Below are 55,467 nucleotides of genomic sequence, written 5' to 3' on the forward strand. Positions count from 1 at the left end.
CGGCGGCACCTATGGGCTGTCCATTTTGGGCTGCCTGCTGGTGGCACAAGGGCATGATATCGGGGGGCTTATGTTTATCCTAAGCCCTCTTTTGACGGCTGTGGGCCTACGGGTCATTGGCCGTGAGGGGTGGAAAACAGCAGGCCTGCGACTAAATTTGCGCGGCAACGGATTTGATTACGCGCTCGCGCTTTTGGTGTTTCCAGCGCTGGTTCTGGTGTCGCTGCTAATGGGCGCGCAATTGGGGGCGCTGTCGTTTACAGACGGGTTTTTACCGCGCTATTTCCCTGCAATTCTAGCGATGCTACCGGTCACGATGTTCTACGCGGTGTGCGAAGAATTCGGTTGGCGCGGTTATCTCGAGCCGCAGCTTGAAACGCTGGGCGTGCCCGATCTGAGGCGGCACCTTTTGGTCGGCGTGATCTGGACGCTTTGGCATATCCCCTATCTTGCGACATTTGGCCAAATGGCTGATATTCCGGTTTTATTGTTCATCCCGATCTACCTGACAGAGACGCTTGCGATGGCGGTTTGGTACGGCGTGTCGCGCAAGCGCAGCAATTCCGTCTGGCCCGCCGTGATCGCGCATGGGGGCGCTAATGCGATCATGTGGCCGCTGGTTGTCGACGGTATGATAATCAGCCACAGTGAACTATGGATATCGCCGCGTCCGGATGCGATATTGTCGATGCTCATTTTGGTCGCCGTGGCCGGTTTTGTCTGGCGCGGGAGGAAGCGTTAGGCGTAAATGCATGAAAACCCATATAAAATAGGGACCACAGCCCAGGTGCACCCGATATGAGCGCGCTAATTTGTGCAACATCACCTGTGGGTCCGCTGGGCGCTGATGCCGAAAATGGCGCCATAACCGGTTTGGTCTGGGGGCGGGCGGGGACGTTGACCCAAGGCGCGCTTTTTGACCTGACGCGCGCCGAATTGGCAGCATATTTTGCTGGCGATCTGACCGCATTTTCTATGCCGCTCGCGCCCCGCGGAACGCCCTTTCAGAAAATTTTCTACGCCGCACTTTGCGCAATTCCTTACGGTGAAACGCGCAGCTATGGCGATTTGGCAAAACAGTTGAACGTCTCAGCGCAGGCCATCGGCCAAGCCTGCGGCGCAAACCCCATTCCCATCCTGATCCCGTGCCATCGGGTGCTAGGGGCGCAGGGCCTTGGCGGCTATTCCGGCGCAGGCGGCGTGGATGCAAAGGTGGCGTTGCTGCGATTGGAAGGGGCAGCCGGGCTGTTGATTTAGCTTACCTGCGCCGCGCAAGAAGTCCGCTGAGCATATTGACCCGATTTTCACAAAAACGGATCGCCTGTAGATGACCCGCATCCTGTTCAACATGCATCGCGCCTGCTTGCGTCCGCAGGTCAGCCGCGTTTTGCCAAAAGTTGATGGCGCGCTGCAAAATATCGGCAGTCCAGTTTCCGCCATTTTCCAGCAGCGTGGCCCGCGCATTATCCTCGGCATTGTGATATTGGGCAGTTAATTGTGCTTCGCGCTGGCGGTTTTCTGCGGTGTTTTCGATCAAGACAAGCTGGGCAACAGCAGCATTGTGTCCACTGCCGGAAACCGGCTGGGAGCCGGATCTGGCCGCAACGGCAACCATCTGCACTGCCTTTGCGCCCATCACGTCGGCCTCATGCTCTAGTCCGGCGTCATCATTTAAAGCAACACCCTTCAACTGCGTTGTTGCTGTTACGCGGCCTTGCGCCTGTTGCACCACATGCCATGCCTCGTGGGGGAGGTGTTTTTCCTGACCGGGGCCAAGGTGGATATCACTGCCTTGCGCATAGGCGTGCGCCTGAACTGTGGCAGGTTTGTCGGAGTTGCGGTGGACGCGGACGTGGTCCATCGACATGCCGGACAGGTTTTCGATCCCTGACTTCAGGTTGTCAGGCAATCCGGTGCGATTGGCATTTGGGGCCTCTGCGCGTTGAATGAATTTGCCCTGCATTTCTTCGTCTTGCATGCGCTGTGCAGGGCCTTGGGCATCGGCCATGCGTTGGAGCGCGGCAAGCGGCCCTGCGCCTGTGCGAGCATCTGCTGCGGATTGCAACGGGCCGTTTGGTTGGCGTGTATTACGGCGCGCACGATGGGCGGGCACAAATGACTTTTGCGTTTTCATAAGTATCTCTCAATCCGAGATGTCGTATAAGAATAAGACAACTATAACACGAAAGATAATATTTCCCTAAGGGTAAATCAGCCCGCTGATTTTGCCGGAAAAACCTGCTGCGCAACACCCGCCAAAAGCAAGTAAACAGAGCTGACGATCAGCCCCCAATGCGCGGCACTTTCGGGGTGGAAATCAACCCATGCGGCCCAGCCTGCAAATCCGGTCCAAGCAAGTGCCATCGGCAAAGTCAACACGCGCCAACGCACTGTCCGCACCGGATGCACGAATTTTAACGGTAGGAACATTGCAACCGCAAGGCTTGCCACAAGCAGTAACGAAACCCAGAAACTTGGGGCCAGCGCAAAAATCACAAGCACCAGCATGTTCCAGCATCCCGGAAAGCCGGAAAATGAATTGTCTTTTGTTTTCATGCGCGTATCAGAAAAATACATCGCAGAGGCAAAAGTGATGATGATGATAGCAAACCAACCAGTCCAGCCCGGAAGCAGCCCTGATTTGAACAGCGCATAGGCAGGCACAAAGACATAGGTCAGGTAATCAATTATCAGATCCAGCAGGACCCCGTCGAACACCGGCGCATTGGTTTTCACGTCATAGCGGCGCGCCAATGGCCCGTCGATTCCATCGACAAAAAACGCAACCACAAGCCAGAGGAACATCATGTTCCACTTTTCGTCCACCGCGGCCAGCATCGCCAGCATCGCGAAAACGGCGCCTGTGGCGGTAAGAAAATGGACGCTAAGGGCTTTGGTGCGGATATTCATGAAACCGATATGGTCGATAATGGCGGGATGGGCAATCGGTTAGTCATGCTTTGGGATGGGCCTTGTCGTAGACTTCCATCAGACGCGCGGAATCGACGGCTGTATAGGCTTGGGTTGTCGATAGCGACGCATGCCCGAGAAGTTCTTGAATGGTGCGCAAATCGCCCCCCGCGGACAGCAGATGCGTCGCAAATGAATGGCGCAGCGCGTGCGGCGTGGCGGTTGCAGGCAGGCCCAATAGCATCCGCGTTTGCGCCATGACTTTCTGGATCGCGCGCGGCGAGAGCGGCCCGCTGCGCACCGCGCGAAACAGTGGTCCTGCTGGCTCAAGCGGATAGGGGCATTGCGCGACATAGGCGTCGACCGCAGCGCGCGCGACATCCAGCACGGGCACGATCCGTTCCTTGCCGCCCTTGCCCATGATCCGCAACACGGCAGGCAGGGGCGCGTCTGCGCCGGTCAGGCCGAGCGCCTCTGATATCCGTAAGCCGCAACCATAAAGCAGCGTGATCACCGCCGTATCGCGCGCTGCAACCCAAGGTTCGCGGGCTTGGTTGCCAATCGTGTCAAGCATCGCGGCAGCGGCATCTTCGGCCAGCGGGCGCGGTAGTTTTTTCTGGAATTTCGGCGCGCGGGTGGACAGGACGGCTGTGGGTTCAAATTCTTCGCGCTCGGACAGCCAGCGGTAGAATGATTTCACCGCCGACAATGACCGCGCCAGCGACCGCGCGCCAACACCGCGCCCGCGTTCATGGGCCATCCATGACCGCATATCGCGGGTAGTGATCGCAGCTATCGGCGCAAGCCCCAGCCCGCCGCCATGATGCTGCGTCATAAAGGCCAAAAAACCCAGCACATCCGTCTGATAGGCCTTGAGCGTATTGTCGGCCGCGCCGGACAAGGCCCGCTTGTGGTCGAGCCATTTTGCCAGCGTATCTGTCAGCGCCGCCGAGATCATCAGCCCAACCAGCGCTGCATGACCCGTTCAAAGACGCCTGTAAAAAACGTCAGCAAATCAGTGCCTTGCTGCGCGGTGAACTGTTGCGGGTCTTCGGAACCCATGATCAGCATTCCAGGCCGGTTGCCCTTGCCAAGGTCAAGCTTGAGGCAGGCCTCTGACTGGATATAGCCCGCGCGTTCGCCATAAAGGCTGGCGCCCGCAACATCGAATTTGCGCAGGGTGATCTGGCGCACGGGCATGTTGCGGCCAAGGGTGATGTAATCGTCGATAAACCCTTCGGGGACGACGGCCACAGCGGGGCCCATATCGCCATCGGTTTCGGGGTTTGCGCTTTCGAGAACCAGCCGGATCGCATCGACGCGCAGGGTATTGGCAACATCGCCCGCCAGATCTTCGAGAAAGGTCGTAAAGGTCTGCGCATCCATCATCCGCAGGATCGCGCGGTGCACCTGATTGGTACCCGCCAGATTGTCATAGGCGGCGGCGATCACGTTGCGGTGTGTGTCTTCTAGGCGGTCGAACCGCGCCTCGAGCCGTTCCATCGCGATGCCGCGCAGGTCCACGATATTGCCGCCCATATTGTCGTCATTGCCGCCGACAAGCGCGCGCATAACGTCATGATCTTCCAGCAAAAGGTTCGGATTTGCGATGATTTTTTCGCGGGTTTGTTCATCCATCTCGGGTGTACTCATCAGACTGCTCTATTGGTTTTTCAAGACTGTAGCAGGTTGGCGCGCGCGGTTCTGCAATTATTTTTGCGGAGCGTGAAAGGGGTGGCTTTTGGGATTCACCCGTTTTTCACGTATTACTGCCGTGCAACTAACCCCTACGCGCGCGCAATACTTCGGGTAAGCTCATGAACAACAACATACATGCAGCAATTACAAATAACCAAAACCCGACAAAACCAAAGATCAGCGCGCCGCATACACCGCCCAAGGTAAAGCAAATGAGCGTCAAACTGTGTAGTTTAAGCTTGGGGAGTGCGTCTTGCTTCATTTTTTGCCCCCCGAACAAGGCGGCCATTTCGATGCCGATGTCGGTTGCCATGCCTGACACATGTGTCGTGCGTACCCGTGCGCGCGATATCATTGTGGTGACGGCGTTCTGAAGCCCCATCACAAAGCTGAGCGCGATGACAAAAAGGGTCTCATGCGTATTTCCTGCAGAACGTGCAAGCGCAATGCCCAAGGCCAACACGATAAATGCCTCGGCGGTGATTGCCAGCGCATAAATGGTACGAACGCCGTGTCTTTCACCCGCTTGGATTGTGATCGCCGCGAGAGTAGCCCCGCAAATAAAGGCGATAACCAATCCTCCAAAGGAAAGCGCGATCATAAACGCACCGTTGGCGACGTGGTCCGCGAGTGCTGAAATATTGCCGGTCATGTTCGCCGTAAACGATCCGGCAATCAGGAAGCCAACCGCATTTAGCGCCCCGGCAATTGAAGACAGCAAACCAGCCAAAACAAGATCAATATGCGATGTGCGGTCATCGCCAACGCGGATCAGCATTATAGTGCCTTTTCATTTATGTTCTTTGAAACGATAGGGTGCGCTGAGCAGGTCAACAATACTATCACCGACCATTGCGCGTGATGGTCGTCTCGTGGGTATAGCCATTCATTCGAAGTGTGCTCATCTAACTGCTCTTTTGTTTTGTCAGGATTGTAGCAGTTTGCCGCGCACCGTTCCGCAATTATTTTTGTGGGGCGTCAAAGGGTGACTTTTGGGTTTCACTTAAGGGGCTGGTCTGACCACCGCGCGGTGAGTTTCTGGAGTGCGGCCCGAATCATCGGTTAAAGCTTTATTTTACAGGGAAATGCGCGGTCGGCGATGCGTCGGCATAAGGTCGGCAAAACGTCGGGCATCTGGCTGGGAATGGCTGAGTTAACGGGGCGCTCTAGGGCCAAAGGTGGATGGCACGAATGCTGGAGGTACGGGGGGTACATGTTGACGGGGCAATGTGTTTGGCTCCGATGACGGCTTGGAGCCCAGTTTATTGTATCTCCGCCATGCGGCATCTCGCAGTGTTAGATCACCGACGTTACCAACAAGATGCCGCTGAGGATTGCCCCGCAAACCGGCACCAGCAGCGGTATCGAAAAATGATCATCCGCAGGTTCGGCACGGCGCTTGATGGCAACTAGAGCCAAATTGACACATACGAACACGCAAAGAACGATTTGAGACGTCCATTCTGAAAGGCGTGCAATTGGTAGGAATAGACTGAGCCCGAGGATACAGACTGCGACAAATGCGGTGGCGACAGATGGCGTATGCGTTTTGGCCGATAGTCGCGCGAAACAGGCGGGCAAGCGACCTCGATCGGCCATGCCATATATGACGCGCGACACCATGATCATCTGGATCAACACCCCATTCACCGTCGCCACGACCGCGATAGCGGCGAAGCTGATCTGCACTGCATCGGGCGCATCAATAAAGACGAGGGTCAATGGCGCGGACGACCCCGCCAGCGCCTGCATCGGGACGGCCATGGTCACAGCGATACAGGTAGCCAAGTAGAGAATGGTCGCAATTGCAAGCGTGTAGATGATCGCTTTCGGAATGGTTTGCCGTGGATTTTCGACTTCTTCCGCAACATTCACCATGTCTTCGAAACCGATAAACGCAAAAAAAGCGAGTACCGTCGCACTGATAATACCCGTCCAGTGGCCGCCCCATATAGGTGGTATGATCTCTGTCGGAGTGGCGCCCAATCTCTCGGTCATGGCGACGCTCCAGCCAATCACAAAAATCAGGCCTAGAATTTCGATGACAGTGATGATGCCTGCAACCATAACTGATTGGGTTATCCCCCACCATGCCAGCAATCCCATCGTCGTCACGATTCCCAAGATAAGGGCGGACGAATGTACGCCCGTCAGGCTGCCCAAGTAGCCGGAGGCGCCTACCGTGATGGCGGATGCCGAAATCAACCCCGAGGTCGCAACGAGAATACCCACTGCAGTTGCCAGATCCGCGCGGCCAAAGCCCGCGTCTACATACGCAGACTCACCGGCGCTGACCGGATAGCGTGTCGCGAGCTCAGCATAGGAGAAAGCTGTAAACCCGACAACAATTGCCGCGAGCAGAAACGCGACCCAAGCAAATGGGCCTGCTTGCGCCGCAGTGACACCAATAAGGACGTAAATTCCGGCGCCAACAGTAACCCCCAACCCGTAGAGCGTGAGAAGCGGGAGGGTCAACGATCGATGAAGTGACGTTTTTGGAGGTAATTTGTGCGGTACAAACGGGGTAGGATTCTCGACCATGGACCTGCCTTTGCGGGAGGTAGCGTTGCTTGATAAATTAGAATGAAAGAGGCGAAGATCAAAGACGGGATCTGCGCGCGCTGACCATTCGATAAATTTTTTGACAATGCACTAAGGAACAGCATGGCAGACATTGGTGCGCGGGCGGTGAAAGTCTGCAGAGCCCACATATCGGACATCCGCGTTCGACCGAAACTGTCTATTGTCGCCCGCTTTCAGCGGGGCAATTGCCGCCAAGCCACCCGCAGGCAACTTGGCGGCGATAGTTACTTAAAGGATCTTGATACCTGCTTTTTCGATGTCGGCCATGAACCCTGCCAGACCTTTGTCGGTCAGTACGTGGTTGGCCATGGCTTTGATCACCGCGGGTGGTGCGGTGGCGACGTCGGCGCCGATTTTGGCGCAATCTGACATGTGGTTGGCAGAGCGGATCGATGCGGCAAGGATTTGGGTTTCAAAGCCGTAGTTGTCATAGATCGTGCGGATGTCTTCGATCAGGTCAAGCCCGTCGATGTTGATGTCATCCAGACGGCCGATGAAGGGGCTGATGAATGTGGCACCCGCTTTGGCGGCCAAAAGTGCTTGGTTCGCTGAGAAGCACAGGGTCACATTGACCATGGTGCCTTCGTCGGTGAGCGTTTTACAGGCTTGCAGGCCTGCCCATGTCAGCGGCACTTTCACTGCAATGTTGTCGGCGATTTTTGCGAGCTTGCGGCCTTCGGCGATCATGCCCTCGGCGTCGAGAGCGACAACTTCTGCAGAAACCGGACCGTCAACGAGGTCACAGATTTCTTTGGTCACTTCGAGGATATCACGGCCCGATTTGGCGATTAGCGACGGGTTTGTCGTGACCCCGTCGACCATGCCTAGGTCATTCAATTCTTTGATCTGGTCGATCTCGGCTGTATCTACGAAAAACTTCATGGGTTCACTCCGCGTCTGGGTTGGTGTTTGTTACGACAGCGTTTACCTGATGTCAGGCAAGCCGTGAACCCGCAAAAGGTGAGTATGACCGATAGCTATTTCCACGAGGGCGATTTGGTGGGCGTATTGACTGCGCAACCGCTTGACCGTCTGCTGGACTATAAAGCCCCCGAAGGCGGTTGCCATCTGGGCGCATTTGTTGAGGTGCCGCTTGGCCCGCGTAAGGTGCTGGGCGTTGTTTGGGGTGCTGGGCAGGGCGACTATGACCGCAGCAAGATCCGGTCGGTGATCCGGGTTTTGGATGTGGCGCCCATGCGTGATGAAATGCGCGTGTTCCTGACCCGCGCCGCCGAATACACGCTGACCCCCTTGCATGCGATGCTGCGCCTTGCGACCCGTGCGCCGGGTCTTGGTGATGCGCCTTCGATGCGCAAGGTTTACCGGCTGGCAGATGGTGTGCCGGACCGTATGACCGATGCGCGCGAAAAGGTGCTGGGCGTGCTGCGCGATTATGGCGGGCTGTCGTTTACGTTGAAAGAGCTGGCTGAAATGGCAGGGGTTGGCACCTCTGTGGTCAAAGGATTGGTCAAACATGGCGCGATCCGTGAAGAAGAAGCCCCGCGCGACACGCCCTATCCGAAATTAGACCCCGATTACGGCGGTAAGGAACTTAGCGCGGATCAGGCCGCTGGCGCAGAAACGCTGCGCGCGGCGCTGCGGACCGATAAATACGGCACGACATTGCTCAAGGGTGTCACCGGTTCAGGCAAGACAGAAGTCTATCTTGAGGCCGTCGCAGAATGTCTACGGATGGGACGGCAAGCGCTTGTGTTGCTGCCGGAAATCGCGCTCTCGGGGGAGTTTATCAACAGGGTCGAGGCGCGGTTTGGCATGAAGCCCGCCGAATGGCATTCGGGCGTGACCATGACCGAACGCCGCCGCTGCTGGCGTATGGTTGGCCAAGGCGATGCGCAGCTGGTTGTTGGCGCGCGGTCTGCGCTGTTCTTGCCGTTCCAGAACCTAGGGCTGGTTGTGGTCGATGAAGAACATGACACATCTTATAAACAAGAAGAGGGCGTGCTGTATAACGCCCGCGATATGACGGTGCTGCGTGCTGCGATCAACGGGGCGCAGGTGGTGCTGGCTTCGGCTACGCCCAGCCTAGAAAGCTGGGCGAATGCGGATGCGGGCAAATACCGTCGGCTGGAGTTGAAATCACGGTTTGGCGCGGCGGTGATGCCGAAAATGTCCGCGATTGATATGCGGGCAGAGGATGTCCCGGGTGGAAAATGGGTGTCGCCGACGCTGCGCGCGGCCATTGCTGCACGTCTGGAAAAAGGCGAACAATCGCTGGTTTTTCTGAACCGCCGTGGCTATGCGCCGATCACGATTTGCCGCGCCTGCGGGCACCAGATTGCCTGTGACCATTGCGATGCGCGCATGGTCGAACATAGGTTTCTTAAACGGTTGATGTGCCACCAATGCGGCGAGACAAAACCAATGCCCACCCAATGCCCGCATTGCGAGGCCGAAGACCGGCTGAGCGCCGTCGGCCCCGGTGTTGAACGCATGGGCGAGGAGGTTACCGCGCTGTTTCCGGACGCAAAAGTCGCTGTGCTGTCGTCCGATTTATATGGATCAGCGCGCGCTATGAAGGCGCATATCGAAGAAATCGCCGAAGGCGGCACCGATATTATCATCGGGACGCAGCTGGTCGCCAAAGGGCATAATTTTCCGAAACTGACGCTTGTGGGCGTGATTGATGCGGATTTGGGCCTGCAAGGTTCGGATTTGCGCGCCGCTGAACGCACGTTCCAATTGATGCGGCAGGTTGCGGGCAGGGCGGGGCGCGCCGACACGCCGGGCGAAGCGATGTTGCAGACTTATCAGCCCGAACATGGGGTGATCCGGTCTATTCTATCGGGCGACGAAGAGGCGTTCTGGGCCGCCGAGGCCGCCGAGCGCAAAGCGGCGGGCGTGCCGCCTTACGGGCGCATGGCAGGGATCATCCTGAGCAGTCCAAATGTGCAGGAGGTCTTTGATTTCGGGTCGGAAATGGCGCGGCGTGATGACCCGCTGCGCCGGATCGGCGCGCAGGTATTCGGGCCTGCGCCTGCCCCGATTGCGCGGGTGCGGGGGCGGCACCGTGTGCGGCTATTGGTCAAGGCCGAAAAATCCGCACCGCTGCAAAGGGCGCTTGCGCAATGGGCGGGGCAATTCCGGCTGCCCAAGGATTTGCGCCTGTCGATCGATATCGACCCGCAAAGTTTTTACTAGCGCGGTTCACCTAATCTTAAAAACTATCGGTCCATATACTGGCGAACGCCACGCGGTTGGTGCCGATATTAATTAGATTAGGTGACCCCATGCACGATGATTTGTCCCAGCATCCCAAAGATCAAAGCGGTGTCCGGCTTGCGCTCTGGTCTTTGGCTGTGCTGACGCCATTGCCGACGATCACCGCGCTGGTGATCGGCAATCCTGCGGTCGGGCTGGGCCTGTTTTCGGTCGCGGTTGCCGCTGCAGCGATTGCGACCTTGTACTTTATGCCCGGATCGGCAAAGGCGATGCTTGCGTTTGTGCTGCTGCTTTTGAACATGGCTTTCACGGTCGCATTCAAAGGGCATCCTTGGCAGATCGACAGCCATATGATGTATTTCGCTGTGCTCGCGGTGATCGCGGTGATGTATGATATCAAGGTGTTGCTGGGTTCGGCCGCGTTTATCGCGGTGCATCATCTGGTCATGGCCCTGACAATGCCTGCATTGGTCTATCCCGATATGACCGAAGGGTTCATCGCGCGCACAATGATACATGCGGGCGTTGTGATTATGGAGACTGTCATTTTGACCATGTCGATAATGCAACGCCAGGCAATGGATAACACGTTGATATTGCAACGTGATGCGATGCACGAATCACAACGTGCCAGCGAATTGGCCGAACAGAAGGCAACCCAGGAACGCCGCGCCGCGACATCTGTGGTGCAGCTTTTGAATACGCGGCTCAAGACATTGTCGGAACAAGACCTGTCGCAAACCATTGATGATGAACTGCCCGAACAATTCGAAGATTTGCGGTTTCATTTCAATGAACTGGTTTACAGCCTGCGCGAGGTGCTGCTGACCGCCACGGAAACATCGGACGAATATAATGTCAGCGCACGCGAATTGTCGGGGGCCGCAGATGATCTGGCGCAACGTACAGAGGTGCAATCGGGCACCCTGTCACGGACCGCCGAAAGCCTGCAACAACTGACCAAGACCCTGCGCGAAACCGCCGATGGGGCAAAGCAGGCGAACCTGACCGCATCGCAGGCACGCGACAGCGCTGCCAAAAATGGTGAAATCGTAAAAAGCGCGGTCGATGCGATGCTGCGCATTGAACAATCTTCATCGGAAATTTCCAATATTATCAGCTTGATCGAAGATATTTCCTTCCAGACGAACCTGCTTGCGCTCAACGCAGGTGTCGAGGCCGCGCGCGCCGGTGAAACGGGGCGCGGATTTGCCGTTGTCGCATCCGAAGTGCGCGCATTGGCGCAGCGGACATCCGAAGCCGCACAAGGCGTGAAACAGCTTATCTTCAAAAGCTCGCAAGAGGTTGAAAACGGCTCGGCGCTGGTTAATGCAGCGGGTGAGGCGCTTGCCGGTATCGTGGAACAGGTCTCACGCGCGAGCACGATGATCGGCGATATCACGACATCCGTCGACAGCCAGGCTGGCGTCGTGCACGAACTGAACGACGCGGTGCAAACGCTTGACCGCGCAACGCAGCATAACGCGGCGATGTGCGAAGAAATGACCGCGATGGGGCATCAGTTGGCGCAGGGCGCAACGGGGCTTTCAGGCGCGCTATCGGGGTTCCGTTTCGGGGCGCCGACGCTTGACCGGATGGCCAGCTAGGCAACACTTGGGTGGCACCGATTTTCGGCCTAGGCTTGCGTGATTTCGCCCATTTCCTCGCGCCAGTGGCGGCGGCACAATGACACATAACGGTCATTGCCGCCAATGACGATCTGGTCGCCATCTTTCAACACGTTGCCCGCCGCATCCTTGCGCACGACCATGGTCGCTTTTTTCCCGCAGTGGCAGATTGTGCGTACTTCGCGCATTTCGTCCGCCAATGCCAAAAGGGCGGCGGAGCCCGGAAACAGCTTGCCCAGAAAATCCACGCGCAACCCGTATGTCATGATCGGCACGCCAAGATCATCAACCGCACGCGCCAGTTGCCAAACCTGTTCGGTCTCGAGAAACTGAGCCTCGTCGATGAAAATACACGCACAAGGGCTGGCCTCCAGACGGGTCTTGATTTTCTGGAACAAATCTTCGGAGGGCGCAAATGTGTCGGCGTCGGCACCGATGCCGATCCGGCTTCCGATTCGTCCGGCGCCCGCACGATTGTCGAGCTGCGCAATCATCCGGTAGGTCTGCATGCCGCGTTCAATGTAATTGTGCGACGCTTGCAAAAGCACCGTCGATTTGCCCGCGTTCATGGTCGAGTAATTAAAATAGAGCTTAGCCATAACGCACTCTTACCGCTGGCGCCGTCACGGATGCAAGTGCCGCCGCAGTACCAAAAGAGGGTGGGATCGCGATCCGAAACATATGGTGCCCGTCGGCAGCAATACTGGTAAATCATCCCAACACACGGAATAACCGGATGATGACAGCATTGCGGACGTCAGGGAATGGGAAATGCAGCGCAATTTTCCCCCTATTTGACGGGCCGCCACAAGGAGCAGCAGCATGAGCGGATATCTGAAACGGCATACCGAAAGTCTGGTCAAGGATGTCGGGGTTGCCCGCGCGGCCGAACTGGCGGGCAAATCAAAGGCGACGCTGGGGCGCTACTATTCGGATGCGCCGGAACATGCCGACCGGTTTATGCCCGCGGATACGATTGCATTGCTCGAAGCCGCCGCGCGCTATCCGCATGTCACATCGGCATTGGCAGAGTTGCGCGGAATGGGGCTTTCGTATCATGCCGACCGCCCGAATGCGGATGGCAGCGTTAACCATGATGTCATCAAGCTGAGCCAACGCTTTGCACTGCTGATGGCCGAATATACCGCGTCAATCGCCGACGGGACGATCAGTATCAATGAGGCAAAACGGATGCTGCGCGAAACCAGCGCGTTACAGCAGGTATTGATAGAAATGAAGCTGAACCTTGAGAAAGAGGCCGCTGGAGGTGGCGCGTAATGCGCGATCAGATCAGCGGCACAATCGGAACACCGCCGCATGCAGCCAAAGCGAGCAACGCGATCAATAAGACAGGTTTATTCATAGTGGACCCCGCTTATTAACCACGTTCAACGATCACAGAGCCAACGGAATAGCCCGCCCCGAACGAGCAGATCAGCCCTTTGTCGCCGGGGGCAAGATCGTCTGAATATTTGGTAAAGGCGATGATCGACCCGGCCGAGGATGTGTTGGCGTAGTCTTGCAACACGTTTGGCTGTTCATCGGCGGTTGGCGCGCGGCCCAGCACACGTTTGCCGATGTAATCATTCATGGATTTATTGGCTTGGTGCAGCCAAAGGCGGCGCAAATCGCCGGCATCAATGGCTGCGTCATTCAGGTGGTCCGCGATGTGATTGCTGACCAGTGGCAAGACTTCCTTGAACACTTTACGCCCGTTTTGCATGAATTGCATGTCGCGGCGGTCGTCCATCGCGTCATGGGTGCGGCGCAAGAAGCCGTTGTTATTACGGATATTATTGCTGAACTGCGTGGCGCAGCGGGTAGATAGCACCTTGAAATGCGGTCGTGTCAGGTCTTCGTCGCGTTCCAGATATGTCGCGGTGGCGACATCGCCAAAGATGAAATGGCAATCGCGGTCGCGCCATTCGAGATGCGCGCTGCAAATCTCGGGGTTCACCACAATCGCGGACCGGATTGATCCGGCGCGGATCATATCGGCGGCGGTCTGGATGCCGAATGTCGCGCTGGAACAGGCGACGTTCATGTCAAAAGCAAAGCCGCCCGCCCCCAAAAGCTGTTGGATTTCGACGCCGACAGCGGGATAGGCGCGTTCCATGTTGGACGCCGCGCAGATCACCAGATCGACATCAGCGGCGGTGCGCCCCGCAGCGGCAAGCGCCTTTTGCGCGGCGTCCAGACCGATTTCGGCCATATAGCCGGGCGCGTCATCGGGGCGTTGCGGCAGGCGCGGGAACAGCCGTGCGGGGTCAAGCGGCCCTGTCTTGTCAAGCACATAGCGGTTTTCGATCCCCGAAGCCGCCACGATAAATTCGGAGCTTGAATGCGGCTTGGCGTCCATTGTGCCCGCCGCAATAGCATCTGCATGCTGCGCGTTCCACAGGTCGGCATGGGCGTTGAAGGCCGCGACAAGTTCGTCGTTTGTGATAATCTGGGAGGGCGTGAAAAGCCCGGTTCCCGTGATGGCGACACGATACATAGCAACCCCCGCTTTGTGGTGGGTTATCCTAGGGTAGGGCGCGCGCAAATGTCCACAGCGGTGCGATTGTGACCTAAGGGCATTTTGCAGTGCTTTGGGCGCGCCCGGCATTGCCGGACGCGGCCATTATCTTAGGCGCCTTGAAGGCTGCGCACCCCGATTTCGCCCTCAGCGCGGGCGCGCATGGCCAGCGCCGCAGCATGGGACGCGGCGGCAGTGGTGAAATAGGGGATTTTGTCGTAAAGCGCGACCGCGCGGATTTCGCGGCTGTCTTCAACGGCTTGCGCGCCTTCGGTGGTGTTCATGACCAGCGCGATATGCCCGTCCTTGAGCCGGTCAACGATCGTTAGCCCGCCTTCATAGACTTTGTTCACGTTTTCGCAGGCCACGTTGTTTTCAGTCAGCCATTTGGCAGTGCCGCGTGTTGCCGCGATTGTCAGCCCTAGACCGGTCAGGATTTGGGCGGCTTCGATCATTTGCGCAGTCTTGTCCATATCCTTGATCGACAAGAACACGGTGCCTTCGGTTGGCAGGTTGGTGCCTGCGCCCATCTGCGCCTTGAGGAATGCACGCGGAAACGACCGCGCCCAGCCCATGACTTCGCCGGTGGAGCGCATTTCGGGCCCGAGGATCGTATCGACGCCAGGGAAGCGGGCAAAGGGCAGCACTGCTTCTTTGACGCTGAACCACGGTGTGTTCGGGTCGGCGAGGGTAAATGCGTCGCCCAGCGGCAGCACGTCCATCGGGTCTTCGGCCTTGGGGTAGGGGGCGCGCAGCGGGAAGTTTGTCAGCGGCTCGCCTGCCATCAGCCGTGCGGCGATGGATGCGATGGCTGAATCGGTTGCCTTGGCCACAAATGGCACGGTGCGGGACGCACGCGGGTTTACCTCGATCAGGTAGACTTCTTCGTCTTTGACCGCGAACTGGATGTTCATCAGTCCGACCACGTTCAGCGCCAGCGCCAGTTTTTCGGTCTGGCTGCGGATTTCGGCGATCATTGCGTCAGACAGCGAATAGGGCGGTAATGAGCAGGCGCTATCGCCCGAATGCACGCCGGCTTCTTCGATGTGTTGCATGATGCCCGCAACATGGGTGTTCTTGCCGTCAGACAGGCAATCCACGTCAACTTCGACCGCGCCAGACAGGTAGCTGTCGAGCAGCACGGGGCTGTCGCCGGAAACCACAACCGCATCTGAAATATAGCGGCGCAGCTGGTCCATATCGCGCACGATTTCCATCGCGCGGCCACCCAGAACGAATGACGGGCGAATGACCAGCGGGAAGCCGATACCTTCGGCGATGTCGAGCGCCTCGGCGTCGGTGGAGGCGATACCGTTATGCGGCTGTTTCAGCCCCAGTTTCTGCACAAGCTGCTGGAAACGTTCGCGGTCTTCGGCAAGATCAATGCTGTCAGGCGTGGTGCCAAGGATCGGAATGCCCGCATCATTGAGCGCATTGGCAAGTTTCAGCGGCGTCTGCCCGCCGAACTGCACGATGACGCCGTGCAAAGTGCCGTTTTCTTGTTCGACCCGCAGGATTTCCATCACATGTTCAAACGTCAGCGGTTCAAAATACAACCGGTCCGAAGTGTCATAATCGGTCGACACGGTTTCGGGGTTGCAGTTGATCATGATTGTTTCATAGCCCTGATCGGTCAGCGCATAGCAGGCATGGCAGCAACAATAATCGAATTCGATTCCCTGCCCGATCCGGTTGGGGCCACCGCCAAGAATGACGACTTTCTTGCGGTCCGATGGCCGTGCTTCGCATTCCACTTCGCCCATGACGGGGCTTTCATAGGTCGAATACATATAGGGCGTTTGCGTCTCGAATTCGGCGGCGCATGTATCGATCCGTTTGAACACGGCGTTGACGCCAAGGTTCTGGCGTGCGCGGCGCACATTGTCTTCGTCGCGGCCCGTTAGCTTGGCCAGACGGGCATCGGTAAAGCCCATCATTTTGACGCGGCGCAATCCGTCTTCGGTGACGGGCAGGCCGTTTGCGATGATCTCGGCCTCGGCTTCGATGATTTCGCGGATACGCGCAAGGAACCACGGATCGAATTTGGTCACGGCGTGGATGTCTTCATCGGACAGGCCATGGCGCATGGCTTGGGCGATGACGCGGATGCGGTCAGGTGTTTGTTTGGCAAGCGCCTTGGTGATTGCGGCGGCATCGGGTGCGCCGGGGATGGTGATGTCATCAAAACCGGTCAGGCCCGTTTCCATGGATGCCAGTGCTTTTTGCATGCTCTCGTGGAAGGTCCGGCCAATGGCCATTGCCTCGCCCACGGATTTCATCGCGGTAGTCAGATTGGGTTCGGAGCCTGCGAATTTTTCAAAGGCAAAGCGCGGGATTTTGGTGACGACATAGTCGATTGTCGGCTCGAACGATGCAGGTGTCACGCCGGTGATGTCGTTGTCCAATTCGTCCAACGTATAGCCAACCGCCAGTTTTGCCGCGATTTTGGCAATCGGGAAACCTGTGGCCTTGGAGGCCAGCGCGGATGAGCGCGACACGCGCGGGTTCATCTCAATGACGACCATGCGCCCGTCTTCAGGGTTCACTGCCCATTGCACGTTTGATCCGCCGGTTTCGACGCCGATTTCGCGCAAGACGTTGATCGAATGGGTCCGCATGACCTGGTATTCTTTGTCCGTCAGGGTCAGGGCAGGGGCAACGGTGATACTGTCGCCTGTGTGCACGCCCATCGGGTCGACGTTTTCGATCGCGCAGACGATGATGGCATTGTCTGCCTTGTCGCGCACGACTTCCATCTCGAATTCTTTCCAGCCAAGCAGCGATTCATCGACTAGGATTTGCGCCATCGGGGACGCTTCCATGCCTGTGCGGCAATAATGTTCGTATTCGGCGCGGTTATAGGCCACGCCGCCGCCGGTTCCGCCAAGCGTGAAGGCAGGGCGGATGATTGCGGGCAGGCCGACATACTCAATCGCGTCAATGGCCAGTTGCAGGCCCGCCTTGATGTCGTATTTGCCGTCTTCTTTTTTGGGCGCGGTAATGATTGTGGCCTTGGGGTTTTCGATACCCAGACGGTCCATCGCCTCGCGGAAGAGTTTACGATCTTCGGCCATTTCAATGGCTTCGCGTTTCGCGCCGATCATTTCGACGCCGAATTTTTCCAACACACCCATGTCGGCCAGCGCCAGCGAGGTGTTCAACCCCGTCTGTCCGCCCATCGTTGGCAGCAACGCATCGGGGCGTTCTTTTTCGATGATCTTGGCAACAACTTCGGGGGTGATCGGTTCGATATAGGTGGCGTCGGCCAGCCCCGGATCGGTCATGATCGTCGCAGGGTTGGAGTTGACGAGGATCACGCGATACCCTTCTTCGCGCAGGGCCTTGCAGGCTTGGGCGCCTGAATAGTCGAATTCGCAGGCCTGTCCGATAATAATAGGCCCTGCACCGATGATCATGATCGACTTGATGTCAGTACGCTTTGGCATGGCAGGCCCCTTCGGAAGGTAAATTTTCGTGGGTTATAGACAACAGCGCCCAAGGCGCAAGGGCCTTTGTAGAAAGGTGCGGGGTGTCACAAACGGGCGGAATTTTCCGTGTGGCCGCAAAACCGGCAGGATTCTTTCACGCGCATGGCGTGATGGGGCCAATTGATGGCCAAATTGGTGTCCATCCTTGACATCGGGGCTGCAACCTTGTGTATCGGCGCAACAACCTTTGAACCCATGGGGACATGACATTATGCACGCTTACCGCAGCCACACCTGTGCCGATCTGACCGCCGCCAATGTTGGCGAAACCGTCCGTCTGTCCGGATGGGTCAATCGGGTACGCGATCACGGCGGCATTTTGTTCATCGACCTGCGCGACCATTACGGGATTACGCAGGTGCTTTGTGATCCTGATTCCGCCGCTTTTGCCGACGTTGAAAAGGTCCGGTCCGAATGGTGTATCCGCATCGACGGCGAAGTGAAGGCGCGTGACCCTGAACTGGTGAACGCGAAATTGCCCACGGGCGAGGTCGAAGTGTTCATTCGCGGTATCGAAGTTCTAGGCGCGTCGAAAGAACTGCCGCTGATGGTTTTCGGCGATCAGGAATACCCCGAAGAAACCCGCCTGAAGTACCGCTATCTGGATCTGCGCCGCGAAGCGATGCAAGACAACATGAAGCTGCGTTCCGACGTTGTGGCGTCCATGCGCCGCCGCATGTGGGACAGCGGTTTCCGCGAATACCAGACACCGATTATCACCGCGTCCAGCCCCGAAGGTGCGCGCGATTTCCTTGTGCCATCACGTTTGCACCCCGGAAAATTCTACGCACTGCCGCAGGCGCCCCAGCAGTTCAAACAGCTGATTATGGTGTCGGGCTATGACAAATATTTCCAGATCGCGCCCTGTTTCCGCGATGAAGACCCGCGCGCTGACCGTTCGCCGACTGATTTTTACCAGCTTGATCTGGAAATGTCGTTTGTTGAACAGCAGGACGTGTTCGACACGATCCAGCCCGTGATCACCGGCATTTTCGAAGAATTCGGCAAAGGCCGCAAAGTTGACCAGACGTGGGAGCAGATTTCTTATCGTGACGCCGCGCTTTGGTATGGCTCTGACAAGCCCGACCTGCGTAACCCGATCAAGATGCAGGTTGTGTCTGACCATTTTGCCGGTTCCGGTTTTGCGATTTTTGCAAAATTGCTGGAACAAGAAGGCACCGAAGTGCGCGCGATTCCAGCGCCGACCGGTGGGTCACGCAAATTCTGCGACCGGATGAACGTGTTTGCCCAAAAAGAAGGTCTGCCTGGCATGGGCTATATCTTCTGGCGCGAAAAAACTGCGGATGCGGTGGCGCAGGAACTGGGTATCACCGTGAAAGAAGCCCAAGCCAAGCTGAAATCCGGCGAAGTCGAAGGCGGCATGGAAGCGGCTGGCCCGCTTGCCAAAAACATCGGTCCTGAACGCACCGAAGCGATCCGTTTGCAACTGGGGCTCGGCCTAGGCGATGCGGCGTTTTTCTTGGGCGGGAAGCCGAAGGCGTTTGAAGGTGTCGCCGGAAAGGCCCGTAACGTGATTGGCGAAGAGCTGGGCCTGACCGATAAGAACCGCTTTGCTTTTGCTTGGATCGTGGATTTCCCGATTTATGAGCAGGACGAAGAAACCGGCAAGATCGACTTTGAACACAACCCGTTCTCCATGCCGCAAGGCGGGATGGAGGCGCTGCAAGGTGACCCGTTAAAGGTGCTTGGTTTCCAATATGATCTGGCCTGCAACGGCTATGAACTGGTTTCCGGCGCGATCCGGAACCACCGCCCTGAAATCATGTTCAAAGCGTTCGAGATTGCCGGCTACGGCGAGGACGAGGTGAACAAGCGTTTCGGCGGTATGGTCAACGCGTTCCAATACGGCGCGCCGCCCCACGGTGGCTGTGCTGCGGGTATCGACCGGATTGTGATGTTGCTCGCGGATGCGTCCAACATCCGTGAAGTGATCATGTTCCCGATGAACCAGCGCGCCGAAGATCTGATGATGGCAGCACCGTCAGAGCCGCTGAATGAACAGCTGCGCGAATTGCACCTGCGGACCATTCCGGTGGAAAGCTAGGAAAATAGCGGGGGCGGCTAAAGCGGCCCCCCCGCGGCAATGCGTTTTTCGACCAAATCGGAAAGGGCGGTCATGCAAGGTGTTGTGTCGCTGCCCGTCAAATGCAGCGATGCAAGCGTTTTTGCGGCCTTGCCCAATGCATCATCATGTGCGCTGCGCGCGATCCCGTCCAGAAGCTGCGTCACATAGCCGATTCTGGTGTGGCCCTGCGGCCGGTTCAGGATCTGCGAGATATGATGCAGATCGTCACGGTAGGCGACCAGATCAGGATTCACCATTTCGTCGCTGACAATGCGCGGTCCGGGCGGTTGCCGATTCGCGGGCAGATGGCGCAGGATCGATTCCTGAAACGCGGCCAGATTGGCGATGGGTTTGGCGATAAACCCGTCCGCGCCCGCCGTCATGACGGCGGTTTCGGCATTCGCGTCGCCGCTGATGCCCAAAATCACCTGAATGCGCGGCGAAGCTGCCGCCAGCATTGCAATCAGTTCAAGCCCGGAACCATCCGGCAGCCCCACATCAACCAAAATCACGCAAGGCCGGTAAATGCCCAGATGCCTGCGCGCATGGGCGATGCTATCGGCGCGGCGCAATCGCGCACCCGAACGGTGGCAAAGCAGGCGCAAGGCTTCGCAAGCGAAAAGGCTGTCTTCGACAACAAGCGCGGTAACCCCCAAAAGCGGGCGATCTGCTGTCGGTGATTGGGCGAGCATAAAATCATCCATGGCGATTCTCTCCTTGGCAGTGGCGCGACCATTGAACGCAGCACAAGGTGAATAGGTGGTTAATGCACGAAAACGCATTGCGCTTGCTTTCGGGTTTCGCGATATTTCGCAAAACGAGGAGAATATGAAATGATCGGTCGCCTGAACCATGTCGCAATCGCTGTTCCGGATCTTGAAGCTGCCAGCGCGCAATACCGGACAATGCTTGGCGCCGACGTCGGCGCGCCACAAGATGAACCCGACCACGGGGTGACAGTGGTTTTTGTGACCCTGCCCAATACAAAGATCGAATTTCTATACCCGTTGGGCGATGCATCCCCGATTCAGGGGTTTTTGGACAAAAATCCTGCCGGAGGTATTCACCACATGTGTTACGAGGTGGAAAATATCATTGCGGCCCGCGATCATCTTGTCACCGAAGGCGCGCGCGTCTTGGGCAGTGGAGAGCCGAAAATCGGCGCCCACGGCAAACCCGTCCTTTTTCTGCATCCCAAGGATTTCCAAGGCTGCCTGATCGAACTTGAAGAGGTCTAGCGCAGCATTCTTGCGACAAGCCTTGGTGCGATGCGGTTGAGTAGCGGCAAAAGCCGTGCTTTGCCGACCCAGATCCGGTGCTTGCCGCCTATGATGCCTGCGATGATTTGTGCAGCAGCCTGATCTGGGCTGATCTTGCCGCTGCCGCGCCCTGCGGTCATATCGGTGTCGACCATCGGCAGGATCACTTCGGCGACGGTCATCTGCGGACAATGGGTTTGCGCCTGATAGCGGAACCCGGTCGTAAAGCTGGAAAGTGCTGCCTTGGTCGCGCTGTAGACAGGTGCGCGTTCTTTGGGAGAAATAGCCACGCCCGACGTCATATTCACCACAAACGGGGCCGGTGCCTGACGCAGCCGCACTAAAAGACGTGTCGTCAGCGCAATAGCTGCGGTGACATTTAGCGCAATTTCAATAGAGCTAGGGTCGCGCGGCGCGGGATCGGTGAAATAGTCCTGTTCGATCTGTATCGCGGCGTTATTGATAAGCCCGTCAATTTGCTTTGGGAGTGCTTCGCATAGCGCATGCCGGTCTGAGGGATCGGCAAGATCGCAGCGCAAGGACGTGAATGCGGGCCCCAACTTTGCCGCCATCGCGACAAGCGCGGATTGGTCGCGCGCAACGCCGATAACATCTGCACCTTTTGCGACAAGCTGCCCGGCTAACGCCCGGCCAATACCGCGCGTCGCGCCGGTGACCACGATGGTTTTGCCCGATAGTTCACGCTGCATTTTCAAAGCCCTCATACCCGTTTTCGCAGGTGGGTATAATGCCCAGAAATTTGAACGCGGGTTCTGTAAAACCTGACGTGTCGCGTCGTGCTTGGCGATCCACAGCAAGCCGATCGGGGCGGGCAGGGAGATGTAAAAAGGCGGTGAATTTCATGCTGTATCCTTTGACGCTTGTTGGTTGCGCAAAGATGTGAGTAAATGCTCAGGTTCTCAACTCGCATTCAGGGGCTGTTGCCATGACATCGCATCAACCAAGAAAATCAGCGCAGCAGGGCCGCGCCAAGGCAACGATGGCGGCAATTGTCGAGGCGGCTGCTCGTCTTCTTGAGACACAAGGCGGAGCGCGATTGACCACAAACCATGTCGCCGAACTGGCGGGTGTCAGCATCGGCACATTGTACCAATATTACCCCAATAAAGAGGCGGTGATCGCCGCAGTGCTGCGCCGCGAAAAGGCTGCGTTACTCGCCGGATTTGAGGATATCATTGCACGCGGTCTTGGGCCGAAATCCACGATTGATGCGCTGATTGATGCGACCTTGGCACATCAGTATACACGCCCGCGCTTGGCGCTCGCGCTCGAGTATATTGAGCCCGAATTGGGCCTTCTGGTCGAAGATCATGCCCGCGACCGCAGATTAGTTGCGCTTGTGGCGCAGGTTGTCATCGAGGTGGCACCCGATGCCGACGCACGCGCGGCGCAGGATCTGGTGGCGATCTGTCGTGCGATTACCAATACAGCTGCCATGTCAGGTGAAACTGACCCGACGGCGATTGCGCCGCGCCTGCACCGCGCGGTTTCCGGCTATTTGGGGCTGCACGCCTAGAAGATTTTGCGCAGATTTACTTGCGTGATCGCAAGAACAGCCTATTTAGCAAGACAAGCATTGAAAGGATTACCCATGGGCCCCACGTCAGCTATTGTTCTATTTGCCGTTGTCTGGGCGATGGTGTTCTTCATCGTGCTGCCTTTGCGGATGCAAACCCAAGGCGAGGCGGGCGCTGTCACGCCAGGGACCCCGTCATCGGCGCCCGCAAACCCGCAGATTAAGCGTAAGGCGATCATCACCACGCTTTGGGCGGTGCCGATCTGGGCGCTGATTGCAGGCACAATCCTGTCGGGTGCGATCTCTGTGCGCGATCTGGATTGGTTCAACCGGATGGCGACGCCCGATCTGAACGCCGACTAAGCGCATGATAGATATGGGTGAATGTGGCCGCGCCAAGGATCGGAATGATCAGGTTCACCAGCGGGATCGTCAGCGGTAGCGCCATCAGGCACCCAGCGACCCAGATTGTTCCTTGGTACTGCCTGGCCAGCGATTTTGCGCCCGCCCGCCCGATCCGCCGCATCGCGGCAAGCTGGAAATATTCGCGCCCCAAAAGATAGCCGTTCATCGCGTAAAAGATGAATACGGCAGCAAAAGGCATCACCATATAAAGCACAAACGCAAGGATATTGGCCGCGACGAGTATCCCAAAGAAATTGACCGTGTCGTGCAGCCCTTCAAAGAACCCGACAGCCGGTGTTGGCGGCAGGTTTGGAAAGTGTTTTTCCTCGACGGCATCGGCGACCTCGTCCAAGAATAGCGACGTGATGACCGATGCGACGGGGATCATCAGGAAAACCGACAAGAAAAGCATCAAGATCAGCGACCCGAACCCCAAAAGATCCCCGAACCATGTGATTTCGACATCGCCGGGCAGGGTGATCGGATCAGAGGCGAGCCAGTCGATCAACCCCAAAAGCCCCGCGTAACAGCCGATCAGCAGGGCAATCGTGATCCCGATCCCGCGCCAAAGCACCGATTGGAACCGTGGATCAGGCAGTTGCGATACTGCCTTGAAAAACGCGGTGAAAATCATGCCTTGGCCCAAGTTGTGATTGCATCCAGATCAGGGCGGGGCCGTTCGGGTGGCACATTGGTTTCGGTCCCAAGGTGAATAAAACCCGCAATTTTTTCGTGATCTGCAAGCCCCAATGCGTCACGGATGAATGTCCGGTCGTGGCTGGCCCAACCGGACAGCCAATTGGCCCCCCAACCGGCGGCAAGCCCCGCGTTGACCAAGGCCAAGCATACCGCGCCTGCAGAATAGACCTGTTCGATTTCGGGCACTTTGTCAGAAACCACGGGTGCGGACACGACGGCCACCGCTAGGTTTGAATTGGCAAATTGCGCGTGGTTCTTGGCGATCTTATCGGGATCAATGCCCAATTCGGTGCCGCGCTGTTCCACCTTTGCTGCCAGCCGGTCAAGTGCGGGCTTTTCCAGAACAATAAAGCGCCAAGGCTCCAGCTTGCCGTGATCGGGCGTGCGGGCGGCGGCCGTCAGCAGCGTTTCCAGCGCCGCGCGGTCCGGCACTGGCGTGGTCAGCGTTTTGGCCGGACACGACCGGCGGTTCAGCAAGAAATCAAGGGCGGCTTGGTTCAAAGTGGGCATATCAGGTCCTGCAATTGGTCGCGCTACAGATATGACTGCCCAAGCGCGCTGACAACCCGTGCGCGGCTTGATAGTCTGGGCAAGCGGCAATCAAGGAGAGCGCAGTGGAGGTCAATCTGGACAGGGTAGAGAGTTTCACGACACCCGATGAATTCTGTGGCTGGCTGTCGGTTTATCATGGGCAAGCGCCTGAACTGTGGATCAAGATTTACAAGAAGGCGTCAAAAATCCCCTCGATTGATTGGGAGCAAGCGGTGATCGAAGCGCTGGCTTGGGGCTGGATCGACGGGATCAAGAAATCCAACGATGCTGTGTCCTATTACCAGCGGTTTACCCCGCGCCGCGCGCGATCAAACTGGTCGCAGAAAAACTGCGATCATGTGGAAGCATTGCTGAAGGCGGGTCGGATGCAGGCGCCGGGGTTGGCACAGGTTGACGCGGCCAAGGCGGACGGGCGCTGGGATCAGGCCTATGCAGGGTCGGGCACGATGGAAATTCCGGCTGATTTTCTTGCGGAATTGGCGGATAACCCCGACGCGCAGGCGTTCTATCAGACGTTAAGCCGCAGCAATATCTTTGCGATTTACCACCGGTTGCATTCCGCAAAACGCCCGCAAACGCGCGAAACACGTATGGCCAAGATATTGGAAGCCTTGGCGCGGGGCGAAAAGCCGGTTTAGCGGTGTGCTACAATGCTGCTTCCATCGCGCCGATCACGCCGTCCAGATAGGCATCAAACCCTGCGTCCGGCTGGCGCAAGGGAAAGACCTCTGCGAACGGGTCGGGGGCGCTGATCGTGCTGCACGACAGGGTTTGCAGCACCGCATGGCCGCAAAACGGCACATAGGTTTCGGAATAGCCGCCTTCGTGGACCAAAAGCAGTTTGCCGCCGCAGATATCGCCCGCGAGCGCCATGACCTGCGCCGTCATTTGCGCAAATGTATCTGCCGTGGCCAGCATCCGCCCCAAGGGGTCATTGGCCGCCGCGTCATAGCCGCAAGCGATGATCAGCACATCGGGCGCATAGGCGCGGATCGCGGGCAGGGCCAGCCTGTCCATCGCGGCAAGATAGCCCTTGTGGCCCGTGCCCGGCGGCAGCGGGATATTGAGATTGTAACCTGCCCCTGCACCCGTGCCACGGTCAGAAAATGCGCCCGTGTCCATCGGATAGTTGCGGTCTTGGTGGATTGATACGGTCAGCACGTCATCGCGGTCGTAAAACACGGCTTCGGTCCCGTTGCCGTGATGCACATCCCAATCGAGCACGGCAAAGCGCTGGGCAAGGCCCGCGGCACGGGCGGCCTCGATCGCGATGCCGATGTTATTGAGCAGGCAGAACCCGTTGGGATAATCCGGCAGGCAATGGTGGCCGGGCGGGCGCGACAGTGCGTAGGCGTTGGTCAAATCGCCTGTCAGCACCGCCGCAAGCGCGGTTTTCGCGATGCCAGCGGAGAGTGCGGCCAGTTCGTAACCACCCGGGCCAAATGGGGTGCGCCGCCCCAATTCACCGCCGCCCGCGTCGGAAAGGGCTTTGAATTCATCAAGATAATGCGCCGGATGCACCCGCAATAGATCGTCGCGTGTAGCCATTTCCGCGCCGCGCATATCCAGATCACGCGCAAGCCCCGTGACTTCGATCAGGTTTTTCAGGCGGCGTTTGGTTTCAGGGCTTTCGGGCAGGCCACCGTCAAGCGGCTGCACCAAACCGCCAACCGGCAGCATCCCTGCATAATTGCCGCCGCCGTGCCAAAAACTACGTTCGTCCCAGAAAAATCCCGTGGTCATGCCAGCCCCCAATTGTTCAGGGCAGCTTCGCCGGAAATGGCAGAATAATGCAAGCGAAACTGGGGCTAGGGTTTGCGCAGGCGGTAGGCGCCTTCGGGCAGGTCAAGTGCCGCCTGAAGGTCGCGCAATTGGCTGAACGACAATGTGATCTGGACCGGTTGGTCACTGCGCGTGTCGATCTGCGTGACGGTGATGCAATCATCAAATGCGCTGACAATCACATCCTCGCGCAACGGCGCGGCCCCTTCATCAACCAAGGTCACCACGGTTGCATCATAATCGTGTTCTACAGTAAACATGGGATCACTCTAGCGCGGCAGATCAAGCCGCGCAATATTGGCAACCATCGCCCTGCGCTGTGCAAAACTATGCGCCAAACGCCATGGCGTTTGCGATTTCGTGCAGGCTGATCGTGATGGCCGCGAAAAAACAGGCCGATGCCGCCACGACGAACCCGTGCCAAATGGCATTGGAAAACCGCATGTTTTCAGCGGCATAAAAGATTACGCCCAAGCTATATGTCAGCCCGCCAACGGTGATCAGCGCCATCGCGGCCGCAGGCACAATGTCCCAAAGCGACCAGATCAAAAGCACGCTGAGCCATCCCATAACGAGATAGAGCAGCGGCCCGAACCGCCCCGGCGTGCGCCAGAAGAACAGTTTGATCACCATGCCCATCGCCGCAAGACCCCAGATGATCCCCAAAACAAGGTAGGCAAAACCGCTGCCGATCATCACGACAAGCGGCGTATAGGTGCCCGCAATTTTCAGGTAGATCGCGGCATGATCAAAGCGCCGCAATACAGGGCGGATCCGTTCCCACGGCGTCATATGATACATGGCAGAAGCCACAAAAGTCGCAATCAGCGTGGCGCCATAGATCGCCACCGCCGCGATATGACCTGCACTGCCGATCCCCGTGGCCCAGACAATCAGCAAGACCGCGCCGGACAGCGCCCCGATAACGCCTAGGGCGTGTATAGCCCCGTCGGCGATACGTTCTGCGCGTGAATAGGTCGGGTACATAGCAAATCCAATCGGTTGCCACCAGCCTAGGCGCCGCTTACATTTGGTCAATTGTTCCGTCGGGTCACAGATTACCCGCGACATGTAAAGAAACCGTGAAGCCGGAGAGTAAATGATGTTGCAGCAAATCATACGCGTGAAACAACGGGCGGTTTGGTCGTGGGACGGGTTCTTGCACGTCTGGAAAACCGAAGGGTCTTTGACGCAATGGATTGTTATGAATGTGGCTTTCGGGGTGTTGGCGCTGGTCCTGCCGCTGACCGCAGGTGAACGCGGGATGCTTTTGATGGGCGGGATCATGGTGCTGGCGGCGGAATGTATGAACACGGCGATTGAACGGGTGGTCGATGATATCAGCACCGATAAACGCGATGCGGCCAAACAGGCCAAGGATTGCGGGTCGGCTGCGGTGGCGGTCACGGCGATTGGCGTGGGTGTGGCTTGGGTCTGTGTGATCGCCCGCCTACTGTGAAAATCATCCAGAATGTCGTCAGCGACCGCGGGTCAAAATACGCGGTTTCGGGTGGGCCAGTTGGCACGCCCGATGAGGCGCGTGATTTCATTAAAGGGCTGTGCCGTAACAAGAAATTCGCCAAGGCCACGCATAATACATGGGCCGTTTTGTTGCCCGATGCGCCGCTAAAGAACGACGACGGCGAAAGCGGTGCGGGCATGGTGATTTTACGGATGCTCGAGCGCGAAGACCTGCAAAACCATATCATCGTGGTGACGCGCTGGTACGGCGGCAAACACCTCGGCGGAGACCGCTTCCGCCATGTGCAAGACTGCGTGCGGACGTATATTGAGGATATGGATTAACCGCGCGGACGGGTGCGTTGCGTATAAGTAGTGCTTATCAGTAGGGCAGCGCTTGGACCTCGGGGAGGAAGCGAAGCGCCCTCCCCATGGGGGAGGTCCGGGCGCTGCCCGGCTTTGCCGGGCTGATTTGAGTTGTAAATGGCTAATTTGAGAGAGTATGCTTTGGTTGCATTTGTTGAATTGGAATTGCGCTTATGATTGAGGTCGACTTTAGGGCTCACGGTATTTGGACGAATTTGGCGACAGTTGAGGAGACACTGAATAACTTTTCAGAGAAGGAAAAGCAGGACCCACGTCACCGCGAATTTTGTGACAAGGCAGAATATGTTCGTTGGATTTTAGAAGCGAGTTCATCATCGTACCTATCATCAAATGAGCTCCAGCAGACCGCAGGTGAGTTGACCCAAATTTCCAATCACCTGCGCAATAATGCGGCTAACTTTGGCCACTACGACCAGATATCCAATTACTTTGCGACGATATTTGCGCGATTTCCGTACCCTAGGGTCAAGAAGATTTTTCGTTCGGAATCCAACGAAGTTATTGAAGATTTCCGATCTACAGTTTTTGAAATAAAACAAGATCTTATCGTGACTACGGATGCGGCCCAAAAAACTGTATCCGACACCCACGAACAGGTCTCGAAATTGCAGGCCGAGGCCGAGGGATTGGAAAGTACACTAGGTGACTTAGAACACAAGATTGAAGCGCAGATCGTTAACCTTGAAGCCAATGTGAATGCGACAGTGACAGATAAGCTAACTGAGTTCTCACGAGTATTTTCAGATGATCAAAATAAGCGAAGCGCAGAGTTTCAAGCGACTGAAAACCATCTGCAAGAGTTAGTCTCGCATATGAAATCTGAAGCTGGCAAGATCAATAGGACCGTTACTGAAGTTAGGTCAGTCGTGACGAAAGAATTGGGCGACGCTCGAACGGAGTTTGACACCAAAGCGAATGACATTATCGATGACTTGAATAGTCTGTATGATACGGCCGGGCAGACCGCTCTTGCGGCGGGTTTTGCTGGGTCAGCGAAAGAAGAATCTGTGCTTTTTACTCGCTATTCAGTGTTAGCCGCCGCTATTTTCATGATCGTTGCAATTATCTCTGCTTGCATGTGGTTCTCTCTTAGCAAAACTAACAATTTTACGTTTGCGGACATGTTGATGCGTTTACCCGTTTCAGCAGTGCTCCTTGTTCCCGGCTTGTATCTGGCATCGTTGGCAAATAAACACCGCAGATCAGCAGTTAAACTCCGTTCGTTGAGCCTAAGAATAAAGGCTTTTGATGCTTACCTTGCCAACGCACCTCTGGAACAAAGACATGAGCTTAGAAGTGAACTGGTGCGTGAGTTTTTCGAGGAACAACCCGAAATACAGTCGCGTCCGAGTTTGATGGGTGGAGGGAGAGAGAACTCAGGTTTGGTTAGTCTTCTCGAGAAGGCAATTGATCGTCTTGGTGATATCAAAAGTTAGCTCTCTATCGCCCCCACAAATCATACTCCCCAGCCTCCTCAACCACAACTTGTAAAACATCCCCCACGGCCAACCCGTCCGCCCCGTCGTCGATAAACAGGTTCCCGTCGATCTCGGGGGCGTCGGCCCATGTGCGGCAGGTGGCGATGCCGTCTTCGTCGATGTCGTCGACAATGACTTCGAGCGTTTTGCCGACTTTGGTTGCGAGTTTGGCCTCAGATATCGCTTGGGCTTTGGCCATAAAGCGGTCCCAGCGGTCTTGTTTGACCTCTGGCGCGACGTGGTCGGGCAGGGCGTTTGACCGCGCGCCGTCGACGTTTTCGTATTGGAAGCAACCGACGCGGTCGAGTTGGGCTTCCTCCAGCCAGTCCAGCAGGTGTTGGAATTCTTCCTCGGTCTCGCCGGGGTAGCCGACGATAAAGGTAGATCGCAGGGTGATATCGGGGCAGATTTCGCGCCACGCCCGGATTTCATCCAGCGTTTTCGCCCCCGCCGCAGGCCGCGCCATGCGCCGCAGCACATCGGGGTGGGAATGTTGGAACGGGATATCCAGATAGGGCAGGATGCCGTTCGCGCGGTCCGCCATCAGCGGGATCAGGTCGCGCACATGCGGGTAGGGGTAGACATAATGCAGCCGCACCCAAGCGCCAAGTTTCCCCAATTCCCGTGTAAGATCAAGGATATGGCTGCGCACCGTGTCGTCTTTCCACGGGTTAACGTCATATTTACGGTCCAGACCATAGGCTGAGGTATCTTGAGAAATCACAAGGAGTTCTTTGACGCCCGCCTGTACCAGTTTTTCCGCCTCGCGTAGGACCGCATGTGCGGGCCGTGACGCCAGTTTGCCGCGCATATCAGGGATGATGCAGAATTTGCATTTGTGGTTACAGCCTTCGGAAATCTTCAAATAGCTGTAGTGGCGCGGCGTCAGGGACACGCCCGTGCCAGGTAGCAGGTCAATAAACGGATCGGGGCTGGGCGGCACGGCAAGGTGCACGGCGTCTAGTACCTGTTCATACTGATGCGGGCCAGTGACGGCCAAAATATTGGGGTGGTGTTCGCGGATGTAATCGGGTTCGGCGCCAAGGCAGCCTGTGACGATCACCTTGCCGTTTTCCTTGAGCGCCTCGCCGATGGCGTCCAATGATTCCGCTTTGGCACTGTCAAGGAAACCGCAGGTGTTGACGATCACCGCCTCGGCCCCTGCGTAATCGGGGGAAATGGCATATCCCTCGGCGCGCAGCCGCGTGAGGATGCGTTCGCTATCCACAAGCGCTTTGGGGCAGCCCAGACTGACCATACCGATGGTCGGCTGGCCGGGGCGGCTGGCGTCGGTGAATTTGGCCTGTGGGGCCAAGTCGGGGCGGAGGTTTGGTGGGTTCTGGCTCATGCCTGCCCTATAGCGCGGCGCGCGCGGCTTGGGAATGGGGAACGCGCAGCGCGTATTGCCCCAAGAACACAGAGCATAGCACAACCGCAATCCCGATCCCTTGGCTTAGGATCAGGGTTTCGTTCAGGATCAACCAACCAAGGATTGTCGCGCTAAGCGGGCTAAGCGCCCCAAGGATCGACACCGCCGATGGGTCCAGCCGTTTGATCCCGCGTAGCCAGATCACATAGGTCAGCCCCGCGCCGATCAGGCTCAGATACGCAAGCCCCGCGAAGTTTTGCACCGTTAAGCTGGTCCAGTCGGTCGTCGCAAAGGGCGCGAGCGGCAACAGCAGCAGCCCGCCGGCGGTCAGCTGCCACGCGGTAAATGTGCGCGCCGGCACGGCGGGCTGCCATTTGCGGCTAAGCACCGTACCAAAACCCATGGACGCCGACCCCAGCAAACCGGCAAGCACCCCGAGCGGGTCAAGCTGCACTTTGGCCGTGAGGACAAGCAGCGCTACACCGATCCCGCCCAGGCCCACGGCAACCAGTGAAAGCGGCCGGATTGTCGTGCCAAGCAACGATTTGGATGCGAGAAACACTACAAGCGGCTGCATCGCCCCAAGGATTGCGGCCACCCCGCCGGGCAGGCGGTAGGCGGCGTAAAACAGCAGCGCCCAAAAAATCGCAAAATTGAGCGCGCCCAGCACAAACATTTTGGGCAGAAGCGCGAGCGGCGGCAGCTGCCCTGCCAATACCAGCAGTAGCAGTCCGGCCGGCAACGCCCGAAAAAGCGATACGGTGATCGGGTCGAGATTAGGCAAGAATTGTGTAGTGACGATATAGCTGCTGCCCCAAATCAATGGTGCAATGGCCGTGAGTGCAATGTCGAAGCTGCGGGTCATGTGGTGCATCCTTATTTATCTTGATGTCGAGATATACCAATTCATCTTGACGTCAAGATAATAATCTGATCAACTGGTCGCATGTATGATATTGATGAAATCAAGGCCCAATGGGCCAGTCAGCGTCCGGATCTGGACACGGAACCGATGATGCTGATTGGCCGTTTGATCCGTGTTAGTGCGCAGATGTCGCAGCAAATGGCCGCAACTTTTGCGCAACACGGGCTTAGCGCTGCGAGCTTTGACGTGCTTGCGACATTGCTGCGGTCGGGGCCGCCGCACGCGCTTTCGCCCAACCAGTTGCTGGAAACGATGATGGTGACTTCGGGGACGATGACAAACCGGATCGACCAGCTGGTCAAAGAGGGCCACGTGGTGCGGATCAAGAACCCTGATGATGCGCGCAGCGTGCTGATCCAGCTAACGCCAAAAGGGGCCAGCGTGATTGACGCGGCAGTGACGGATCACGTGCAAACCCAAAGGCGGCTTGTGGCGCCTTTCGGGGCGTCCGAACAAGAGAAGCTGAACGAGATATTGCAGGCCTATCTGGACCGGCTAGCCGCGGCGCGATAGTCAGCCCGCGCCGTTGGGTCGTGTCAGGATAAATGTCGCTGCGCCTGCCATGCATATTGCCTGTATCACGATGACCTTAAACGGCATCGCCATGATGATGCTCAGGCCCAACGCCGCGCTCATCATCGTGATCGCAATTGTCTTGTATTTCGGGGCGATGGCCCCTGTCGCGTTCCATTCTGCGATGATCGGGCCAAAGGTGGCGTGATCATGTAGCCGTTGTTGCAGGCGCTCTGACCCTTTGCCAAAGGCAAAAGCTGCTAGAATGACAAATGGCGTTGTTGGCAAAACGGGTAACACCACCCCGATGATGCCAAGCCCGAGCGCGGCCCAACCGATTGCCAGCCAGATGCCCCGCACGAGAACTTCTTTTGATGCCTTAATGTGCCGCAAACTGGCATCCTCTTTGATCAGTTTGCACTGCAATACCATATCTGGGAGAGATGCCAATTCACGAATGCGCGCGGCTATTTTTCCTGCATGCTCCGGATGTTTTTCAGCACCGCGCGACGGGGCATCATCGGGATGATCCAATTGAGCAGGAACGATAATTTGCCTTCGTTGATGACCCGCAGCCTGCCGGCCAGCATCGCGTCATAGCCGCATTTTGCGACCGCGGCGGGCATGGCGCCTTTTTGCTTGACCAGCCCCGTCCCTTCAAGCGCTGCGACCTCGGCAAATTCGGTATGCACATAGCCAGGTTCAAGTGCTGTGACGGTCACGCCTTTGGCGCGCAGTTCTTCGTCGATGGCTTGGCTAAAGCTAGAAACAAAGGCTTTGGTCGCGAAATAGGTCGCCTGCAACGGCCCCGGCATATAGGAAGCCGTAGAGCTGACGTTCAGGATTTTGCCGCCGCCGTTTTTGACCATCGCGTTGCCGATATGGTGGCACAGGGCCACAAGCGATTTTACGTTCAGGTCGATCATTGCAAGATCATCGGCAAGCGCGCGTTCGGTAAAGATACCATGCCCGCCAAAGCCCGCGTTATTGATCAAGATGTCGATTTTTTGGTCTTTGACCGCGTCATACAGTGCATCCGCACCCCCTGCGGCCCCCAGATCAAGCGCAATTGTGGTGACGCTGATCTTATGGGCGGCTTCCAGTTCGGATTTGAGCGCGTCTAGCTCCGCGCCCCTGCGCGCGGTGATGATCAGATCGCCGCCAAGGCTGGCGTGATAGCGGGCGAATTCGCGGCCAATTCCGGCGGATGCACCCGTGATAAGAGCAGTATTTGGCATGTGGATTCCTTTTGTCAACGTGTGTTGATATTTGATATGGTGTCTTTCTCGGGACTTGTCAACGGGTGTTGACAAATTGGCCGGACGGCGTAGACCATGCCCCATGAAAAAGTCAGACATCACCCGCGAAAAACTGCTGTCCGCCGCTACAAATTCGTTTTGCGCGCAAAGCTATTCCAACGTGTCATTGCGCATGATCGCAAAGCAGGCGGGTGTCGATGTCGCGCTGGTTTCGCGCTATTTCGGTGGCAAGCGCGGGTTGTTCGAAGCAATGCTCGAAGTCGCGTTCGATTGGCCGGAAATGGCTGCGGGCGGCGATCCGGTGGCGGTTGCCATCGCAAAATACACAAAGCCCGATGCCACGGATGCGCATATGTCGGTGATCCGCATGATCATCGTGAACGGGGCCGACCCAGAGGTCGGGGACCTGTTGCGCGCACGGCTGCGCACCATGCTGATTGATCCGATGCTGGACCGAATGGGCGGGCCTGCGGCTGCACCTAACCTTGCGATGTTTATTGCGGCGACATTGGGTGCTGCGATGGTGCGCCACACCTTGCGGTTGCCAGGAATGGCGGATGTGTCTGCCGAAGAATACGGCGCGCAACTGCGGCATATGATTGATGCGGCTCTGGCTTATGAGGGCAAGCAGTAGCCAAATAAAAAGCCGCCCTTTTCGGGGCGGCTTTGCCGTAGGGTGGATCTTGATCCACCTTACTGAATGAAACTACCGGCGGCGGTCGCGGCGTGATGACATGGGCTGGAACGCAACGCCGACATGGGCCTCGCAGTACGGTTTTCCGGCTTGTACGCCTAGGCCGCAGAACCAGAAATCATCTGTTGCCGGATCACCGACAGGCCATTTGCAGGTTTTCTCGGTCAGTTCCATCAGGCTGATGCGCTTGGCGCCTTTTTCGACTTCGCTGACTTTGGCCAGCGCTTCGGGGCTGATTTCATTGGCCGAAGGTTGCGGCGGCAAGGGTTGGCCGGCAGGAATAATCGCGCGGCGGGCGGCCGAAATTGGAATGCCGTTTTCGTCCAGCTCCACCACTTCCTTGACCGCAGGGACCGCTGCGGCGGGCGCAGGGGTCGGGGCAGGGGTCGGCTTTGGTGCGGCTTTGGGCGCTGCGGCTTTGGTGGCGGCGGCCGGTTTTTCTTTGGGGGCCGCTTTGGTCGCGGCGGCAGCACCGCTCGCGGCAGCACGGTTCGACAAGCCAAGGCGGTGCACCTTGCCGATTACGGCGTTACGGGTCACGCCGCCAAGTTCCTTGGCGATCTGGCTTGCGGACTGGCCTTCGCCCCACATCTTTTTGAGCGTCTCGACGCGCTCGTCTGTCCAGGACATATGGATTCCTTTGGTTCAGTGGGCCGGACAAAGCAGTTTGCCGGGCCAAAAATCTGTTCAAGCCTTACAATAGTCATTGTGCGCAGGGATGTGAAGCGCGCGTTCAAGGTTTTCGCGCGTTATGGCAGATCGGGCGCAGTCAGGCGGGTCGGTGCTGGCCAATTGCGGTAAATAGTTTATGTCGGTGCCGACACAAAGGAACAGTGAGATGACCGCAAAAACTGCAATGGGTGTGCGCCGCTTTGGCCGTGTGAACTGGCTGGGGACATGGACATTGGTGCGCCGCGAGATCAAGCGGTTCATGAATGTCTGGTCGCAGACCGTGATGGCCCCGCTGATCAACGCGGGGCTTTTCCTGATGATCTTTACCATCGCGATCGGCCCGCAGCGCGGTGATGTGATGGGCGTGCCGTTCATTACCTTTCTGGCGCCGGGCATTCTGACGATGACGGTGATCCAGAACGCCTTTGCCAATACATCGTCGAGCCTTGCCTCGGCCAAGGTGCAGGGCAATATTGTCGATACGCTGATGCCGCCCCTATCGGCGGGCGAATTGGTGTTTGGCTATATCGGCGGGGCGGTGGCGCGCGGTATATTGGTGGCCGTTGTGATCGCCTTTGGATCATTCCTGTTTTTGGGTGTCGGATTGCAGCACCCCGTCTGGGCGATCCTTTTTGTGCTTTTGGGGTCCGTTCTGATGGGTGGTTTGGGTATGATTGCAGGGATTTATGCCAATAAATTCGACCAGCTCTCGGCGATTTCCAATTTCCTGATCACCCCTCTGGCGTTTCTTTCGGGCACTTTCTATTCCATCGACGCGCTGCCTGCATTCTTGCAAACCCTCAGCCACGCCAACCCGTTTTTCTATATTATCGACGGGGTGCGCTATGGCATGATCGGGGTGTCCGACAGCAGCCCGTTTGTTGGTCTGTGTGTCGTGGCTGTTGCCTGCATTCTGGTGCTGGGCCTGTGTTTGCGCTGGATGCATACGGGCTATCGGCTCAAGGCCTAGTGATTTGCGCTTCACAGCGCGCGCAAGTTGCGCTAGGAAACCTGCATGAAGACCGGTCTGACATATGTAATCCGACGCCGACGCTAATTTGCGCCGCCTTTTGTCACGTCTTCTTTAATCTCTAAACATTGACACCCGGCCCTTGGTCTGCACCAATTGGCCTATTGATAAGGATGATCCCCATGATCGCGTCTATCTTGCCAACCTATTCACGCGCCCCGCTGACATTTGTGTCTGGCGAAGGGTCATGGTTGACCGAACAGGACGGGCGCCGATTTCTGGATCTGGGCGCGGGGATCGCGGTGAATGCGCTGGGCCATGCCAATCCCGCATTGGTCGAAGCTTTGACCACCCAAGCCCAAGCCGTGTGGCACTTGTCGAACCTGTATAATATTCCGGCCCAGCAAAAGCTGGCCGATGCGCTTGTTGATGCGACCTTTGCCGATACCGTATTTTTCACTAATTCGGGCACCGAGGCCTGTGAATTGGCCGTTAAGATGGCCCGCAAATACTGGTACGATAAGGGTCAGCCGGACCGCGGCGAGATCATCACGTTTACGGGCTCGTTCCATGGCCGGTCTGCTGCGGGGATTGCCGCGGCCGGATCCGAAAAGATGACCAAGGGCTTTGGCCCTTTGCTGCCCGGATTTACGCATCTGGAATTTGGCGACATGGCCGCGCTGGCCGCTGCGGTCACCGATCAGACCGCCGCCGTGCTGATTGAACCCGTGCAAGGCGAAGGCGGTATCCGCCCCGTGCCCGATGCCGACCTGAAGGCGATGCGCGATCTTTGTGATACGCATGGCGCATTGCTGATCTTTGACGAGGTTCAATGCGGCATGGGCCGCACCGGCAAACTGTTTGCACATGAATGGGCGGGCGTGACCCCCGATATCATGATGGTTGCCAAAGGCATCGGCGGTGGTTTCCCGCTGGGCGCGGTGCTGGCCACGGAAAACGCGGCCTCTGGCATGACGGCGGGCACACATGGGTCCACCTATGGTGGCAACCCGCTTGCCTGTGCGGTCGGGGCCAAAGTGATGGAAATCATCGCCGATGATGCATTTCTGGCCGAGGTGAACCGCAAGGCCGGATTGCTGCGGCAAAAACTTGAAGGTCTGGTTGCGGCTCATCCGGATGTATTCGAGGCCGTGCGCGGTGCGGGTCTGATGCTGGGGCTGAAATGTAAGGCGGTGAATACCGATATTGTTGCCGCCGGCTATGCGCAGGGTGTTTTAACTGTGCCAGCGGCGGATAACGTGATCCGGCTGCTGCCTCCGCTGACCATTACGGATGCCGATATTGCCGCCGCAGTTGACAAAATCGACGCTGCTGCCGCACAGTTACAGGGAGCCAATGCGTAATTACGATTTCCGCCTGTTAACCCAAGACGACCTGACCTTGCTGCGTCGCTGGTATTCTGCGGCGCATGTTAAGGTTTGGTGGCCCGATACCGACGCGCAGATCGCGCGCATTACCGCAGATATGGAAAACCCGCAGGTTGCGATGCATATCGTCGAGCTGTCCCATCTGCCATTTGCGTTTATCAGCGATTTTGATGCGCGCACATCGGCCAAACCCGAATTCGCCGACCTGCCTGTAGGCACCCGCGTTGTCGAAACATTTGTAGGCAATCCGGATTTTCTGGGGCCGGGCCATGCAGCAGGTTATATCGAAGCATGGGTGCGCGCCTTGCGCCGCTCGTATAGTCTGGTTGCAGTGGGACCGATAACCACCGATACACGGGCGATATCGATCTACCGACAGGCCGGATTTCATAATCGCCGCCTTGCGCCGACGCGCGACGGCAAACTCGTTCAGGTGATGACACGCCTTTGATTTACTGGCCCTTTGGCCCCATGATAAAGAACCTCCTATGACGCATTTTCTTGATATCCATACAACGCCCGCAGAAGATTTGCAGGCGATCATCCGCAACGGGCGCGCGATCAAGGACGCGCGCAAAGGTCTGCCAAAGGGCACACCTGACGCGGATCAGCCGCTTGCCAACCATATGGTTGCCCTGATTTTTGAAAAGCCGTCAACGCGGACCCGCGTGTCATTTGATGTGGGGGTGCGCCAGATGGGCGGGCAGACGATGGTGCTTTCGGGCAGCGATATGCAGCTGGGACACGGCGAAACCATTGCTGACACGGCCCGCGTGCTGTCGCGCTATGTCGATATGATTATGATCCGCACATTCGAAGAACAGACCCTGCTCGAGATGGCCGAATATGCGACCGTGCCGGTGATCAACGGGCTGACCAACCGGACGCATCCCTGCCAGATCATGGCCGATATCATGACATTCGAAGAACATAACGGCCCGATCAAAGGCAAGAAAGTCGTCTGGTCGGGCGATGGCAATAACGTCTTTGCGAGCTTTGCGCATGCGGCCAAACAGTTCGACTTTGAGCTTGTGTTCACAGGCCCCGAAACATTGGACCCCGAACCGGCGCTGGCCGGGCTTTATACAATCGAGCGCGATCCCGACAGGGCCGTTCAGGGTGCGGATCTGGTGGTGACCGATACTTGGGTGTCGATGCATGATCCGCAATCCGCCCGCGAACGGCGCCATAACCAGCTGCGCGGCTATCAGGTGAATGACGCGCTGATGGCCAAGGCCAAGGATGATGCATTGTTCATGCATTGCCTGCCCGCCCACCGCGACGATGAGGCCACAAGCAGCGTGATGGACGGCAAGAATTCGGTGATTTTCGATGAAGCCGAAAACCGGCTGCATGCGCAAAAGGCCATCATGCGCTATTGTCTCGGAAAATAGGCAACAGCGCCGCGCCAATTCCTGACACAGGAATTGGCCCCAGGCTTTCGTTGAAAGCCTGGGCGCCCCCTAAACAAATGCGGCGTGTAGCCCCAAGAAGATAATCGCGGACATCAAGGCCGCGGCGGGCACTGTGATCACCCAGGCTGCGATAATTGTCATAAAGTGCGACCGGCGGACCAGTTTGCGGCGGCGGCGTTCTTCGGGGGCGATACGTTTCGCCACAGGGCGCTGCTCTGACGATTTGCGGGCGCGTCTTGCAGCATGCCATTCACGAAAAAAACCCACGCCAAACACGCCACCCACGGCGATATGGGTCGAGGACACTGGCAAGCCCAGCCAACTGGCGATAATCACTGTGATCGCGGCAGAAAGCGCCACGCAATAGGCGCGCATGGGGTTCAATTTGGTGATTTGGCTGCCGACCATACGGATCAGTTTTGGCCCGAACAGGATCAAGCCGAACGAAATCCCGAACGCCCCGATCACCATTACCCAAGTTGGAATATCCACCTTGCCCGCAAATGTGCCAAAGCTTTCGGCGTGCACAATCGCGGCCAGCGGTCCAACGGCGTTGGCCACATCATTCGCCCCATGCGCAAACGACAAAAGCGCGGCTGACAGGATCAGCGGGATGTTAAACAGCACTTTGAGCGATTTGTTGCGGTTCTCGAGCCCTTCGGATTGGCGCCGCACCAAAGGCGCAGAAATCGCATAGATTGCCGCACCCAGGACAATCCCGATAAGACAGGCGGTCAGCAGATCGATGCTGACGATCCGTTTCAGCCCTTTCATCGCCAGATACATCGCAAAGACACCGCCCATGATCCCGATCAGCACAGGCACCCAGCGGCGCGCGGCGGCAATTTTGTCGTCCTGATAGATGATCGCGGTCTTGATAAAGGCAAGAAACGCCGCCGCGATCACCCCGCCCAGCACGGGCGAAATGACCCAGCTTGCGGCAATTGCGCCCATGGTCGGCCAGTTCACCGCCGCAAACCCTGCGGCTGCAACCCCTGCGCCCATGACCCCGCCCACGACAGAATGTGTGGTTGAAACCGGCGCCCCGACCCATGTCGCCAAATTCACCCAAAGCGCCGATGAAATCAGCGCGGCCATCATCGCCCAGATAAAGACTTCGCTGCTAGAGACGCTTTCGGGGTCGATGATTCCCTTGGAAATCGTTGAAACAACATCGCCGCCCGCCAGCAAAGCGCCCGCACTTTCGCAAAGTGCCGCGATGACAATCGCCCCCCCCATGGTCAGCGCATTGGCCCCCACGGCGGGCCCCATATTGTTAGCCACGTCATTGGCGCCAATGTTCACGGCCATATAGGCCCCGAATGCCGCCGCCGCAATCACGACGTAAGAGACTGAATCCCCGCCAAAAAATAGCGTGCTGGTCAGCGCGGCAACGATAATGAACGCCAAGGAAATTCCCAACCCGACCAGCGGACGGCTGACATATTGGGTTGCGTATTCAACAGCCCCGATACGGCCCAAATCGCGATCAAGCGTTTTCCATTGGTTGGTTGGCTTTGAATCCGGCATTTTCGTCCCCCGCTAAGAATTGGAGCCGGAGGTAAACATTTTGTGCGCATCTCACAATATGTTTATGAATTTCTGCCTTAGGCCGCGAAATTGCCAATCAAAGCTTTGAGCCCGGGATCATCAACAAGCTCTGCCGCGCGCGCGGGCGTGGCCCAGATCCGGTCGCGCCGTTCCGATTCAGGGTAGTTATCGGACAGCTTTTTGACCTTAAAGGAAAAAACCTTAACTTCGCAGGGGATGACAGAGCCGTTATCAAAACGTTTCTGGCCCAAAAACGACTGTGCCGACGCATTGTTTGCAGCGGCTTTCTTGACGCCGCCTTCTTCCCATGCTTCCTGTTTTGCCGCCTCGCAGGCAGTGAGCCCGTCGATCGGCCAGCCTTTTGGCAGGATCCAGCGCCCGCTGGAGCTGCTGACAAGCATCACTTCGGTGCCGGCATCACCTTCGCGGTGACACAGGGCCGCCACCTGCAATGCGGGCGGACGTTTTATAAGCGGGCGCACGGCGTCCCGCCAGAAGTTGTTCAACATAGAAGTCATAATTTGCCTGACAATCGTCTTATATTATTAAGAAATTTCTAACACGCTGTGATTCGAAATGCAAATCACGCTTAGGTGCCCCGTGGTTTTGCGCGCAAAGTCGGGTCCGCTTGGGTCGGATCTTCGGGCCACGGGTGGCGCGGATAGCGCCCGCGCATGTCGCGCCGCACATCCGCATATGATGTGGCCCAGAACCCGACAATATCTTGTGTCACCTGCACAGGCTTTTGCCCCGGCGACAAAAGCGTGACGCGCAACGGCGTTTGCCCGACCGTCGGGTGCGTTGTGACCCCGAACATTTCTTGCAGTCGCAGCGTGATCCCCGGTGCTTCGCCATCGTAGTCAATCGGGATCTTGCGCCCCAATGGGGTGATGAAATGTGCAGGCGCCGCTTGGTCAAGCCGTTGTGTTTGTTGCCAATCAAGCATCGCGCGCAGGGCGGGCAGCAGGTCAAACCCTTTCCAGTCGCCCGCAGTGCGCACCCCGCCCAGATGTGGCAAGAGCCAGTTTTCAAGATCGCCCATAAGCGTCGCGTCATCCATTGCGGGCAGATCATCAAGCAGCGCCACGCGCGCCCGAAACCGGTTGGCGGCCGTACTTGGCCGCAGCCCAAGCTGGCGCACCCCGTCAAGCATCGCTGTGGCAATCGCATCGTCGGGCGCGTCCGACCAATTGCGATCATCCAAGACCAGCGCCCCAAACCGTTCTTGCCTGCGCGTCAGCACCTTGTTTTCGCGCCGTGACCACAGGCAGATATCAACCCATTTGATCTGATCGCCAAAGGTGTCGCGCAGGACGCTTTCGGTAATTGTGACGGCCTGTCTGATCCGTGCTTCGCGGTTGTCGCCGTCAAGATCGGTGGCGACGATCAACCGCTGTCCGGCCAGCGGGTCGCCCGCGTCCAGAATGGCGCCTTTACCACCTGACAGCACATAACGCGGGTCATCACCCTTGCGTCGCAGCCCGATCCGGTCGGGATAGGCGAGCGCGGCCATCGCCGCGAGCGACATAACTGCCGGTTTGGGCAGACCTTTGGACAGGCGCGGGATTTCGGATTTGATCTGTGCAAGCGCTGCATGGTTAATCTGGCCGAGTCCATCATAGCGCCCGCGCAGCGCGGCAATGCGCAAGGACAGATCACTGGGTGCGCCGCGCAACGGGTCGCGTGCGGCCAAAAGGGCGGCCAGTGGCGCGGCTTGGGCGCCCGCGATTTGCAGCATATGTGCAAGGCGTGGATGCAAGGGCAGGGCGGCCAATGCACGCCCGTGCGCGGTGATCCGCAACCCCGCGTCCAAGGCACCCAGCCCCTGAAGCAGCGCGCGTGCTTCGGCCAAGGCCCCATCGGGTGGCGGGGTCAGGAACAACAGGTCATCACTGCCCCAAGACGCGATTTCGAGCGCAAGGCTGGCAAGGTCGGCGGCTTCGATCTCGGCGGGGGCATAGGCGGGCAGCGCGCCTTCCTCGCCCTTTGTCCACAGGCAGAACGCATCGCCAGGGGCGACCCGCCCTGCGCGGCCTGCGCGCTGGGTTGCCTCGGCGCGACTGACCCGTTCGGTCACAAGCCGCGACATGCCCGATCCGGGGTCAAAGCGCGCGCGGCGGGCGCGGCCTGCGTCGACGACCACGCGAATATCTTCAATCGTAAGCGATGTTTCCGCGATGGCGGTTGAGAGCACAATCTTGCGGCCGGTTGCGACAGGGGCAATCGCGGCGCGTTGGTCCTTGAACGGCAGGGCGCCATACAGCGGGCGGATGTGGCAATCATCAGGCAGACGGCCTGCAAGGTTCTGCGCTACCCGCCTGATTTCGCCTTCGCCGGGCAAGAATACCAGCACACCGCCGATGGTTTGCGCGACGGCATCAATAACGAGATCGGCGGTGGCTGCTTCCAGCCTTGTGCCTTTGGGCAGGGGTTTTGGCAAATGGTGGGTGGTGACGGGGAATGATCGCCCCTCAGATGTGATCACGGTCGCATTGTCAAGCATCGCGGCCACGGGGGCTGCGTCCAAGGTCGCGGACATGACCACGATGATCAGATCGGGGCGCAGGATCTGGCGCGCCTCCCACGCGAGCGCAAGGCCCAGATCGGCATTGAGCGAGCGTTCGTGGAATTCGTCAAAGATAATCGCGCCGATGCCTGTCAGGTCAGGGTCCGACTGGATCATCCGGGTCAGGATGCCTTCGGTCACGATTTCGATTTTGCTGCCCGGTTTGCTATCGCCGCGCATCCGGTAGCCCACGCGCCCGCCCGTTGTTTCGCCCAGACCTTCGGCCAGCCGGTCAGCGGCTGCGCGCACCGCCAGACGGCGCGGCTCGAGCATGATGATCTTGCCACTGGTGAGCGCGGCCGCGAGCATGGCCAGCGGCACGCGCGTGGTCTTGCCGGCACCGGGGGGGGCTTGCAGGACGGCGCAGCCGCGCGTGCGGATCGCGGCGATCAGCTCAGGAAGAATAGGATCAATGGGGAGCGCGGTCATAGGCATCTGTCTGGGCCATGCAGGTAAGGTGGGTCAAGACCCACCCTACGGGCGTAGGGTGGATTTTAATCCACCGCTGCCCAAAGAAAAACCCGGCAACCTTGCGGTTACCGGGCAAATAATCCGTCAAAGTACAGGTGCCTTAGGCAGCTGTCGCCTTTGAGATCTCTTTTTTCACTTTCAGCGCATCGGCTGACAGTTCCGCGTCTTTGGCTTTCGCCATGAATGCGTCCAGACCACCGCGGTGATCAACTGTGCGCAAAGCCGCGTTAGAGATTTTGAACTTGAACGAGCGGCCAAGCACGTCAGACTGCAGTGTCACATCCTGCAGGTTTGGCAAAAACCGGCGGCGGGTGCGGTTTTTCGCGTGGCTTACGTTGTTGCCCGACATCGGGCCTTTTCCGGTCAATTCGCAACGGCGCGACATGGGCGTGTTCCTTGTCTAGTGGACGGCCACAAACCAAGTGTTTGGGCATCCGGTCATAGGGTGATGGCCCTGCCAAAACAGGGACGTGTATAAGATCAGCGCGAAATAGGCGGATTCCTTTGGCCCGTCAACCCGATTTGCCACGCGCGGGCGATGAAATTACCAATCGGTGCCACCGCCCGCGCGCTGCAGTGCGTATAGGCTGTCGTTATTGGCGCGTCATCAAGGCCCGAAACCGCCCGATCACAGCCTCAGCAGCGATGGTTGGCGTGACCTGTCCCGTGCGCACATCATTTTGCGCGCGTTGCATCTGCGCCTTGGTCGCAGGGTCGTCGATCAATATCTGAAGCAAGCCTTGGCGCACGTCTTCGGTGAACCAGTGGCTGGCTTGGTCTTGGCGTGTCTGATCCCAAATCCCGTTGCCGCGCCGCCAATCCAACAGCGTTTGCATTTCTTGCCATGCGGTTTCCAGCCCGATGGTTTCGAGCGCCGAGACGGTCAGCGCCTTGGGGAACCCTTCGGGGTCTTGGGGCCGCTTGCGCAACAGCCGCAGCGCACCCGCATAATCGGCACAGGTGCGTGTGGCTTGCGGTTTGAGATCGCCATCGGCCTTATTGACCAGAATTATGTCGGCCATTTCCATAATGCCGCGTTTGACGCCTTGCAATTCATCGCCGCCCGCCGGCGCAAGCAGCAGCAAGAACAGGTCCGACATCTGCGCCACAACCGTTTCCGATTGCCCGACGCCCACGGTTTCGATCAGCACAATATCAAAACCCGCCGCCTCGCATAGCGCGACCGCCTCGCGGGTGCGCCGCGCCACGCCGCCCAATTGGGTCTGGCTGGGCGATGGCCGGATAAAGGCGTTGGGATCGCGGGCCAGAAAATCCATTCTTGTTTTATCGCCCAAGATAGACCCGCCAGAGCGCGCAGAGGATGGATCAACCGCCAGCACCGCGACCCGCAGGCCTTGGCCTGTGAGCATCAGGCCAAAGCTTTCGATAAAGGTTGACTTGCCGACACCTGGCGTGCCTGACAGGCCGATCCGCAGCGCTTGGCGGTCTGTGCCAAGCTGCGCCAAAAGATCAAGCGCCTGCGCACGGTGATCGCTGCGCGCGCTTTCAACCAAGGTAATCGCACGCGCCAGCGCGCGGCGTTGTCCGGCCCGCACGCCCTGCGCCAGTGCGGCTATATCTGTGTCTTTGTTCATACCCGTATTCATATCGGGCCAATGGGGGCTGTCCAGTCTGCTGGGCAAACTAATTGCCTGCTGCGCCTGATCGCCGCGATCAATTGAGTTGCGCAAAGGGCGTGTTTTGTGATGAACCTACGCCAAGCATAAGTCATCTTGGGGCCGCATTTCATGTTTGGTAATGATACCGTCGTTTTTCAGTTCACTGGCCCTTTTGGGGTGCGCGTTGAAATCGGACAGTCGTTGGCGATGCTGGTTTTGTTTATCGGGCTGATGTCGGGCGGCAATATTATTGACGGGCTGATATTTGCGGTAATGCTGGTGACGGCAATTTTCTTGCATGAAATGGGCCATGCGGCGGGGTGCCTTCTCCAGAAAGTGCCTGTGCGGCGGGTGATGCTGCACGGGGGCGGCGGGTTTTGCGAACCTGCGCGGTCGACAACACGGCGCGAAAGCGAATTGATTGTTGCGCTGGGCCCATTGGTGAACCTCGCGCTTTGGGCGCTGGCGTCACTGGCGTTCAAGGCGATCTTGATGGGCAACCTTTACTATTCGCCCCTGATGATGACATTGGCGGGCTATCTGGCGATGTTTGCCTTTTTGAACCTTGCGCTGTTTTTCTTTAACATGATGCCCGTGCAGCCGCTTGATGGGGGCAAGCTGCTCCATCTGGGTTTGTTGCGGGTTTTGTCGCAAGCCAAGGCGCACCGGACGACAGGCGCGATCGGGCTGGTCGTGGCGTTGGCATGGATTCCGGCGATGATTATCGTTTACGTGAATTTTCACTGGGTGCTGTTTTTCATGCCTTCGATCATCGGACATTACCGGATGGCCAAAGGGCAACTGGCGTGATGCAGGTGCTTTGTGTCTGTCTGGGCAATATCTGCCGTTCGCCCGCAGCCGAAGCCGTGCTGCGCGCGATGATCCCTGATCTGGATGTGGATAGCGCCGGTACGGGCGGTTGGCACGTGGGTGATCCGCCCTACGGCCCGATGCAAGCAGCGGCGCGGGCGCGGGGTTATGACCTAAGCAATTTGCGCGCGCGCCAGTTCAGCGTGGCCGATTTTACCGGTTTTGATCTGATAATCGCGATGGATGCGCAAAATATGTCGGACATCGAATCCCAGCGCCCTGCGGGAAATGCAACGCCTGTACGCCTTATGGCCGCAACCGACGTGCCTGATCCCTATTACACCCGTGATTTTGACGGGTGTCTGGATATCATTGAAAATGCCGCGCGCCTTATGCAGCAGGCACACAAATCTGGCTCGCCAGTTCTGTAAAGCTCTTGTAGCGCAGCCAGAATGCTTCGGAGCTTGCGTTGTCGGATTGACGGGTATCTTGCGCCAGTTGCGGATCGGCAAAGAATTCCGCAGCACGCGACTGGTCACGCCCGTTCAACGTCTGGTTGGCCACGCTTTGCACACAGCCGCACAGCGCAGGCGAAGCCGCCGAGCGCCCCGCAGACTGACACGCGTTACTGATTTCGCCTGATGCGCTGGGCACCCCGCTCGGGCGATTGCCGCCACCGCATGACACCATGCCAACCAACGCCGCTGTGACCAAAATATACCGCATATTGCCTCTCTCTGGCCGCTGTCTGTGCAGCGGTCCGCCTGATGATGCCCAATTTGCGCAGATTATGGCTGGGGAAGGCGCGCGATGCAATTGGGGAATGAAACGAGATCGGGGACCATCCACACTGACGATCAATACGCCAATGTGATCAAGCCGTCGCTTAGCTTGAATTATACGCAATATAGGCTTGCAAGGCCCGTGCTTCGGGAGGGGCCTGTCGGGTGCGGATTTGATGGCACAGGTGACTGTTGCTTGCGGCAAAAGCCGGTCATCATTTTGGCGCAGAGAGCCGCACCAGCTGCGTGGCATGTGCCGGATAATCCAAGACCCGCGTGGAATCAGCAGGTGTCTCGCAGTTTCACCGCTAACCGATGTGCGTGAAATCCAAGGCGGGCATTGACCAACTCTATGGAACATCTGCGCCGCAATCCCCTTGCAAAAGCCGTGTTCTTTGGCCATTGACAGGTTCAAACTTTGCACAGGGCCGTGGCTTTATGACTGATCTCGATCACATCCGTAATTTCTCAATCGTCGCGCATATCGACCATGGTAAATCCACCCTTGCGGATCGCCTGATCCAAGAAACAAATACCGTGGCGCTGCGTGATATGAAGGCGCAGATGCTTGATAGTATGGATATCGAGCGCGAGCGCGGGATCACGATCAAGGCCAACACGGTGCGCATTGATTACACGGCGCAAAACGGCAAATCCTATGTGCTGAACCTGATCGATACCCCCGGCCACGTCGACTTTGCGTATGAGGTTTCTCGGTCCATGCGCGCGGTCGAAGGATCGCTTTTGGTGGTCGACAGCAGTCAGGGCGTCGAGGCGCAGACATTGGCGAACGTCTATCACGCGCTTGATGCGGATCATGAAATTGTGCCCGTTCTGAACAAGATCGACCTGCCGGCATCAGAATGCGATCAGGTTGCCGCCCAGATCGAGGATGTGATCGGGATCGACGCCTCCGAGGCGATCCGCGTGTCGGCCAAAACCGGTGTCGGGATCAAGGAAACGCTCGAGGCGATCGTGCATAAACTGCCTGCCCCCAAAGGTGACCGCGATGCGCCATTAAAAGCGATGCTGGTTGACAGTTGGTACGACAGCTATCTGGGCGTGATCGTTTTGGTGCGTATCATCGACGGCACGATGAAGAAAAACGACCGCGTGAAATTCATGTCCAACGGCACCGTGCACCAGATCGACAAGATCGGCGTGTTCCGGCCGCAAATGCAGGATGTCGCTGTTCTTGGCCCCGGTGAAATCGGGTTTATCACCGCGTCGATCAAACAGGTGCGCGATACGCGGGTCGGCGATACCGTCACATCCGAGAAAAAAGGCACCGAAACACCGCTGCCCGGCTTTAAGCCGGCGCAACCTGTGGTGTTTTGCGGGCTGTTTCCGGTCGATAGCTCCGAATTCGAGGACCTGCGCGATGCGATCGACAAACTGGCGCTGAATGACGCGTCGTTCAGCCACGAGATGGAAACATCGGCCGCACTTGGCTTTGGCTTTCGCTGCGGGTTCTTGGGGCTTTTGCACCTAGAGGTGATCCGCGACCGCATTGAGCGCGAATATGATATCGAACTGATCACCACCGCGCCGTCGGTTGTGTATCACGTCTTTATGCGCGACGGCACGCAGTTAGATCTGCATAACCCCGCCGACATGCCCGACCTGACCCATGTGGACCATATCGAAGAACCACGGATCAAGGCGACGATCCTTGTGCCCGATGACTATCTGGGTGACGTGCTAAAGCTGTGTCAGGACCGCCGCGGCGTGCAGCTCGACCTGACCTATGCGGGTTCCCGCGCGATGGTGGTCTATGATCTGCCATTGAACGAGGTTGTGTTCGATTTCTATGACCGGCTGAAATCCGTGACCAAGGGCTATGCGTCCTTTGATTACCAGCTGACCGGCTACCAGCAGGATAACCTTGTGAAAATGTCGGTGCTGGTCAACGATGAACCGGTTGATGCGCTGTCGATGATGGTGCACCGCGACCGCGCGGAACAGCGGGGCCGCGCGATGGTTGAAAAGCTCAAGGACCTGATCCCGCGCCATATGTTCAAAATCCCGATCCAAGCGGCCATCGGCGGCAAAGTCATCGCCCGCGAAACCCTATCGGCCCTACGCAAAGACGTGACCGCCAAATGCTACGGCGGCGACGCATCGCGCAAACGCAAACTGCTGGACAAGCAGAAGGCGGGTAAGAAGAAGATGCGGCAGTTCGGGAAAGTGGATATCCCGCAGGAAGCTTTCATTAGCGCACTGAAAATGGACAGCTAAAGCTGGTCATTTTTGGCGCGAATGAAAAACGGTGGGCGGCAGCGTTTGACGCAGTCAAAAGCGTGTCAACATGGTGGCTATAGGTAGTTAGGGTAAGCAACTTCTTGGCGGGTTACTTAATGCAAACTTACTGGGGAATTGCATTCAGAAGCTCAGATTTTCCTAATTCAGACGCTTCATTTTCCCAAATTGCTTCCATCAATCGGTTTTTGGATAATTGAATTTCGACAATAAACTCATCGACATATCCTTCAAGTTGTTCGTTGATTCTTGTCGACATATCGGATTTAGGGCCTGTCAGAAGGGATCCAAGTCGGAACGAGTTTTTTTCTGTGAAGGAGTGCCATTCGCTATGTCCAAAAATCCGTCTATCATGGTCAACGATTCCAATTCTAAGACCAACGTTTACTGCACACGTGTTGCTAGATGTTTCATAGCCATTTGCTGATATACGTACTATAACGCCGAAGGGGAACTCCTCGACAATGTTAGGGTAACCGGCATCTAGAAACTCACGCTTTGCAGAGCTAATGGCCCTTTCTGGAGTGAGCCAGCAACCATCAGATACGTTGTCGGACAATATGAAAAAGAATTCAGTTGTTTCCGATATTTGAGCAATCCCCAAATCGTGCCCGAAAAGGATCGCCTGTTCCAATTCGCTTTCTTCTGCAAAAGCAGGTGTTTGAAAAGCAAGACTAGCAACAAGCAAGATAATTGATCTCATACCAAATAATCCGAACAAAATTTTAGCAATCTTGCGTAATCTTCTCATGAAGCACTGTAGTTGGAAAGATGTTTCATTGCCAAATTTCCAATTTGGCAGCGCCCGGGCCGGGGCTTCGCTCGTTTTCACCTGAATTGATCCACTGGATCAATTCCAAGACGGTTCAAACCCTCCCCCACGGGGCGGGCGCTTTGCTTCCTGCTCCTCGGTTCGGGCGCGGCGTACCTTTCAAGCCACTTGACCCAAATCAAAGCCCACAATCCCCGCCGCTGATAACTTCCCCCCGAAACAACTCTTTCGGAGATCATCATGCTGCGTTTATCCTCTGCGCTTTATTCCATTATCGGCACCAGCCTTGCGGGGAGCCTTGTGATTGCGGCGCTGACGTTGGGCTATGATACGGCTGTGCCGATCATGGTGGGCGCGGCGATTGGTGCGGTTGCCGGTGTGCCGGTCAGCTATTTCGTGGCCCGCGCGATCACCCGAAACATCAAGTAATTCAATGGGTGCTTTCCTTCGCCGCGCAACCGGCTTAGACCGATCCCTATGACCTGTCCTTTATGCCAAACCGCTGACACGCCGCTGACATCCTGCCCCGTTCCGGGCGGCCCTGATGGGGCGGCTGTCGACATCTGTGACACCTGCATTGCGCAGTTGGACACGCCCGAGGAATCCCATTTTCGCGGGCTGGCCAGCAGCATGTGGTCTGAAGATCCTTGTGTTGCCGTGCTGGCCGCGCGGACGCTGAAAAATATCGGCACGCCTTGGGCGCTTGATCTGGCGGATCAGCAGTATCTGGACGATGAAACGCGCGCATGGGCCGATAATGTGGCCGCCAATAGGGCGCATAAGGATGCGCATGGCGCGCCCCTGAACGCGGGCGATACCGTGGTGCTGATCAAGGATCTACCGGTCAAGGGCGCGGGTTTTACTGCCAAACGTGGCACGGCTGTGCGCGGGATTTCACTGGTTGCAGAAAACGCAGGCCACATCGAAGGCCGTGTCGAAGGCCAGCGGATCGTGATCCTCACGGAATTTGTGAAAAAGAAATAGCGACGGAAACGCGCGCACCATCCGTATCAGTTCCGTCAAATGATGGAGCTGACAGATGTATTATCTACCACATGCGTTTATCGTCGTGATGGGCGGGCTGAGCTTTGCGACGTTTATCACGTCCGGCGTGGTCTAAAGCGCGTTATCGACAGCTTCACCCGCGCGGGTGATGTCGCGCCCGACACCTTTGACGGTCTCGCAAGCCGACAGGCCAATGACAGACAAGATTAGAAATGCGCGGATGATCATTGTGGACCTCGGTATATTGGTTTCGCAAAAACCCTAGCCGCTGGGCGAAGGCTAATCAAGCGGGGTCGGCCATGTTCAAAAACGCCGTTACCGCCGCGATGAATTCCCGCGGCTTTTGCGCATGGAGCCAATGGCCGGCCTCGGGGATTTTTGCAAATTTGGCCTGCGGGAACAGCGATTTGATAACCGGCCGATGGGCGGGCAGGACATAGTCGGAACTGGCCCCTGATAAAAACAGCGCAGGCCCCGCGAACGATCCCTGCACATCGGGAAAACCCACGATCTGCGCCATATCAGCCGCAAGAACATCAAGGTTCAGCCGCCAGCGCTTTTCTTTCAGATCAAGGCTTTGCAGCAGAAAATCTGCCAGCCCCGGTTCCAGATCGCCGAGCATTTCCTTGGCCGCGCTGCGTGATGTCACCGCTGTCGGGTCGACATTGCGCATCGCATTCAGCGGCCCCATCTGCGTGTGCTGATAGGGCACCGGCGCGATATCGGCGACGATCAGGCGCCGCAGCTTCTCTGGGTGGGTCAGCGCCAGCACCATCGCCGCCTTGCCGCCCATCGAATGGCCCAGCACATCCATGGGCTGCGTGATCACTTCGGCCAGATCGCCGGCCATATCCGCATAGCTTTGGCTGTCAAACCACGGGCTGCTGCCGTGGTTGCGCATATCAACCGTCACCACAGGGCGTTCCGCTGACAACCGCTTGGCAATTACCCCCCAGTTGCGCGCAGACCCGTAAAGCCCGTGCGCAATCAAAAGAGGTGTGCCCGCGGGCCCGTCATAATGTACCGTGTTTAACATGCATCTGTTTTAACCCTTTGTGAGACGCAAACGCCAGAGGGATTGAGCGCGCGACAGTTTCCGATTACGCGGTGGCTTATGGTTGCGTTGATCGAACAAACTGTCGCGGATATCCGCGCGCTGCTTGAAACAAGGCTGCGCGTGCGCGGGGCATCTTTGGCCGTGCAACTGCGCAAGGCGCGGCGGCAATTGCCACGTGCGGTGCGCCGTGATTTGACCTATCTTGTTGAAACTGCAGAGCTAGTTAAGAACCCCAAGCTGGTGCGCATGGTCGATATGAACCGCGTTGCGCGCGTGCACCGCAACACGGTGGCATATCTGGAAAGCGTGAATATGCGTGAACAGCGCATCACCACGCTGATCAATGTGGTGGCTACGATTGCGCTGGCGCTATTGGTGACGGCGGGGATGGTGATCTATGTTCTGGTGCAAAGGGGCTACGTCGGACCGGGTCTTTGACAACCAAAGTGACCGTTGCAAACGCCACATAAAGCAGCAGATACCACGATCCGATTTTCGCAAAGCTGACCAGTTCCAGCGGGTTTTGACCGCTGTAAATCCAAGTGCCTGTCAGCGTGCCGATGTTTTCCGCGACCCAGAGGAATAGACTGCTGAGGAACGCGGCGAGCGGCAGGGGCATCCAGTACCAGTTTGCGCCGATGCGGAACCAAATGCGGGTGCGGATGTAAAATAGAACGGTTGCTGCGAACAGGACCACCCGAAAATCCCAGATGTAATGGTGGCTGAAAAAATTTATGTAAACCGCCACCGCCAGCCCGAAATGCAGCGCTATCGGCGGGAAGGGCGCGAATTGCATGTCAAAGAGCCGGATCACCCGTGCCATGAAACTGCCGACAGCCGCATACATGAACCCCGAAAACAGGGGCACGCCGTAGATTTTGAAAAATGCAATCTCGGGATAGGCCCAAGACCCCGCGCTGACCTTGAACCACTCCATCGCGGTGCCGGTGATGTGGAACAAAAGGATCACGCGGGCCTCTGCCCATGTCTCTAGTCTAAAGCGTAGAAACAAGACTTGCAGGCCAAGCGCGATCAAAAACAACGCGTCATAGCGGGCGAGGGGCCAGTGATCTAGCCAAATCATCTTGGTCCCGATGATCGCGGCCAAAAGGCTCGCGCCAAACAAACAGGCCCATGCTTGTTTCAGCACAAACATGACAAATTCAGCCACCCCCGCGGGGAGGCGGCGGCGCATCGCATCGCCAAGACGGCGCTCAGTGAGATGGGTTTGGGTCATGGGGGAGGGTGTAGCAGGCGTGTCGGCAATGAAAATGCAGAAAATGTGCAGTTTGTTATGAGCGTTTATCTGTCGGTTATGCGGACGAAGCGTGCTTTGAACTGAAATTGCCCAATGTCTGGTTTAACGCTTTTTGATGAGACCGGCACACAAATATGTGCCGCCTGCCGTCTTCCAGCGATCTCGAAGCACAATGAATTGGCTGTTTGATTCAAAAGAGGGCGGCACAAAGGCCGCCCAATCTCCCTTAATGTATTCAGGCTTAGAACTTTATATCAATTCCCAAGTTCAGACCCCAGCTTTGGTAGTCGTCCGCGCCAATGCCATCATAGATGATACCCGCGGTCATAACGACATCGGTATCAGGCGTATACCGGCCACCTAGGTGCACACGGCCGCGCCCCCCGTCAAAACTTGGAATGACACTCTCGGCGAAACCAGTACCTGAATTTTCAGACATGATCGCCGACAGGCCGCCGGTTAAGATTAGCTCACCATTGGGAACTTCCAGCGGTTGTGCAAAGTCCAAGCTAAGGACCACATCGGTCGTCGTGATGCTTTGCGCCGCAACATCGCGATCAGCGGCGTCAACGAAGGACTGTTGCTCATCTTTCATATGCGTTGCAGCCAGACTAGGTGTGAGCGTAAGTTCACCATATTCCAATGTACCGGCGACCTTAACACTCGCAAGTGTGCGCTCTGTGTCGAACTCCGCAACCATTGTACCGTCCGAACTGATCTCGTTTTCAGTTTGTCCAACAAGATAGCGGGCTTCGAAATACAGCGGTTGGTCAGGCAGTTTTGCGACAAGATAGGGGCCAGCCAGATACCCGGTGCCTTCTGTAGTGACATCGCCACTTTCTTGGATCGCGTGATCAAACTCCAAAATAACGCCGACTAGCGCATCAGGCGTAATCGCATAGTGGGCTCCGACTGCGCCAAAAAGATACTTGTTTTCGGTATCATCTGATTCAGACCAGTTACCCAGTAAACGGCCCCATACAGGATACCCAGCGCCTGTCGAAACATCAAAGTTCCCACTGCCCTGCGTTGCCGACATATCGATACCGCCCTGTGCAGCACCTGACAAAAATCCAATCAAATCAGGTTGAGCCGCGATCGTTTGGCTTGCACGTGTTTGCATAAAACTCGCGATGTTTTCTTGGGTTTCAGGAACTGGCAGCCCAGAAACCGCTGTCAGCACAAGCGGCACTGAAGTCAGGCCAACGCCGTCAACGACGACGATCGTGATGTTGCCAGATTGTTGCGGTTCATTTGACGTGATCGTAAATGTACCGCCTGTCGCAACAACTGTCTGCGTGGTCCCGTCGGGGAATGTGACTTCTACTGTTGCACCGTCTTCGGCGTTACCGGAAACTGTTAGGCTGCTGTCGTCATTGGTGATCACAACCGTGTTCGTCGGTTGTTCCGGCGGTGTAGTGTCTTCGGGCGGGTTGATCGTGATCGTCACCGTATCCGCAAGCGAAGTTGCGCCGTCATCATCCGTCACCACAAGCGAAAACACGTGTGTCACAGGCAAGTCGCTATCCAGCAGAAGCGAGCTATCTGTAAATGTTGGGTTCTGAACGCTACTCGATGCAAACGCATTGGACACATCACCAGTCCCCCCAGTTCGGGTCCAAGCATAGCTGGCAATCGTACCGTCGGTGTCAGTGCCGGAACCAGCTAGGGTCACTAATGTTCCTGAAGTCACAGCTTGGGCTGGACCAGCTTCGGCAGTAGGTGTGGCGTTTGGTGGGGCCGTCACTGTAACAGTGAAACTAACATTTGCAGTTTTGCCATCGCTCGCAACCGCGGTGTAGGTGACGAGTGTCGCGCCAATTGGAAAAGCGTCACCAGATGCATGTGTAGAGGTCGCTGGACCAGCCGCACCTGAAACCGAAGGTTCAGCCCACGTTGCAACCGCTGTTGTGGCACCTGGTGCTGCAGTCAAGTTAATGTCTGCAGGTATGCCCGAAAATAGTGGCGTCCCAGTATCCAAAAACACCGTAAAGGTAGGGCTACTAATGGATGAATCGCAAGGTTCCCAAAGCGCAGAAAAACTCCCGGTCAGGGCAATTGAGTACGTACCAGCAGCCAAACCCGTGAACCGAACACCTTGCCAAGAACTAGGTGAACTTAAGCTGCCGCCAGAACATGACGTCGCTTGCGTGGTATTCGCCGCCGTGATCCCGGCGGGTTGAGTAGTGACAAAAAGATTGTTTGCCAACGTTACCGTTACTGGCCCAGAAAGTGTTACACTCCCCTCGTTGCCACCCCCATGATAACTAGCATACCAAACTGTCACATCGCCATTGGCTTCAACGACATAGGAAACGGCTGTTGAATGGGCAAATGCAGACGTAACCTGCAAAAGCGAAAGAAAAATGATAGATAGAAACCGGGTTGTTGCCTTATGCATTTTCAAAAATGAAGATAGCTCTCTCATCTGAAATATTGCTGTGTACTTCCAAAACCCAAG

58 protein-coding genes (2 of these 58 running past the window's edge) are annotated in these 55,467 nt (G+C 57.2%); 25 read left to right on the top strand and 33 right to left on the bottom strand.

Annotation, left to right across the window (positions count from 1 at the left end):
- Together BM320_RS02405 and BM320_RS02410 are read left to right on the top strand one after the other, a co-directional pair.
- Positions 1–742, top strand: partial view of a CPBP family intramembrane glutamic endopeptidase gene (locus BM320_RS02405; protein ID WP_090195984.1) — the 3' portion only. The gene continues 35 nt to the left of window position 1, outside the view; only the last 742 of its 777 coding nucleotides appear in the window; its start codon lies beyond the left edge, outside the window; its stop codon occupies positions 740–742.
- Positions 743–798: 56 nt separating this feature from the next.
- Entirely contained in the window at positions 799–1,257 is a 459-nt protein-coding gene (locus tag BM320_RS02410; protein ID WP_090195987.1) for a methylated-DNA--[protein]-cysteine S-methyltransferase, read from the top strand.
- A 1-nt stretch (position 1,258) separates the two neighbouring features.
- Here BM320_RS02410 and BM320_RS02415 read toward each other — a convergent pair whose 3' ends face one another.
- The 7 genes from BM320_RS02415 to fsa all read right to left on the bottom strand — a co-directional run bounded on the left by BM320_RS02415 (position 1,259) and on the right by fsa (position 8,073).
- On the bottom strand, positions 1,259–2,134 hold the full coding sequence (locus tag BM320_RS02415; RefSeq protein ID WP_090195989.1) for an eCIS core domain-containing protein: 876 nt from the start codon (positions 2,132–2,134) through the stop codon (positions 1,259–1,261).
- A gap of 77 nt (positions 2,135–2,211) precedes the next feature.
- Positions 2,212–2,910, bottom strand: coding sequence for a CDP-alcohol phosphatidyltransferase family protein (locus BM320_RS02420; RefSeq protein ID WP_090195992.1), 699 nt, complete (start codon positions 2,908–2,910; stop codon positions 2,212–2,214).
- A gap of 43 nt (positions 2,911–2,953) precedes the next feature.
- Positions 2,954–3,868 carry a tyrosine recombinase XerC gene (locus BM320_RS02425; protein WP_090195993.1) on the bottom strand — a complete coding sequence of 305 codons (915 nt, stop codon included), beginning with the start codon at positions 3,866–3,868 and terminating at the stop codon, positions 2,954–2,956.
- Positions 3,868–4,563, bottom strand: coding sequence for a DUF484 family protein (locus tag BM320_RS02430; protein ID WP_207496840.1), 696 nt, complete (start codon positions 4,561–4,563; stop codon positions 3,868–3,870). The genes BM320_RS02425 and BM320_RS02430 overlap by 1 nt, the downstream gene beginning before the upstream one ends.
- 127 nt (positions 4,564–4,690) lie before the next feature.
- On the bottom strand, positions 4,691–5,386 hold the full coding sequence (locus BM320_RS02435; RefSeq protein WP_090195999.1) for a YoaK family protein: 696 nt from the start codon (positions 5,384–5,386) through the stop codon (positions 4,691–4,693).
- Between the two features lie 518 nt (positions 5,387–5,904).
- Positions 5,905–7,149 carry an APC family permease gene (locus BM320_RS02440; protein WP_090196003.1) on the bottom strand — a complete coding sequence of 415 codons (1,245 nt, stop codon included), beginning with the start codon at positions 7,147–7,149 and terminating at the stop codon, positions 5,905–5,907.
- 270 nt (positions 7,150–7,419) lie between these two features.
- Positions 7,420–8,073: a fructose-6-phosphate aldolase gene (gene fsa / locus BM320_RS02445; protein ID WP_090196006.1), complete on the bottom strand. Its 654-nt coding sequence runs from the start codon at positions 8,071–8,073 to the stop codon at positions 7,420–7,422.
- 84 nt (positions 8,074–8,157) lie between these two features.
- Here fsa and BM320_RS02450 point away from each other — a divergent pair, with 84 nt between their 5' ends.
- Positions 8,158–10,350: a primosomal protein N' gene (locus BM320_RS02450; RefSeq protein WP_090196009.1), complete on the top strand. Its 2,193-nt coding sequence runs from the start codon at positions 8,158–8,160 to the stop codon at positions 10,348–10,350.
- A gap of 89 nt (positions 10,351–10,439) precedes the next feature.
- Entirely contained in the window at positions 10,440–11,978 is a 1,539-nt protein-coding gene (locus BM320_RS02455; RefSeq protein WP_090196011.1) for a methyl-accepting chemotaxis protein, read from the top strand.
- 29 nt (positions 11,979–12,007) lie between these two features.
- Here BM320_RS02455 and BM320_RS02460 read toward each other — a convergent pair whose 3' ends face one another.
- Positions 12,008–12,598 (bottom strand): thymidine kinase, encoded by a 591-nt coding sequence (locus BM320_RS02460; RefSeq protein WP_090196014.1) that lies wholly within the window; start codon positions 12,596–12,598, stop codon positions 12,008–12,010.
- Between the two features lie 223 nt (positions 12,599–12,821).
- On the opposite strand from BM320_RS02460, the gene BM320_RS02465 reads away from it, so the two are divergent.
- On the top strand, positions 12,822–13,277 hold the full coding sequence (locus BM320_RS02465) for a hypothetical protein (RefSeq protein WP_090196017.1): 456 nt from the start codon (positions 12,822–12,824) through the stop codon (positions 13,275–13,277).
- Positions 13,278–13,377: 100 nt separating this feature from the next.
- Here BM320_RS02465 and BM320_RS02470 read toward each other — a convergent pair whose 3' ends face one another.
- On the bottom strand, positions 13,378–14,496 hold the full coding sequence (locus BM320_RS02470; RefSeq protein ID WP_090196020.1) for a beta-ketoacyl-ACP synthase III: 1,119 nt from the start codon (positions 14,494–14,496) through the stop codon (positions 13,378–13,380).
- Between the two features lie 131 nt (positions 14,497–14,627).
- Positions 14,628–17,963, bottom strand: coding sequence for a carbamoyl-phosphate synthase large subunit (gene carB / locus BM320_RS02475; protein WP_090196022.1), 3,336 nt, complete (start codon positions 17,961–17,963; stop codon positions 14,628–14,630).
- A gap of 253 nt (positions 17,964–18,216) precedes the next feature.
- On the opposite strand from carB, the gene aspS reads away from it, so the two are divergent.
- The gene (gene aspS / locus BM320_RS02480; RefSeq protein ID WP_090196025.1) at positions 18,217–20,070 is read left to right on the top strand and encodes an aspartate--tRNA ligase; all 1,854 of its coding nucleotides are present in this window, start codon (positions 18,217–18,219) and stop codon (positions 20,068–20,070) included.
- Between the two features lie 17 nt (positions 20,071–20,087).
- Here aspS and BM320_RS02485 read toward each other — a convergent pair whose 3' ends face one another.
- On the bottom strand, positions 20,088–20,795 hold the full coding sequence (locus BM320_RS02485) for a response regulator (RefSeq protein ID WP_090196027.1): 708 nt from the start codon (positions 20,793–20,795) through the stop codon (positions 20,088–20,090).
- Between the two features lie 129 nt (positions 20,796–20,924).
- Here BM320_RS02485 and mce point away from each other — a divergent pair, with 129 nt between their 5' ends.
- On the top strand, positions 20,925–21,329 hold the full coding sequence (gene mce, locus BM320_RS02490; RefSeq protein WP_090196030.1) for a methylmalonyl-CoA epimerase: 405 nt from the start codon (positions 20,925–20,927) through the stop codon (positions 21,327–21,329).
- On the opposite strand, the gene BM320_RS02495 is transcribed toward mce, so the two are convergent.
- Positions 21,326–22,060 (bottom strand): SDR family NAD(P)-dependent oxidoreductase, encoded by a 735-nt coding sequence (locus BM320_RS02495; protein ID WP_165614974.1) that lies wholly within the window; start codon positions 22,058–22,060, stop codon positions 21,326–21,328. The genes mce and BM320_RS02495 overlap by 4 nt on opposite strands.
- A gap of 236 nt (positions 22,061–22,296) precedes the next feature.
- Here BM320_RS02495 and BM320_RS02500 point away from each other — a divergent pair, with 236 nt between their 5' ends.
- On the top strand, positions 22,297–22,887 hold the full coding sequence (locus BM320_RS02500; RefSeq protein WP_090196035.1) for a TetR/AcrR family transcriptional regulator: 591 nt from the start codon (positions 22,297–22,299) through the stop codon (positions 22,885–22,887).
- 75 nt (positions 22,888–22,962) lie between these two features.
- On the top strand, positions 22,963–23,250 hold the full coding sequence (locus BM320_RS02505) for a DUF1467 family protein (RefSeq protein ID WP_090196038.1): 288 nt from the start codon (positions 22,963–22,965) through the stop codon (positions 23,248–23,250).
- Here the strand turns inward: BM320_RS02505 and BM320_RS02510 are convergent.
- Entirely contained in the window at positions 23,213–23,926 is a 714-nt protein-coding gene (locus tag BM320_RS02510) for an EI24 domain-containing protein (protein ID WP_090196041.1), read from the bottom strand. The genes BM320_RS02505 and BM320_RS02510 overlap by 38 nt on opposite strands.
- Positions 23,923–24,501, bottom strand: a complete 579-nt coding sequence (locus BM320_RS02515; protein ID WP_090196044.1) for a nitroreductase family protein — start codon at positions 24,499–24,501, stop codon at positions 23,923–23,925. The genes BM320_RS02510 and BM320_RS02515 overlap by 4 nt, the downstream gene beginning before the upstream one ends.
- Before the next feature lie 104 nt (positions 24,502–24,605).
- Here BM320_RS02515 and BM320_RS02520 point away from each other — a divergent pair, with 104 nt between their 5' ends.
- Entirely contained in the window at positions 24,606–25,181 is a 576-nt protein-coding gene (locus BM320_RS02520; RefSeq protein WP_090196046.1) for a YdeI/OmpD-associated family protein, read from the top strand.
- Between the two features lie 7 nt (positions 25,182–25,188).
- Here BM320_RS02520 and BM320_RS02525 read toward each other — a convergent pair whose 3' ends face one another.
- The 3 genes from BM320_RS02525 to trhA all read right to left on the bottom strand — a co-directional run bounded on the left by BM320_RS02525 (position 25,189) and on the right by trhA (position 27,312).
- A complete protein-coding gene (locus BM320_RS02525; RefSeq protein ID WP_090196049.1) occupies positions 25,189–26,286 on the bottom strand; it encodes a histone deacetylase-like amidohydrolase in 1,098 nt (365 codons plus the stop codon).
- A 65-nt stretch (positions 26,287–26,351) separates the two neighbouring features.
- A complete protein-coding gene (locus BM320_RS02530; protein WP_090196052.1) occupies positions 26,352–26,585 on the bottom strand; it encodes a DUF8831 family protein in 234 nt (77 codons plus the stop codon).
- A gap of 67 nt (positions 26,586–26,652) precedes the next feature.
- Positions 26,653–27,312 carry a PAQR family membrane homeostasis protein TrhA gene (trhA, locus tag BM320_RS02535; RefSeq protein WP_090196055.1) on the bottom strand — a complete coding sequence of 220 codons (660 nt, stop codon included), beginning with the start codon at positions 27,310–27,312 and terminating at the stop codon, positions 26,653–26,655.
- 112 nt (positions 27,313–27,424) lie between these two features.
- Here trhA and BM320_RS02540 point away from each other — a divergent pair, with 112 nt between their 5' ends.
- The 3 genes from BM320_RS02540 (at position 27,425) to BM320_RS02550 (ending at position 29,609) form a co-directional block, all read left to right on the top strand.
- The gene (locus BM320_RS02540; protein ID WP_242650936.1) at positions 27,425–27,784 is read left to right on the top strand and encodes a diacylglycerol kinase; all 360 of its coding nucleotides are present in this window, start codon (positions 27,425–27,427) and stop codon (positions 27,782–27,784) included.
- On the top strand, positions 27,781–28,131 hold the full coding sequence (locus BM320_RS02545; RefSeq protein WP_090196058.1) for a YigZ family protein: 351 nt from the start codon (positions 27,781–27,783) through the stop codon (positions 28,129–28,131). The genes BM320_RS02540 and BM320_RS02545 overlap by 4 nt, the downstream gene beginning before the upstream one ends.
- A gap of 194 nt (positions 28,132–28,325) precedes the next feature.
- The gene (locus BM320_RS02550) at positions 28,326–29,609 is read left to right on the top strand and encodes a hypothetical protein (RefSeq protein WP_090196060.1); all 1,284 of its coding nucleotides are present in this window, start codon (positions 28,326–28,328) and stop codon (positions 29,607–29,609) included.
- A 4-nt stretch (positions 29,610–29,613) separates the two neighbouring features.
- On the opposite strand, the gene rimO is transcribed toward BM320_RS02550, so the two are convergent.
- Together rimO and BM320_RS02560 are read right to left on the bottom strand one after the other, a co-directional pair.
- Positions 29,614–30,999 carry a 30S ribosomal protein S12 methylthiotransferase RimO gene (gene rimO, locus BM320_RS02555; protein WP_090196064.1) on the bottom strand — a complete coding sequence of 462 codons (1,386 nt, stop codon included), beginning with the start codon at positions 30,997–30,999 and terminating at the stop codon, positions 29,614–29,616.
- A 7-nt stretch (positions 31,000–31,006) separates the two neighbouring features.
- A complete protein-coding gene (locus BM320_RS02560; RefSeq protein WP_090200273.1) occupies positions 31,007–31,885 on the bottom strand; it encodes an EamA family transporter in 879 nt (292 codons plus the stop codon).
- 81 nt (positions 31,886–31,966) lie between these two features.
- Here BM320_RS02560 and BM320_RS02565 point away from each other — a divergent pair, with 81 nt between their 5' ends.
- Positions 31,967–32,458, top strand: a complete 492-nt coding sequence (locus BM320_RS02565; protein WP_090196067.1) for a MarR family winged helix-turn-helix transcriptional regulator — start codon at positions 31,967–31,969, stop codon at positions 32,456–32,458.
- Here BM320_RS02565 and BM320_RS02570 read toward each other — a convergent pair whose 3' ends face one another.
- Together BM320_RS02570 and BM320_RS02575 are read right to left on the bottom strand one after the other, a co-directional pair.
- Complete coding sequence (locus tag BM320_RS02570; RefSeq protein WP_242650937.1) at positions 32,459–32,851, bottom strand: YbaN family protein; 393 nt, start codon at positions 32,849–32,851, stop codon at positions 32,459–32,461.
- Positions 32,852–32,925: 74 nt separating this feature from the next.
- Entirely contained in the window at positions 32,926–33,696 is a 771-nt protein-coding gene (locus BM320_RS02575) for an SDR family NAD(P)-dependent oxidoreductase (RefSeq protein ID WP_090196072.1), read from the bottom strand.
- 103 nt (positions 33,697–33,799) lie between these two features.
- On the opposite strand from BM320_RS02575, the gene BM320_RS02580 reads away from it, so the two are divergent.
- Positions 33,800–34,351: a TetR/AcrR family transcriptional regulator gene (locus BM320_RS02580; RefSeq protein ID WP_090196075.1), complete on the top strand. Its 552-nt coding sequence runs from the start codon at positions 33,800–33,802 to the stop codon at positions 34,349–34,351.
- A gap of 72 nt (positions 34,352–34,423) precedes the next feature.
- On the opposite strand, the gene BM320_RS02585 is transcribed toward BM320_RS02580, so the two are convergent.
- Entirely contained in the window at positions 34,424–35,041 is a 618-nt protein-coding gene (locus BM320_RS02585) for a GcrA family cell cycle regulator (RefSeq protein ID WP_090196077.1), read from the bottom strand.
- 208 nt (positions 35,042–35,249) lie between these two features.
- On the opposite strand from BM320_RS02585, the gene BM320_RS02590 reads away from it, so the two are divergent.
- The 4 genes from BM320_RS02590 to argF all read left to right on the top strand — a co-directional run bounded on the left by BM320_RS02590 (position 35,250) and on the right by argF (position 38,835).
- The gene (locus BM320_RS02590) at positions 35,250–36,053 is read left to right on the top strand and encodes an ABC transporter permease (protein WP_090196080.1); all 804 of its coding nucleotides are present in this window, start codon (positions 35,250–35,252) and stop codon (positions 36,051–36,053) included.
- A 182-nt stretch (positions 36,054–36,235) separates the two neighbouring features.
- Entirely contained in the window at positions 36,236–37,417 is a 1,182-nt protein-coding gene (locus tag BM320_RS02595) for an aspartate aminotransferase family protein (protein ID WP_090200276.1), read from the top strand.
- Positions 37,410–37,892, top strand: a complete 483-nt coding sequence (locus tag BM320_RS02600) for a GNAT family N-acetyltransferase (RefSeq protein ID WP_090196082.1) — start codon at positions 37,410–37,412, stop codon at positions 37,890–37,892. The genes BM320_RS02595 and BM320_RS02600 overlap by 8 nt, the downstream gene beginning before the upstream one ends.
- Before the next feature lie 37 nt (positions 37,893–37,929).
- On the top strand, positions 37,930–38,835 hold the full coding sequence (gene argF, locus BM320_RS02605) for an ornithine carbamoyltransferase (protein ID WP_090196084.1): 906 nt from the start codon (positions 37,930–37,932) through the stop codon (positions 38,833–38,835).
- Between the two features lie 69 nt (positions 38,836–38,904).
- Here the strand turns inward: argF and BM320_RS02610 are convergent, their stop codons facing one another.
- The 5 genes from BM320_RS02610 to meaB all read right to left on the bottom strand — a co-directional run bounded on the left by BM320_RS02610 (position 38,905) and on the right by meaB (position 45,039).
- Positions 38,905–40,386, bottom strand: a complete 1,482-nt coding sequence (locus tag BM320_RS02610) for an inorganic phosphate transporter (protein ID WP_090196087.1) — start codon at positions 40,384–40,386, stop codon at positions 38,905–38,907.
- Between the two features lie 77 nt (positions 40,387–40,463).
- Positions 40,464–40,889 carry an NUDIX hydrolase gene (locus BM320_RS02615; protein ID WP_242650938.1) on the bottom strand — a complete coding sequence of 142 codons (426 nt, stop codon included), beginning with the start codon at positions 40,887–40,889 and terminating at the stop codon, positions 40,464–40,466.
- Between the two features lie 107 nt (positions 40,890–40,996).
- A complete protein-coding gene (gene hrpB, locus BM320_RS02620) occupies positions 40,997–43,402 on the bottom strand; it encodes an ATP-dependent helicase HrpB (protein WP_090196092.1) in 2,406 nt (801 codons plus the stop codon).
- A gap of 142 nt (positions 43,403–43,544) precedes the next feature.
- Entirely contained in the window at positions 43,545–43,829 is a 285-nt protein-coding gene (gene rpmB / locus BM320_RS02625) for a 50S ribosomal protein L28 (RefSeq protein WP_090196094.1), read from the bottom strand.
- 208 nt (positions 43,830–44,037) lie between these two features.
- A complete protein-coding gene (gene meaB / locus BM320_RS02630; RefSeq protein WP_090200279.1) occupies positions 44,038–45,039 on the bottom strand; it encodes a methylmalonyl Co-A mutase-associated GTPase MeaB in 1,002 nt (333 codons plus the stop codon).
- A gap of 153 nt (positions 45,040–45,192) precedes the next feature.
- On the opposite strand from meaB, the gene BM320_RS02635 reads away from it, so the two are divergent.
- Together BM320_RS02635 and BM320_RS02640 are read left to right on the top strand one after the other, a co-directional pair.
- On the top strand, positions 45,193–45,873 hold the full coding sequence (locus BM320_RS02635) for a site-2 protease family protein (RefSeq protein ID WP_090196097.1): 681 nt from the start codon (positions 45,193–45,195) through the stop codon (positions 45,871–45,873).
- Positions 45,873–46,304, top strand: coding sequence for a low molecular weight protein-tyrosine-phosphatase (locus BM320_RS02640; protein WP_090196099.1), 432 nt, complete (start codon positions 45,873–45,875; stop codon positions 46,302–46,304). Before BM320_RS02635 ends, BM320_RS02640 begins: the two co-directional genes overlap by 1 nt.
- On the opposite strand, the gene BM320_RS02645 is transcribed toward BM320_RS02640, so the two are convergent.
- Positions 46,264–46,599, bottom strand: a complete 336-nt coding sequence (locus BM320_RS02645) for an arginine transporter (RefSeq protein WP_242650939.1) — start codon at positions 46,597–46,599, stop codon at positions 46,264–46,266. The genes BM320_RS02640 and BM320_RS02645 overlap by 41 nt on opposite strands.
- Before the next feature lie 494 nt (positions 46,600–47,093).
- On the opposite strand from BM320_RS02645, the gene lepA reads away from it, so the two are divergent.
- Positions 47,094–48,893 (top strand): translation elongation factor 4, encoded by a 1,800-nt coding sequence (lepA, locus tag BM320_RS02650; RefSeq protein WP_090200282.1) that lies wholly within the window; start codon positions 47,094–47,096, stop codon positions 48,891–48,893.
- Positions 48,894–49,020: 127 nt separating this feature from the next.
- On the opposite strand, the gene BM320_RS02655 is transcribed toward lepA, so the two are convergent.
- Positions 49,021–49,746, bottom strand: coding sequence for a hypothetical protein (locus BM320_RS02655; protein ID WP_131802251.1), 726 nt, complete (start codon positions 49,744–49,746; stop codon positions 49,021–49,023).
- A gap of 180 nt (positions 49,747–49,926) precedes the next feature.
- Here BM320_RS02655 and BM320_RS02660 point away from each other — a divergent pair, with 180 nt between their 5' ends.
- Entirely contained in the window at positions 49,927–50,115 is a 189-nt protein-coding gene (locus tag BM320_RS02660; RefSeq protein ID WP_090196104.1) for a CTP synthetase, read from the top strand.
- Between the two features lie 48 nt (positions 50,116–50,163).
- Positions 50,164–50,670, top strand: a complete 507-nt coding sequence (locus BM320_RS02665) for a PhnA domain-containing protein (RefSeq protein WP_090196107.1) — start codon at positions 50,164–50,166, stop codon at positions 50,668–50,670.
- Positions 50,671–50,802: 132 nt separating this feature from the next.
- Here BM320_RS02665 and BM320_RS02670 read toward each other — a convergent pair whose 3' ends face one another.
- Together BM320_RS02670 and BM320_RS02675 are read right to left on the bottom strand one after the other, a co-directional pair.
- On the bottom strand, positions 50,803–50,919 hold the full coding sequence (locus BM320_RS02670) for an entericidin A/B family lipoprotein (RefSeq protein WP_110580787.1): 117 nt from the start codon (positions 50,917–50,919) through the stop codon (positions 50,803–50,805).
- 55 nt (positions 50,920–50,974) lie between these two features.
- The gene (locus BM320_RS02675; RefSeq protein ID WP_090196110.1) at positions 50,975–51,727 is read right to left on the bottom strand and encodes an alpha/beta fold hydrolase; all 753 of its coding nucleotides are present in this window, start codon (positions 51,725–51,727) and stop codon (positions 50,975–50,977) included.
- Between the two features lie 78 nt (positions 51,728–51,805).
- Between BM320_RS02675 and BM320_RS02680 the strand changes: the two genes are divergently transcribed.
- A complete protein-coding gene (locus BM320_RS02680; protein WP_090200288.1) occupies positions 51,806–52,186 on the top strand; it encodes a hypothetical protein in 381 nt (126 codons plus the stop codon).
- Here the strand turns inward: BM320_RS02680 and BM320_RS02685 are convergent.
- Together BM320_RS02685 and BM320_RS02690 are read right to left on the bottom strand one after the other, a co-directional pair.
- Positions 52,101–52,985, bottom strand: coding sequence for a DUF817 domain-containing protein (locus BM320_RS02685; protein WP_242650940.1), 885 nt, complete (start codon positions 52,983–52,985; stop codon positions 52,101–52,103). The two genes, BM320_RS02680 and BM320_RS02685, sit on opposite strands and share 86 nt — an antisense overlap.
- A 262-nt stretch (positions 52,986–53,247) precedes the next feature.
- On the bottom strand, positions 53,248–55,467 hold the 3' portion of the coding sequence (locus BM320_RS02690; RefSeq protein ID WP_131802253.1) for a PKD domain-containing protein. The gene runs 84 nt beyond the window's last position; only the last 2,220 of its 2,304 coding nucleotides appear in the window; the start codon falls outside the window, past its right edge; the stop codon is at positions 53,248–53,250.

The organism is Yoonia tamlensis (assembly GCF_900115105.1).
GTDB lineage: Bacteria > Pseudomonadota > Alphaproteobacteria > Rhodobacterales > Rhodobacteraceae > Yoonia > Yoonia tamlensis.

What these genes read in the sequence shown, in the direction of transcription:
- BM320_RS02580 (WP_090196075.1), top strand. Translation starts at nt 33,800, where the DNA reads ATGAAAAAGTCAGACATCACCCGCGAAAAACTGCTGTCCGCCGCTACA.
- BM320_RS02450 (WP_090196009.1), top strand. Translation starts at nt 8,158, where the DNA reads ATGACCGATAGCTATTTCCACGAGGGCGATTTGGTGGGCGTATTGACT.
- trhA (WP_090196055.1), bottom strand. Translation starts at nt 27,312, where the DNA reads ATGTACCCGACCTATTCACGCGCAGAACGTATCGCCGACGGGGCTATA.
- BM320_RS02540 (WP_242650936.1), top strand. Translation starts at nt 27,425, where the DNA reads ATGATGTTGCAGCAAATCATACGCGTGAAACAACGGGCGGTTTGGTCG.
- BM320_RS02510 (WP_090196041.1), bottom strand. Translation starts at nt 23,926, where the DNA reads ATGATTTTCACCGCGTTTTTCAAGGCAGTATCGCAACTGCCTGATCCA.
- BM320_RS02560 (WP_090200273.1), bottom strand. Translation starts at nt 31,885, where the DNA reads ATGACCCGCAGCTTCGACATTGCACTCACGGCCATTGCACCATTGATT.
- BM320_RS02635 (WP_090196097.1), top strand. Translation starts at nt 45,193, where the DNA reads ATGTTTGGTAATGATACCGTCGTTTTTCAGTTCACTGGCCCTTTTGGG.
- BM320_RS02515 (WP_090196044.1), bottom strand. Translation starts at nt 24,501, where the DNA reads ATGCCCACTTTGAACCAAGCCGCCCTTGATTTCTTGCTGAACCGCCGG.
- hrpB (WP_090196092.1), bottom strand. Translation starts at nt 43,402, where the DNA reads ATGACCGCGCTCCCCATTGATCCTATTCTTCCTGAGCTGATCGCCGCG.
- BM320_RS02410 (WP_090195987.1), top strand. Translation starts at nt 799, where the DNA reads ATGAGCGCGCTAATTTGTGCAACATCACCTGTGGGTCCGCTGGGCGCT.
- BM320_RS02610 (WP_090196087.1), bottom strand. Translation starts at nt 40,386, where the DNA reads ATGCCGGATTCAAAGCCAACCAACCAATGGAAAACGCTTGATCGCGAT.
- BM320_RS02430 (WP_207496840.1), bottom strand. Translation starts at nt 4,563, where the DNA reads ATGAGTACACCCGAGATGGATGAACAAACCCGCGAAAAAATCATCGCA.
- BM320_RS02590 (WP_090196080.1), top strand. Translation starts at nt 35,250, where the DNA reads ATGACCGCAAAAACTGCAATGGGTGTGCGCCGCTTTGGCCGTGTGAAC.
- BM320_RS02530 (WP_090196052.1), bottom strand. Translation starts at nt 26,585, where the DNA reads ATGTTTACTGTAGAACACGATTATGATGCAACCGTGGTGACCTTGGTT.
- meaB (WP_090200279.1), bottom strand. Translation starts at nt 45,039, where the DNA reads ATGAACAAAGACACAGATATAGCCGCACTGGCGCAGGGCGTGCGGGCC.
- BM320_RS02495 (WP_165614974.1), bottom strand. Translation starts at nt 22,060, where the DNA reads ATGCAGCGTGAACTATCGGGCAAAACCATCGTGGTCACCGGCGCGACG.
- BM320_RS02565 (WP_090196067.1), top strand. Translation starts at nt 31,967, where the DNA reads ATGTATGATATTGATGAAATCAAGGCCCAATGGGCCAGTCAGCGTCCG.
- BM320_RS02505 (WP_090196038.1), top strand. Translation starts at nt 22,963, where the DNA reads ATGGGCCCCACGTCAGCTATTGTTCTATTTGCCGTTGTCTGGGCGATG.
- BM320_RS02525 (WP_090196049.1), bottom strand. Translation starts at nt 26,286, where the DNA reads ATGACCACGGGATTTTTCTGGGACGAACGTAGTTTTTGGCACGGCGGC.
- BM320_RS02680 (WP_090200288.1), top strand. Translation starts at nt 51,806, where the DNA reads ATGGTTGCGTTGATCGAACAAACTGTCGCGGATATCCGCGCGCTGCTT.
- fsa (WP_090196006.1), bottom strand. Translation starts at nt 8,073, where the DNA reads ATGAAGTTTTTCGTAGATACAGCCGAGATCGACCAGATCAAAGAATTG.
- rpmB (WP_090196094.1), bottom strand. Translation starts at nt 43,829, where the DNA reads ATGTCGCGCCGTTGCGAATTGACCGGAAAAGGCCCGATGTCGGGCAAC.
- BM320_RS02665 (WP_090196107.1), top strand. Translation starts at nt 50,164, where the DNA reads ATGACCTGTCCTTTATGCCAAACCGCTGACACGCCGCTGACATCCTGC.
- BM320_RS02500 (WP_090196035.1), top strand. Translation starts at nt 22,297, where the DNA reads ATGACATCGCATCAACCAAGAAAATCAGCGCAGCAGGGCCGCGCCAAG.
- BM320_RS02470 (WP_090196020.1), bottom strand. Translation starts at nt 14,496, where the DNA reads ATGTATCGTGTCGCCATCACGGGAACCGGGCTTTTCACGCCCTCCCAG.
- BM320_RS02425 (WP_090195993.1), bottom strand. Translation starts at nt 3,868, where the DNA reads ATGATCTCGGCGGCGCTGACAGATACGCTGGCAAAATGGCTCGACCAC.
- BM320_RS02550 (WP_090196060.1), top strand. Translation starts at nt 28,326, where the DNA reads ATGATTGAGGTCGACTTTAGGGCTCACGGTATTTGGACGAATTTGGCG.
- lepA (WP_090200282.1), top strand. Translation starts at nt 47,094, where the DNA reads ATGACTGATCTCGATCACATCCGTAATTTCTCAATCGTCGCGCATATC.
- BM320_RS02460 (WP_090196014.1), bottom strand. Translation starts at nt 12,598, where the DNA reads ATGGCTAAGCTCTATTTTAATTACTCGACCATGAACGCGGGCAAATCG.
- BM320_RS02675 (WP_090196110.1), bottom strand. Translation starts at nt 51,727, where the DNA reads ATGTTAAACACGGTACATTATGACGGGCCCGCGGGCACACCTCTTTTG.
- BM320_RS02645 (WP_242650939.1), bottom strand. Translation starts at nt 46,599, where the DNA reads ATGCGGTATATTTTGGTCACAGCGGCGTTGGTTGGCATGGTGTCATGC.
- BM320_RS02485 (WP_090196027.1), bottom strand. Translation starts at nt 20,795, where the DNA reads ATGGATGATTTTATGCTCGCCCAATCACCGACAGCAGATCGCCCGCTT.
- BM320_RS02455 (WP_090196011.1), top strand. Translation starts at nt 10,440, where the DNA reads ATGCACGATGATTTGTCCCAGCATCCCAAAGATCAAAGCGGTGTCCGG.
- BM320_RS02640 (WP_090196099.1), top strand. Translation starts at nt 45,873, where the DNA reads ATGCAGGTGCTTTGTGTCTGTCTGGGCAATATCTGCCGTTCGCCCGCA.
- BM320_RS02585 (WP_090196077.1), bottom strand. Translation starts at nt 35,041, where the DNA reads ATGTCCTGGACAGACGAGCGCGTCGAGACGCTCAAAAAGATGTGGGGC.
- rimO (WP_090196064.1), bottom strand. Translation starts at nt 30,999, where the DNA reads ATGAGCCAGAACCCACCAAACCTCCGCCCCGACTTGGCCCCACAGGCC.
- BM320_RS02660 (WP_090196104.1), top strand. Translation starts at nt 49,927, where the DNA reads ATGCTGCGTTTATCCTCTGCGCTTTATTCCATTATCGGCACCAGCCTT.
- BM320_RS02435 (WP_090195999.1), bottom strand. Translation starts at nt 5,386, where the DNA reads ATGCTGATCCGCGTTGGCGATGACCGCACATCGCATATTGATCTTGTT.
- BM320_RS02600 (WP_090196082.1), top strand. Translation starts at nt 37,410, where the DNA reads ATGCGTAATTACGATTTCCGCCTGTTAACCCAAGACGACCTGACCTTG.
- BM320_RS02595 (WP_090200276.1), top strand. Translation starts at nt 36,236, where the DNA reads ATGATCGCGTCTATCTTGCCAACCTATTCACGCGCCCCGCTGACATTT.
- aspS (WP_090196025.1), top strand. Translation starts at nt 18,217, where the DNA reads ATGCACGCTTACCGCAGCCACACCTGTGCCGATCTGACCGCCGCCAAT.
- mce (WP_090196030.1), top strand. Translation starts at nt 20,925, where the DNA reads ATGATCGGTCGCCTGAACCATGTCGCAATCGCTGTTCCGGATCTTGAA.
- BM320_RS02685 (WP_242650940.1), bottom strand. Translation starts at nt 52,985, where the DNA reads ATGACCCAAACCCATCTCACTGAGCGCCGTCTTGGCGATGCGATGCGC.
- BM320_RS02440 (WP_090196003.1), bottom strand. Translation starts at nt 7,149, where the DNA reads ATGGTCGAGAATCCTACCCCGTTTGTACCGCACAAATTACCTCCAAAA.
- argF (WP_090196084.1), top strand. Translation starts at nt 37,930, where the DNA reads ATGACGCATTTTCTTGATATCCATACAACGCCCGCAGAAGATTTGCAG.
- BM320_RS02670 (WP_110580787.1), bottom strand. Translation starts at nt 50,919, where the DNA reads ATGATCATCCGCGCATTTCTAATCTTGTCTGTCATTGGCCTGTCGGCT.
- BM320_RS02415 (WP_090195989.1), bottom strand. Translation starts at nt 2,134, where the DNA reads ATGAAAACGCAAAAGTCATTTGTGCCCGCCCATCGTGCGCGCCGTAAT.
- BM320_RS02420 (WP_090195992.1), bottom strand. Translation starts at nt 2,910, where the DNA reads ATGAATATCCGCACCAAAGCCCTTAGCGTCCATTTTCTTACCGCCACA.
- BM320_RS02575 (WP_090196072.1), bottom strand. Translation starts at nt 33,696, where the DNA reads ATGCCAAATACTGCTCTTATCACGGGTGCATCCGCCGGAATTGGCCGC.
- carB (WP_090196022.1), bottom strand. Translation starts at nt 17,963, where the DNA reads ATGCCAAAGCGTACTGACATCAAGTCGATCATGATCATCGGTGCAGGG.
- BM320_RS02465 (WP_090196017.1), top strand. Translation starts at nt 12,822, where the DNA reads ATGAGCGGATATCTGAAACGGCATACCGAAAGTCTGGTCAAGGATGTC.